Origin of the sequence: Pseudomonas syringae, assembly GCF_002157375.1 — a bacterium.
Lineage (GTDB): Bacteria > Pseudomonadota > Gammaproteobacteria > Pseudomonadales > Pseudomonadaceae > Aquipseudomonas > Aquipseudomonas syringae_T.
In genome coordinates this window covers 345,697-403,367 of record NZ_MTSA01000004.1, presented here as the reverse complement: position 1 = coordinate 403,367, position 57,671 = coordinate 345,697, and the positions used below count along the sequence as shown (strand labels likewise).

The window sequence follows — 57,671 nt, the reverse complement described above, 5'->3', positions numbered from 1 at the left end:
AGGTACTTGGGCAATGGTCCGGGTTGCGTAACGCCAGGCTGACCTGATCCAGGCGCACCTGATTGGTGGCTGCGCCGAACACCACCGGGTGGTCGCTCAGGCTGGCGTACCGGGCGGCGTACTCCGGTGCATCGAATTCGATTTCAACCCGCTGCGCGCGCAGTTCGGTACCGGCCAGTGACGAGAGCTGGGCGATCCAGCCGCCCAGGATGGAATCCACCACGAACCGGTTGTAGGCGTTGTAGGGGCTGATCGAATAAAAACGCATCCAGGCGCCGTCGGCGTCTTCATGAAAGCTCGACTGACCGCGATAGTTGGAGCCGTACAACGGCTCGAAGCGGGTCAGGGTGCGGGCCGCTTCTCGCACCGTCGGGGCCTGCGCGGCGGTGACTCCCGCCAGACCTGCCTGAGCAAAACGACTGAGTTGCCCCATGCGCAGTCCCAAGTCGGGCTGGCCGGTCAACTGGATGGCGGCGTGGCCAAGGCGCATGTAGCGTGGAATCGACAGACGCGCACCGACCTGGCTCAGGCGCGCGGTATCAAGGCCATATTGCTCCAGCAGCGGCGCGGGGTCGTTGTCGAAGCTGTGGACCGCATCCGTGAGGCTCTGGATAAAGCCCACTGACAGGTCGCCGAGGCGCAGGGTCAATGTCGACATCGTCAAAGCCAGAGGTTGATCAGGCGGGCCCCACTCGCGCTGTGTTCAGGCTGGGGTTCGGCGATGGCCTGGCCGTCATGGCTGGCGAAGCTCTGCCCGGCAATGCCCTGATTCCAGAACTGTCCGCGCATGAATACGCTGACCCCGGCCTTTGCAGTGCTTTGCGGAGGACGGCCGGTCAGTGTCAGGCGATGCCACGCTTCGCCTTCGCTCGGGTGGTCGGTGGACATTTCGATGCCCGAATGCTCGGGTTTGCGCCACGGTTCCGACCACTTGTTCTTGCCGATTACAAAGGCCGGCACCGCAATCAACTCGGCGCCGCTCCGGTTGAGGCGGGCGTAATTGTCCGGATACCAACTGTCACTGCCGATCAGCACGGCCAGACGCCCGGCGGGCGTATCGATGACATTCAACGGCGCGTCACCCGCCGGGCGTACATAACGCTTCTGATGACGGTCCGGGTACAACTGACGCTGTGGCTGCCCGAGTGGCTGGCCATCCCTGCCGAAGGTCAGGCTGCTGTTGTACAGGGCGCCGTGGCCGATCTTCAGTTGACCGCCTTCGACACGCGGTTCCGGCAACACGATCGAGCCTGCCACCAGTGTCACGCCGAACTCTCTGGCCAGGCCGCCGAACAGCGCCTGATAGTCGCGAGCCATGTCGTTGGCCTTGGTGCGCAGGTGCGCGTCATCCAGACGGTTTCTGCCTTCGGCACCGAGCATGGCCGTGATGAATTGCAGCGGATTGCTCCAGGCCAGCCATTCCATGGCGTCGTCCACCGTGGCGGCTTGATAGAGCTGGTCCTTCTCGCCGCTGGCGAACAGCCAAGTGCCGATATGTTCCGGCAGCACCACCACCGTTCGGGCGTTGATCAGGCCTAGATCATGAGCCTGCTGCAGGTAGGCCGCGAGCTTGCGATGCAGTCGGTCGCTGTTCTGATAATCGGTAGGAAACAGCTCCGGTTCGATGCCCAGAAGGTTTCCGCGCTCGCCGGGTTCGCCTTCATTGACCGCCAGTCGAATGCGCAGGTCGGACAGGTAATGACCGGCCGGGCGCTGCTCGGTCCAGATCAGGTAGCTGACAAGGCTGGCTGCGCTCAGCAGGATCAGACAGATGGCGAAAAATTTGCGCATAAATAGGCTGTATGGCTGCCATCGGGAAATTGTCGACTAGGGTAGGACGCCGCCGGGCGCTTGCCAAGTGCTGCTGCGCGTTTGGATCAATAACTTGTCACTTTCGGTCATTGAGTGCTGCCGGGTGGCTGTTTACTGTGGCCCCATGAACCAGAGAACCCGCAGAGGTTCTTGTTTTCCCGTGATTGATTCGATGGAGCTTCGCCATGACTGCTGCTCACTACCCGCACCTGCTGGCCCCGCTGGACCTGGGCTTCACGACGTTGCGCAACCGCACCCTGATGGGCTCGATGCACACCGGTCTGGAAGAGCGGCCGGGCGGCTTCGAGCGCATGGCGGCGTATTTTGCCGAGCGGGCACGTGGTGGGGTCGGCCTGATGGTCACGGGCGGGATCGCGCCAAACGAAGAGGGCGGGGTCTACGAGGGAGCGGCCAAACTCACCAACGCCGAAGAGGCAGAACGGCATCGCATGGTCACCCGGGCCGTCCACGAGGCAGGTGGCATGATCTGCCTGCAGATTCTGCATGCCGGTCGCTATGCCTACAGCCGCAATCAGGTCGCACCGAGTGCCATTCAGGCACCGATCAACCCGTTCACACCCCGGGAGCTGGACGAAGAGGGCATTGAAAAGCAGATCAGCGATTTCGTGAACTGTTCGACCCTGGCCCGCAGTGCCGGGTACGACGGTGTCGAAATCATGGGTTCCGAAGGCTATTTCATCAACCAGTTCCTCGCCGCCCACACCAACCATCGAACTGACCGCTGGGGCGGCTGTTACGAGAACCGCATGCGTCTGGCGGTCGAGATCGTGACGCGGGTGCGCGAGGCGGTCGGTGCGGACTTCATCATCATCTTCCGCCTGTCGATGCTCGACCTGGTCGAGGGCGGCAGCACCTGGGAAGAAATCGTCCAGTTGGCCAAAGCAATCGAGCAGGCCGGTGCAACGCTGATCAACACCGGGATTGGCTGGCACGAGGCACGTATTCCGACCATCGCCACCAAGGTGCCGCGTGCGGCATTCAGCAAAGTCACCGCCAAACTGCGGGGTTCGGTGAGCATCCCGCTGATTACCACCAACCGGATCAACACGCCGGAGGTCGCCGAGCGCATTCTCAGCGAAGGTGACGCCGATATGGTGTCGATGGCCCGGCCGTTTCTGGCCGACCCCGAGTTCGTCAATAAAGCAGCTGCGGGCCACGCAGAATTGATCAACACCTGCATCGGTTGTAATCAGGCCTGTCTGGACCACACGTTCGGCGGCAAGCTGACCAGCTGTCTGGTCAACCCGCGGGCCTGCCACGAGACCGAACTCAACTACCTGCCCACCCGGCATGTCAGAAAAATCGCCGTGGTGGGTGCCGGTCCTGCAGGTCTGGCAGCTGCGACGGTGGCCGCCCGGCGTGGGCATGAGGTGACGCTGTTCGATTCGGCCAGCGAAATCGGTGGCCAGTTCAACATCGCCAAGCGCGTGCCGGGGAAGGAGGAGTTTGCCGAAACCCTGCGCTACTTCCGCAACACCCTTCAGGAAACCGGCGTCCACCTGCGCCTTGGCACCCGTGTGAAGGCTGATGACTTGCTGGGCGCAGGTTTTGATGAAGTGATTCTGGCCACCGGCATCGCGCCGCGCACCCCGGCCATTCCCGGCATCGAAAACCCGAAGGTGCTGAGCTACCTCGATGTGATTCTGCAACGCAAACCGGTGGGCCGCAGTGTGGCCGTGATCGGTGCGGGCGGTATCGGTTTCGATGTGTCGGAATTTCTCGTGCATCAAGGCGTGGCGACCAGCCTGGACCGCGACGCGTTCTGGAAAGAGTGGGGCATCGACACGACGTTGCAGGCGCGCGGCGGTGTTGCCGGGATCAAGCCTGATGTTCAGGCACCGGCGCGTCAGGTGTTTTTGTTGCAGCGCAAGCGTTCGAAAGTGGGCGACGGCCTGGGCAAGACCACCGGCTGGATTCACCGCACCGGGCTGAAGAACAAACAGGTGCAGATGCTCAACGGCGTCGAGTACCTGAAAATCGATGATGCCGGGCTGCACATTCGTATCGGCGAAGAGGGCGAAGAAAAACTGTTGCCGGTGGACAACATCGTTATCTGCGCGGGGCAGGACCCGTTGCGCGAGCTGCATGACGATCTGGTGGCTGGCGGGCAGAGCGTGCATTTGATCGGCGGCGCGGATGTGGCCGCCGAACTGGACGCCAAGCGCGCTATCGATCAGGGATCACGGCTGGCGGCTGCGCTCTGATTCAGCGTGTCTGTAGACTACGGCCCCATGATGCTCGACGCCCTCGGCTGGCAACCTGCTGCGCCCCTTGAACCCCTGAACCTGCCCTGGCTGAAAGACGCCGGGGTCGAGGTTGCGATCCTGCGTCTGGACCGCATTGACCCGCTGATCAGCGGTAACAAGTGGTTCAAACTCAGTGAGCACCTGGCTCGAGCCGTCGCGTGCGGGGCAGAAGGTCTGATCAGCCTGGGGGGCGCGCACTCCAATCACCTCCACGCACTGGCGGCAGCAGGCAAGCGTTTCGGCTTCCCGACCGTTGGCCTGTTGCGGGGGCATGCTCAACAGACGCCGACAGTGCTAGATCTGCAAGCTTTCGGTATGCAGCTGCACTGGCTGGGTTACGCCGGTTATCGACAACGGCATGCTGCGGATTTCTGGTCATCGTGGCAGGCGCAGTATCCCGGGTTTTATCCGATTGCCGAAGGCGGTGGTGGCCTTGACGGCGCGTCGGGCTGCCGTCGTTTGCGGGCAATGGTCATTGACCAGCTCGCGCGTCTTGGTTGGGACGACTACCACGGCTGGTGGATCGCAGCCGGGACTGGCACGACCGTGGCCGGTCTGCTGCTGGCCGAGGCAGGTGCTCATCCGGTGTATGGCGCGATGGCAGTGCCCAGCGATCATGGCGTGGAGCAGAACATCGTTGCGGTATTGAACGAGGCCGCAGCATTGTCGGCGATCCCCCTTTCGCACATACCGCCTGACTGTGTGCTGCTGGAGGCCAGCCGCGGCGGTTTCGCCAGAACCGACGCCGCGTTGCTCGACTTCATCGCCAGCAGCGAAGCCCAGAGCGGCGTGCTTCTTGAACCGCTGTATACCGGCAAAGCGTTGCTGACGCTGCATGATGAAGTGCGCACCGGGCGATTCGAACCCGGTACCCGTCTGGTCTTCGTTCACACCGGTGGCCTGCAAGGGCGTCGGGCGATGGGACTGTAGGCCTTGTGGCAGAGCCCTTGGCATGAATTCTGCGGAGATCGACGGTGACAGGTCGGCCCTGACTACGTGGATGACACTTCTGGAGTGAGGCGTGCGGGGCGCGGTCTCGATAATCGATCCATTCCAGATCAAGACGCCGAGGTCAGCATGACAACTACCGCCGCAGAGCACGTCGATTCTGCCACGTTGAAAAAAGTCATCGTTGCCGCGGCCATCGGCAATTTCGTTGAGTGGTTCGATTTTGCTGTCTATGGCTTTCTGGCAACCACCATCGCCCTCCAATTCTTCCCCAGCGGAGACAGCAGCGCCGCGTTGCTGAAAACCTTCGCCGTGTTTGCCGTCGCCTTCGCGTTTCGGCCTTTGGGCGGCATTTTCTTCGGCATGCTGGGGGACCGGATAGGGCGCAAGAAGACCCTCGCCATGACCATTCTGTTGATGGCCGGCGCGACAACACTGATCGGCCTGCTGCCGACGTATGCGGCGATAGGCGTGATGGCACCGGTTCTGCTGACCCTCATTCGCTGTGCGCAGGGTTTTTCTGCCGGTGGCGAATATGCCGGTGCCTGCGCCTACCTCATGGAGCATGCGCCGCGTAACCGGCGCGCCTGGTATGGCAGCTTTGTCCCGGTCTCGACGTTTTCTGCCTTTGCAGCTGCCGCCGTCGTGGCGTATGCACTGGAGTCTTCATTGTCGGCCGAGGCAATGGGCAGTTGGGGGTGGCGCCTGCCGTTTCTGATCGCCGCGCCGCTAGGGCTGGTCGGTCTGTACCTGCGCTGGAAGCTCGATGAAACCCCTGCGTTTCAGGCGGTGACCCAAGAGCATGCCGTGGCGCATTCGCCGCTCAAGGAAACCTTGCGGCACCATGCCGCAGCCATGGGCTGTCTAGGGGCATTCGTGTCGCTGACGGCGCTGTCGTTCTACATGTTCACTACGTACTTCGCGACGTATCTGCAAGTGGCCGGCGGTCTGAGCAGGGCGACGGCGCTGCTGGTATCGCTGATCGCGCTGGCATTTGCTGCCGCGCTGTGTCCGCTGGCCGGGGCGTATTCGGATCGGGTAGGGCGTCGCGTCACAATGGCAACCGCTTGCATTCTGTTGATGCTGGTGGTGTTTCCGTCCTTCCTGATGGCCAGTTCCGGCTCGTTTATCGCCTCGATCATCGGCGTCATGCTGCTCGCCGTCGGTGCCGTTCTGTGTGGGGTAGTGACGGCCGCCCTGCTGTCGGAAACCTTCCCGACCCGCACCCGCTATACCGCCTCGGCGATCACCTACAACATGGCCTACACCCTGTTCGGCGGCACTGCGCCACTGATGGCGACCTGGCTGATCAGCCTTACCGGCAGCAACCTTTCACCGGCGTTCTACCTGATAGCTGTGGCCGCGCTGGCAATGGCAGGCGGTCTGGCCTTGCCGGAGACGTCGAAGATTTCGTTGCATGACGTACCTGTGGCGGGCAAACGTTCAGCAGCAGGTTCATTGGCGTGAGGGGCGTCAGTCATGAAAGCGCTTCTCGATCCGTCAGCAAAAACGCAACAAAAAATGGCACAGTCGCCCTGAAAAATGGCACATTGGCGCGCCCGGGTACGCGTGACACATTTTGTAATCATCCGTCCGGGGAGACCTGAAGACTTTTTTACGGATGAATCTCATGGCGACCAGTGCTCAGCCGGCGACGGCGACGGCCCCGACCACCCCTCAATCCAGTCCGCTGGTGATGCGCATTATCGGCGCTGTTGCATTGGCGCACCTGATCAACGACCTGATCCAGGCCATCCTTCCGTCGATCTACCCGATGCTCAAGGAAAGTTATGACCTGAGCTTTACCCAGATCGGCCTGATTACCCTGACGTTTCAGATCACGGCATCGCTGTTGCAGCCCTGGGTCGGTTACTACACCGACCGCCATCCCAACCCGCTGGTATTGCCTGTCGGCTCCATCTGCACCCTGATCGGCATTGTCATGATGTCGATGGTCGGCAGTTTTCCATTGATTCTGCTGGCGGCTGCGTTGATCGGCATTGGCTCTTCGACTTTTCACCCGGAAGCCTCGCGTATTGCCCGGCTTGCCTCCGGCGGGCGCTTTGGCCTTGCACAATCGACCTTTCAGGTGGGGGGCAACACCGGCACCGCGTTCGGCCCGTTGCTGGCGGCGGCGATCATTATCCCGTTCGGGCAGGGCAACGTGGCCTGGATCGGGCTGTTTGCGCTGTTCTCACTTGGCTTGCTGTACGCAATCAGCCGCTGGTATCGAGCGCACCTCAACCTGTTCAAGCTCAAGGCCGGTCAGACAGCCACCCACGGCCTGTCGAAAAACCGCGTGATTGCCTCGCTGGCGGTGCTGGCGTTTCTGGTGTTCTCCAAGTTTTTCTACATGACCAGCCTGACCAGCTACTTCACGTTCTACCTGATCGAGAAGTTCGACCTGTCAGTCGCCAGTTCCCAGCTGCACTTGTTCCTGTTTCTGGGCGCTGTGGCGGCTGGAACCTTCTTCGGTGGCCCGATCGGCGACCGTATCGGGCGCAAGGCGGTCATCTGGTTTTCGATTCTTGGCGCTGCGCCATTCACCCTGGCGCTGCCTTACGCAGACCTGTTCTGGACCAGTGTGCTCAGCGTGATCATCGGTTTCGTGCTGGCTTCGGCGTTCTCCGCCATCGTGGTTTACGCCCAGGAACTGGTGCCCGGCAATGTCGGCATGATCGCCGGGATCTTCTTCGGCCTGATGTTCGGCTTCGGCGGCATCGGCGCGGCCTTGCTCGGCTACCTGGCTGACAGTCAGGGCATTCTGTTCGTCTACACCCTGTGTTCTTACCTGCCGCTGCTCGGCATCCTCGCCATTCTTCTGCCCCGGACCCGATAATGCTGATCGCAACGCTGATCTTTCTGTTCACCATCACACTGGTTATCTGGCAGCCCAAAGGGCTTGGTGTCGGTTGGAGTGCGGTGCTGGGGGCCGTGCTGGCGTTGTTGACCGGTGTGGTGCAGGTCAGCGATATCGCCGTGGTGTGGGGCATCATCTGGAATGCCACGGCAACGTTCATTTCGCTGATCATCATCACGCTGCTGCTGGATGAGGCTGGCTTCTTCGCCTGGGCTGCGCTGCATGTGGCGCGCTGGGGCAAAGGCAACGGGCGCCGCCTGTTCGCGTTGTTTGTGCTCTTCGGCGCGTTGGTGTCGGCGTTGTTTGCCAATGATGGCGCTGTGCTGATCCTCACGCCTATCGTCATTGCCATGATGCTGGCGCTGCGCTTCTCGGCGGCGTCGACCCTGGCCTTCGTGATGGCGGCCGGCTTCATCGCTGACACGGCGAGTTTGCCGCTGGTGGTGTCGAACCTGGTCAACATTGTGTCGGCTGACTATTTCAAGATCGGCTTCAATCGGTATGCGGCCGTGATGGTGCCGGTCAACCTGGCCAGCGTTGCCGCCACGCTGGCCGTGCTGATGTGGTATTTCCGCCGCGATATTCCCGCCGAATTCGAGCCAGAACACCTCGACAAGCCCGAGACGGTCATTCATGACCGGGCCACGTTCCTGGCCGGCTGGGCCGTGCTGGTGATTTTGCTGGTGGGCTGCTTTGCCCTTGAACCACTGGGCATTCCGATCAGCGCGATTTCGTCGGTGTGCGCTCTGTTGTTGCTGGCCATCGCCGCAAAGGGCCACACCATCAAGACGCGCAAGGTGATGAAAGAAGCGCCGTGGCACATCGTGGTGTTTTCGCTGGGCATGTACCTGGTGGTCTATGGCCTGCGCAATGCCGGGCTGACCGGTTATCTGGCTCAATTGCTGGACTGGTTCGCAGGCTACGGTATCTGGGGCGCGGCGATGGGCACCGGGGTGATGACGGCTTTCCTGTCTTCGATCATGAACAACATGCCAACGGTACTGATCGGGCTGCTGTCCATTGACGCGAGCCACGCCAGCGGTGCCATCCAGGAAGCGATGATCTACGCCAACGTCATCGGCAGCGACCTGGGGCCGAAGATCACGCCGATCGGCAGCCTGGCAACGCTGCTCTGGCTGCACGTGCTGGAGCGCAAGGGGATTACCATCAGTTGGGGTTACTACTTCAAGGTCGGCATTGTGCTGACCGTGCCCGTGCTGCTGATCACGCTGGCGGCGCTGGCACTGCGATTGAGTTGAGTGCATGACTGGTGTCGGCCAGGTTGGGCCACATGTCTGACACCAGAAACAGTCGCTCGGCTTCCTGCCAGTGGCCCTCGCTATCCTGATTCAGGCGGACCAGCAATTGCGCCGGCGCCATCGGGTCGAGCTCGGCCAGCCAGTCCTCAAGTTGTCGATCCGTCCAGGCGTCGGCGTATAACGCGGGCGCCAGCCAGGCATGGCGGGGCAGTGGTTGCCAGCGTCCCGGCTGGCTTTGCGCCAGAAACGCTCGCCAGTCACGCTGATGCAGCCAGAGCCCCCTGAGGTGCTGCGGGTGAACACCTGCTGGGGATTCACATGATCCAGGCCACGGGTACAGCAGATAACCGCCCAGCCACAACTCGGCATTGAATGCCTCGACACCCAGCGCCGCCAGCGTCGCGCGACTCTCGGGGCGTGCGGACATGGGCAACTGGTGCTGGCTCAGGTGCGCCAGCTTTCGACTCAGTCGGTCATGACAGCCGGGCCCTTTCCAGTGTTCCGGGTGGCTGCCGTCTCCGTCCTGTGGCCCCAAGTAAAGCTTGATTGCCAGCTCGACGTGATGCACACCTTCGTGATCACGCAACAACATGTCCAGTTCGCCCAGTGTCTGGCTGCCAAGCCGGATCGGCAAATTGGCGGCAATGATCTCTACCCCCGGTGCGTGCTGCACTGCAAATTGCCAGAGCCGTTCGTAATAACGCCCTAGCCGTCGTGTGGTCGCCTGCGCCAGCCAGTTCTCCAGCGGGCTGCTGTCTCGATCAAGCTGCCAGAGAAAGTCCGCCAGGTGCTGCGGAGACGCTACCCAGTCACTGCCGGTCAGGGGGTGGCGTTGCGGCCACGGCGCCTGATCGAGCATCGGCGGTGCCAGAATCACCCAGGCAAGATCGCGGACTTCGGCGTGTCGCAGCTGGCGGGGGAGATCGATGAGGCTGGGGAATAGGGTCATGTGCCGAGGATAGCGTGAGTCGATGTCGGCAGACAGCCTGTTTCAGCAAACGTGATGAAAGGCGGCGTGTGCGCCGACCTGTGAAGTGTGCCGGTACGCTGTTCGACTCGTCATTGTTCATCAGGGCCGTGTGCCGGTTGAACAATGTCTGATATAAGCGATGTCCGCAGGTTGTCATACAGGTCCCGTATTTTTCCTGCTTGAAATACCCAACGTGTGTGTAAATCATGTTTAATTATCCGGACGTGTCTCACGCGTGATCGGGTTTGATAAATAGTCATGTTCGAACAGTCGACGGTGTGAGTGTATTTATAAACGGTTGTGGCATGGCGAGATGTCGCTCGGGAAACAGGATGCCTGGAGTTGTCCATGAATGGTGAAATGCAGACACGGATAAAACATCTGCTCTCACCCGCCATTGCGCTGGTGCAATGTATTGCGATTGTCTGTTGGCTGGCTGTTTTGATCGTCACGCCGAATGTGCAGTGCGGCCTTCACGAAATCGCATTGACCATGGGGTTGGCGCTGACCTGCTGGTGGCAGTATCGCGCCGAGCACTTCAGCGTCTGGCGCGCTGTGGGCATGGCTTCCGTGATCATTGTGGCGCTGAGTTTTTCGCGGGCAAGCCAGTTGAACAGCGAACTGGGTGTCAATTGGGCATTGCCGATCGCGATCATGATTATTCTCTGTTCGACGTTGTTGGTGGTGTATACCCGGGATTATCTGTTTGTGTCAGTGTTGGCCTGGATCATTATGTCGCCCGCACAGGGTATCGACACGGACAGTGCAGCGTATGTGTTCATGATGCTGTTCTTTGTTTCGTCGATTGCGCTGGGTGTTGTACTGAATCACGCCTACACCCGAACATTGCGCACGGTACTGTCACTTGAAAGCCAGTTTCGCGAGCTGTCGCTGACTGACGACCTGACGCATATATTGAATCGTCGTGCCTTGATGCTTGCACTGGATACGCACGTGGCGAATAACAGGGGCGGTTACTTTCTGATGCTGGACATCGATAACTTCAAACATATCAATGACCGGTTCGGGCACGATGCCGGTGACGATGTGCTGCGTCTTATGGCGTCCTGCCTGCAACAGACGGAGGGCAGTCTCGCTTTCGGTCGTATGGGGGGCGAAGAGTTCGGCGTGATCCTGCCGGCCTCCAGTGAGCAGGCGGCGAGTGATTACGTGTTGCGGCTGCTCGACACCATCAGAACCTCGCCAGCCGTCGGCACACTGACGTGCAGTGCAGGTCTGGCGGACATCAATGCGCACTCAAGCAGTTCGCAGGTGCTCAAAACGGCCGACATCAACCTGTATCAGGCCAAGCGGGACGGCAAAGACCGAGCGTTCTGGAACGGCGCGCCGATTGCCGGGGTGTCCGCGCAAGGTTCGGCCCGTGACGATGAAGAGTCCCGGACATTGATGTCATAGCTTCGTCCGAGCGGCCATCACACCATGGCCTTGCGCGTGAAGCGCAGGCATTGCCAGGCACTGCAATGTTGCGTGCTGATCATCCTTTCAACACACGGTTTGCCGCTGCCGGGCCGTTTCGCCCATAATCGCGTTCTTTAAGTCGTATCGAACTCGCAGCAGGAGCCTCATGGAGCAATTTCGCAATATCGGCATCATTGGTCGCCTGGGCAGTGTTCAGGTGCTCGATACCGTTCGCCGACTCAAGAGATTCCTGCTGGATCGGCATCTGCACGTCATTCTTGAAGAGACGATTGCCGAAGTCCTGCCCGGCCACGGCCTGCAGACCTCGTCGCGCAAGATGCTCGGCGAAGTGTGCGACATGGTCATCGTGGTCGGTGGCGACGGCAGCCTGCTGGGCGCGGCGCGTGCGCTGGCCCGGCATAATGTGCCGGTGCTGGGCATCAACCGTGGCAGCCTGGGCTTTCTGACCGACATTCGTCCCGACGAGCTGGAGGTCAAATGCGCCGAAGTGCTCGACGGGCATTACCTGGTCGAAAACCGCTTCCTGCTGCAGGCCGAAGTGCGCCGTCACGGCGAGGCCATCGGCCAGGGCGATGCGCTCAATGACGTTGTGCTGCACCCCGGCAAGTCCACGCGCATGATCGAGTTCGAGATCTATATCGACGGCCAGTTCGTGTGCAGCCAGAAGGCCGACGGCCTGATCGTTGCCACACCGACCGGCTCGACGGCCTACGCGCTGTCGGCAGGCGGGCCGATCATGCACCCCAAACTCGACGCCATCGTCATCGTGCCGATGTACCCGCACACGCTGTCCGGTCGGCCCATCGTGGTCGACGGCAACAGCGAGTTGAAAATCGTGGTGTCCAAGGACATGACCATTTACCCGCAGGTCTCCTGTGACGGTCAGAATCACTTCACGTGCGCGCCGGGCGACACCATCACGGTCAGCAAGAAACCGCAGAAGCTGCGCCTGATTCATCCGCTGGACCACAACTATTATGAAGTCTGCCGCACCAAGCTCGGCTGGGGCAGCAGGCTCGGCGGTGGGGGCGATTAATGCTTGATCCGGCGCGTGGCTACGATCTGATCGGTGATGTACACGGCTGTGCCCATACCCTTGAGCACTTGCTGGAGCTTCTCGGTTACCGTCTGCAGGCTGGCGTGTGGCGCCACCCTGAACGCGTCGTCATTTTCCTCGGCGACATCATCGACCGCGGGCCGCGAATTCGCGAGTCGTTGCACATCGTGCGCGATATGGTTCAGGCAGGGCAGGCTCATTGCATCATGGGCAACCATGAATTCAACGCGCTGGGCTGGGTGACACCGGCCCTGCCTGAAAGTGGCCATCAGTTCGTGCGTGAACACACCACGCGTCACGCCCGGCTGATCGGTGAAACACTGGCGCAGTTCGACGCTTACCCCGATGAGTGGAGCGAGTTCGTCAACTGGTTCTACGAGCTGCCGCTGTACATCGATGCCGGACGCTTCCGGGTGGTGCATGCCTGCTGGGATGCGACCCTGATCGACCCGTTGCGTGGCCTGTATGGCAACGGCTGCATTGACAGGGCGTTCGTTCAGGCCTCGGCAGTGCCCGGCAGTTTCGCCAGCAATGTCTTCAACCGCCTGCTGCGTGGCACTGACATGCGTCTGCCTCACGGCCTTACCCTGACCGGCGGCGACGGGCTGACCCGCGAGTTTTTCAGGACCAAGTTCTGGGAAGATGACCCGCAGACTTACGGTGACGTGGTCTTCCAGCCTGACGCGCTGCCTGAAGGCGTGGCCAAGACGCCATTGTCCACGTCCGAAAAGAATGCATTGCTGCGCTACGGCATCAATGAGCCGCTGCTGTTCGTCGGTCATTACTGGCGCAGTGGTCTGCCTGCACCGATCCGGCCGAATCTGGCCTGTCTGGATTACAGCGCCGTGCTCTACGGCAAACTGGTTGCCTACCGGCTTGATCAGGAAACACAGGTCGACCCGGACAAATTCGTCTGGGTCGACGTTCAGCGTCCCGAGGTTTCACCATGAGTCCCGTTGCTGTTCTGCGCTTGCCGTTGACGACCGATTTGAGCGGTTTTGTTCGTTTGTTGCAGCGTTTGCAGATCCCTCACCGGGTCAGCGAAGAAGTCGGCGAGCAGGTGCTTTGGGTGCCTGATGCCGAGCGGCTGGCCGATGACGTGCGTGAGTTGTATGCGCGCTTCCCGGACGGTGACGAGAACGTCCAGCGGGTCGATACCAGTCAGGCGCCCAAGTACAAACAACCGGGCCTGATCGAGCAACTGCGCAGCAGCCCTGTGACAGCGCTGGTGCTGCTGGCCACTTTGCTGGTGGCCGGCCTGACGCTGCTGGGCGACAACCTGGAAGCCATTCGCTGGCTGACCTTTCAGGACTTCCGGATCAATGGCGAATACGCGACCTTTTTGCCGTTGTCTGAAAGTCTTGCGTCCGGGCAGTGGTGGCGCATCGTTTCGCCGATGTTGATCCACTTCGGCATCCTGCACCTGGCCATGAACGGCATGTGGTTCTGGGAGCTGGGCCGACGTATCGAAATTCGCCAGGGCAGCCTGTCTTTGTTGCTGCTCACACTGTTGTTTTCGGCGGTTTCGAATTACGTGCAATACCTGTTCAGCGGCCCGAGCCTGTTCGGCGGATTGTCCGGTGTGCTGTACGGGTTACTGGGCCATTGCTGGATCTTTCAACTGCTGGCGCCCAACCCGGTCTACCGCCTGCCGCGCGGTGTATTGATCATGATGCTGATCTGGCTGGCGTTGTGCCTGTCCGGTCTGGTGAGCATGCTCGGCTTCGGCGAGATCGCCAACGGTGCTCATGTCGGCGGGTTGATCATCGGTTGTATTACCGGCTTTTTCGGCGGTGCGATTGCTCGCCGCAAAGCCTAGGCTCAGTGCGTAAAGTGGCTGAGCACGCCGACTTTTCGTACAGAGCCTGGAATTACTGGCCTACTTTCTGGAGTGCCCCATGTCGTCTTTTATAGAAATGATCGAAAACATCACCCCGGATATCTACGAGAGCCTGAAACTGGCCGTGGAAATCGGCAAATGGTCCGACGGTCGCAAGTTGACCCAGGAACAGCGTGAACTGTCCTTGCAGGCGCTGATCGCCTGGGAAGCGCAGCACCTGCCTGAAGATCAGCGCACCGGCTACATGGGGCCGCAGGAATGCGCCTCCAAATCGGCGCCGGTGCCCAATATCCTGTTCAAATCGGATGCTATTCATTGATCGAAATTGGTCGCGGAGCCGTCAACAAAATGTCGGCGCGTCAGGATGACTCGCCTTTCGTGCAATACGCCTTTCGCCTGGGCGACACTGAAATTGCGGTCAACCCGCTGATCGGCAAGACCGTGCGACTCGAGTTTCTCGGGGCGATCCACTGCAGTCATTGCGGGCGCAAGACCAAGTCCAGCTACAGCCAGGGCTATTGCTATCCGTGCATGCTCAAGCTTGCACAGTGCGATCTGTGCATCATGAGCCCGGAACGATGCCATCACGATCAGGGCACCTGCCGTGACCCGTCGTGGGGTGAGCAGTTCTGCATGACGGATCACATTGTCTACCTGGCCAACTCGTCAGGCGTGAAGGTCGGTATCACCCGTGCCACTCAACTGCCGACCCGCTGGCTGGATCAGGGTGCCAGTCAGGCGCTGCCGATCATTCGCGTGGCGACCCGTCAGCAATCGGGCTTTGTCGAAGACCTGCTGCGCAGCCAGGTGGCTGACCGCACCAACTGGCGTGCCTTGCTTAAAGGTGACGCCCAGCCCGTCGACCTCAAGGCCATTCGCCAGGAGCTGTTCGACAACTGCGGCGCAGGGCTGTCGGGATTGCAAGAACGATTTGGTCTGCAAGCCATCCAATTGCTACATGATGCCGAGCCTGTGGAGTTTCGTTACCCGGTCGAGGCCTACCCGACCAAGGTTGTCAGCTTCAACCTGGACAAGAACCCGATTGCCGAAGGCACGCTGCTGGGGATCAAGGGCCAATACCTGATTTTCGACACGGGCGTGATCAATATTCGCAAGTACACGGCCTATCAACTGGCCGTGCATCAGTAGAAGGATTCCAGCATGCGCACCGAACAACCGAAAATGATTTACCTGAAGGACTACCAGGCTCCCGAGTACCTCATCGACGAGACGAACCTGACCTTCGAACTGTTCGACGACCATTCTCTGGTTCATGCGCAACTGGTCATGCGCCGCAACCCTGAGCGAGGTGCAGGTCTGCCGCCGCTGGTGCTGGACGGTCAGCATCTGGAGCTGGTGTCGGTGAAGCTGAGCGACATCGAACTGAGCGCTGCGGATTACCAGCTGACCGACGATCACCTGACCCTGCACCCACAGGCCGCCACCTTCACGGTCGACAGTACCGTGCGCATCCATCCGGAAACCAACACCGCGCTGGAAGGCCTGTACAAATCCAGCGGCATGTTCTGCACCCAATGCGAGGCCGAGGGCTTTCGCAAGATCACGTATTACCTCGACCGCCCCGACGTGATGAGCACGTTCACCACCACATTGAGTGCCGACAAGCAGAGCTTTCCGATCCTGTTGTCCAACGGCAACCCGATCGCCAGCGGCGAAGAAGAGGGCGGACGGCACTGGGCGACCTGGGAAGACCCGTTCATGAAACCGGCCTACCTGTTTGCGCTGGTGGCAGGTGATCTGTGGTGCATCGAAGACACCTTCACCACCATGAGCGATCGGGAAGTGACCCTGCGCATCTACGTCGAGCCGGAAAACGTCGACAAGTGTCAGCACGCCATGACCAGCCTGAAGAAATCGATGCGCTGGGACGAAGAAACCTACGGGCGTGAATACGACCTGGACATCTTCATGATCGTGGCGGTCAACGACTTCAACATGGGCGCGATGGAGAACAAGGGCCTCAATATCTTCAACTCCAGCGCCGTGCTGGCTCGTGCCGAAACGGCGACTGATGCCGCGCACCAGCGTGTCGAAGCGATTGTTGCCCACGAATACTTCCACAACTGGTCAGGTAACCGCGTGACCTGCCGCGACTGGTTCCAGTTGTCGCTCAAGGAAGGCTTCACGGTGTACCGCGACGCCGGTTTTTCCGCCGACATGAACTCCGCCACGGTCAAGCGCATTCAGGATGTCGCCTACCTGCGCACTCATCAGTTTGCCGAAGATGCAGGCCCGATGGCTCACGCGGTACGCCCTGACAGCTTTATCGAAATCTCCAATTTCTACACCCTGACCGTGTATGAAAAGGGCGCTGAAGTGGTCGGTATGCTCCACACGTTGCTGGGTGCCCAAGGCTTTCGCAAGGGCAGCGACTTGTATTTTGATCGCCATGACGGCCATGCGGCGACCTGCGACGATTTCATCAAGGCGATGGAAGACGCCAACGGTGTTGACCTGACCCAGTTCAAACGCTGGTACAGCCAGGCAGGCACGCCGCGTCTTGCCGTCAGTGAGTCGTATGACGCCGCTGCAAAAACCTACAGCCTGACCTTCCGCCAGAGCTGCCCGACCACACCGGGCCAGCCGGGCGATCAGAAACAGCCGTTCGTGATTCCGGTCGAGCTGGGCCTGCTGGACAGCCAGGGCAAAGAGATTGCCCTGCGCCTGTCGAACGAAAGCGCCGCTACCGGCAGCACGCGGGTGCTTTCGGTCACTGAAGCCGAACAGACGTTTACGTTCGTCGATGCGGCTGAACAGCCGTTGCCTTCGCTGCTGCGCGGTTTCTCTGCGCCGGTCAAGCTGAGCTTCCCGTACGATCGCGACCAATTGATGTTCCTGATGCAGCACGACAGCGATGGCTTCAATCGCTGGGACGCGGGCCAGCAACTGTCGGTTCAGGTGTTGCAGGAACTGATCGAGCAGCATCAGCAAGGCCAGGCACTGGTCATGGATCAGCGTCTGATTACCGCGCTGGGCACTGTGCTGGCAGACGAGCAACTGGATCAGGCGATGGTGGCGGAAATGCTGTCGCTGCCTGGCGAGGCGTATCTGGCCGAGATCAGCGACGTGGCAGATGTCGACGCCATTCACGCCGCTCGGGAGTTTGCCCGCAAACAATTGGCCGACGGCCTGTTTGACGGCCTGTGGGCTCGTTACTCGGCTAACCGTGAGCTGTCCAGAGCCACGCCCTATGTTGCCGAGTCCACGCACTTCGCCCGCCGTGCGCTGCAGAACATCGCCCTGTCGTACCTGATGTTCAGCGGCAAACCGGACGTGCTGGCGGCGACCATCGACCAGTTCGACACCAGCGACAACATGACCGAGCGGCTGACCGCGCTGGCCGTGCTGGTCAACTCGCCGTTCACCGAAGAGCGCAACAAAGCGCTCGCGGTGTTTGCCGAGAACTTCAAGAGCAACGCGCTGGTCATGGATCAGTGGTTCAGCGTTCAGGCGGCCAGCACCCAGCCGGGCGGGCTGCAACGCGTGCAGGAACTGATGAAACACCCCGCCTTCAGCATCAGGAACCCGAACAAGGTCCGTGCCTTGATCGGCGCTTTTGCCGGGCAGAACCTGATCAACTTCCATGCAGCGGACGGCTCCGGCTACCGTTTCCTGGCGGACCTGGTCATCGAGCTGAACGCCCTGAACCCGCAGATCGCCTCCCGCCAGCTGGCGCCACTGACCCGCTGGCGCAAATACGACAGCGCCCGTCAGGCGCTGATGAAGGCGGAACTGGAGCGCATTCTCGCCTCTGGCAAGCTGTCGGCGGATGTGTATGAAGTGGTGAGCAAAAGCCTGGCTGTATGAGGGGCGATGCTGTGCTAAGTGCGTAAATGACACGCTCAGGAAAGGCGCTATCTGCTGACGCAGGTAGCGCCTTTTTTGTGCGTTTTGCCCCGATTTATTCGCTGCTTGATGATTCGTCTTCGTGGACAAGTCCACTCCTACAAAGGCACAGGAGCACAGGAGCACAGGAGCACAGGAGCACAGGAACACAGGAACACAGGAACTCAGAGGCACGGCGGGCATGCTGTAGGAGCGGACTTGTCCGCGAAGAGGTCAGTCTTGTCGACATCTGAGTCTTGTGCCAACGCACTGGCACGAAAGCCAATGACTCAGCTCTTACAAAAAAATCTCACATGTGATGCATATCTATCTTCAAAAACATCTGCTACGTTGCTCACCTGATCCACGGTCAGTAACAAGGGGGAAGCGCCAATGCCTCGTAAAACCCAGGGCGACACCCCGGCGGCCCCGGCCAAGGTTTCCAAGAGCTCCACCGATTACATGCGTGAAATGCGCCTGCGACTCAAGGATGCGGGGCTGGTCAAGCGAGAGTTCTGGATCCGGCCCGAGAATGTCGATGCCCTGCGTGGCATCGAAAAAGCATTAAGACAGCCCTTTCTGGGCGAGAGGATCAAATTGGAGGATTTCATGAGCGAGAACACCTACTGGACCGTTAGCTCACTGCATAAGGCTCTTTCCGAACTGGACCTGGTCAGTCATGGGCAGGTCGAAATGAGCGTTATTGAAGGCAATGCGGCGGGCATCAAGCTGATCATGGCCGATTACGGCGACCTGCCCATCTACATCGCGGTAGAAGGCGAGCAGATTCTCGCCGACACGGTCTTGATTGAAGTGAACAAGGTCAAGAACGTCCAGGCTTTCAACGACGTGGTGCTGCGCAGCCGCGACCTGTTTCCACTGTCGTCGATCGGCATTGAAAAGCTGGGTGGCGATAAGGAAGTCTACTGCCTGTTCGGCGCCTTGAGCGCCGCCTCGTCGCTTACGGTTATCGTGCAGGAAATTCTCACCCTCGCGGACAATGTGCTCCGTGCGGCCGACGCTTTTGAAGACCATTTCATCTACGGAACAGCGCTGTCAGGCGGAGAATATTCATGACGACAAGTATCTGGAAAAAACTGGTCACCGCTGTTCGTGGTGGTGCTTCTGAAGTGGGCGAGTCGATTGCCGATGCCAACGCCATCCGCATTCTGGATCAGGAAATCCGTGACGCCGACAACGCGCTGGTCAAGGCCCGCGACGGGCTGATCACCATCAAGGCCAAGCACAAGCTCTCGGCGCAGCGTCTTGAAGAACACGCCACCAGCATTGCCAACTGGGAAGGCCGCGCCATGCAGGCGCTGAACAAAGGCGAAGAGGCGCTGGCCGTCGAATGCGCCAACAAGATCGCCGAGATCGAAGCCCTGCGTGACCAGGAGCAGGAACTGGCCGATCAGTTCAGCAAGCAGGTCAGCCTGCTGCAGGACCAGGTGATCAAGGCCGAGTCGCGGATCAAGAGCCTCAAGCAGCAGGTCGAGATGGCCAAGGCCCGCGAAACGGTGCAGCGTGCCCGGGTTGCCACGGCCACTGCAACCGGTGGCGCCAGCGGTGCCGTGGAAACCGCAGTCGGTTCACTGGCGCGCCTCAAGCAGCGCCAGGACGAACAGGATGCCAAGCTGGAAGCCGCTGAAGAGCTGGCCAGCCAGTCCAGCGGCAGCGATCTTGAGCGTCGTCTGCAGGATGCCGGAATCGGGGCCAAAAGTGGCGGCGCGGACGATGTGCTGGCGCGTTTGAAAGCCAGAAACCAGACGCCTGCCCAGTAAGCCCGGCGAGGGCGGGCGATGGCGTTTTCAACGCGACTCAAGGTCATCCTCGCCTTGTCGGCGCTGCTGATTGTGGTGCAGGCAATCAACTCGATCACCGGCAATGGTCTGGTTCATTTCGGTATCATTCCGCGCAGCCTGACCGGGTTGCGCGGCATTGTTTTTGCGCCCTTTCTGCACGGTTCGATTCAGCACTTGCTCAGCAACCTGTTGCCGTTCATTGTGCTGAGCTGGCTGGTGGCGACTGAGGGTGTCAGGCGTTACGCGTGGGTCGCCGGACTGATTTGCCTGCTGGGCGGGCTGCTGGTCTGGAGTTTCGGTCGCAGCAATATTCATGTGGGCGCCAGCGGTCTGATTTTCGGTCTGTGGGCTTATCTGCTGGCGCGGGCGTGGTATCAGCGCAGCATGGCCAGCGTGGTGTTGGCGCTGATTGCGCTGGCCGGCTACAGCGGGCTGGTTTTTGGTTTCGTGCCCGCCGCCGGTGTATCGTTTGAATCACACATTGCCGGGGCGTTTGCCGGTATTTGCGTGGCGTGGCTGATGCACTCCAGAGGTTTGCCGGCGCAGCGGTGAGGCCGTTCCGAAGACAGTCTTTTCTATATCAGGGTAACGAGATTTCAATGCCATCCGGTCGACGTCAAGGACATGCACTATGAGTTGGTTCAAACGAGCCATGGGGCTGGAAGCGCCCAAGGCATCAGGCCGTGAAGATGGGCCTTCGGCCAGTGCGGTCAACCCGCTGGGGCTGGCATCCGGACGAATGCTGTGCCTGGACAGCTCATTGAAGCTGCTGCTCGATGGGCATTCAGAGGTGGTGGTTCCGGGCGATGAAAAAGTCTGGGCCGTGGGGCGTATCGACCTCGGCCAGTCGATGGCTCTCCATCGTTTCTACCTCGATAACGAGGATTACTTTCTGCAAGTGGTCAGCAACGGCCCCAATCCTGAAGACATTCAGGACATCATCCTGTTCGGCTATTACAGTGCCGAGCCGATCACCAGCAAGGATGAGCTGCTGCGCCTGACCGGTCCTGCCTCAAAGATCGGCCTGCCGACCTACGAGCACGAGGGTGAAGTGTTCGAGCGGCAATGGGGCACATCGCCCGGCCAGACCGAGCTGACCCCGCTGGATGAAGACATCGTCAGCCCTGACGCTGCCTATCGCGTCAAACACCTGAGCATGCTGTACGCCCGCGACACGGGTCTGATCAATCGCCGAGAGTTTCTGCTGTTTTCCGTAGAGGAAGACGAAGAGGGCAGCATCACGCTCACGACAGCGGTTGGCATCACGCTGCAATCCACTGATATCAACGTTCTTTGACAAGGAAATCCCCATGATCGACGCGCTGCGTATGTCGCTCAATGCCACCGCCGTGTTCGGCTTCGTGATGTACATTCTGGTGGCGGCCATTCTGTTCGCCCTGTTCCAGTTCATCTACAGCAGGATCACACCGCACAAGGAATTCGCGCTGATCCGTGAGAACAACAGCGCCGCCGCACTGGCATTGGGTGGCTCACTGATCGGCTTCGCGTTGCCGGCCAGTAACATCATCACCTACAGCATCAGCATTCTGGACGTGGTCGTCTGGGTGGTCATCGCGGCAGTGGTGCAGCTGCTCGCGTTCGGCGTCACCAGCCTGGTGCTCAAAGGCCTGTCGGCCCGCATCGCCAAAGGCGAGACGGCTGCTGCCATCTACTCTGCCAGCGTCGCGATCAGCGTCGGTCTTCTCAACGCCGCCTGCATGACCCCATCGGTCTGACGGCAGCCTTGAACAAGGAGACTCACGATGAGACGTAGTTCAGTCAAACTGGTGCTCGCCAGCACGCTGCCTCTGGCCCTCGCCGGGTGCGGCCCTTCTGAAAACAAGCAGAATTTCGAAGCCAAGGCCAATTTCAAGTCGGTGCAGGAATGCGTCGAGGCCAAGGTGCCGGTGGACGTGTGTTCGGATGCCTACATGCAGGCGCTGTCCGATCACCGCCGCATTGCACCGACCTACGATGACAAGGCGTCCTGTGACGCTGACTTCGTGCCGGACTACTGCCAGGCCACGTCTGACGGCAAGTACATGCCAAAGCTGGGCGGTTTCGAACTGGGTTTCTCCGGGCAGGTGCCCAAAGAGGCGCTGGACCGGGCCAATCAGGAAGTTTCTCAGTCCGCTCCCGCGGGCATGAGTGGTACCACCGGGCTGATGGCCGGCTTGCTGATCGGTAACCTGCTCAGCAACGGCTTCGGTGGCGGCAGCCGTTATTACTCGCAGCCCATCTATCAGACGCGTGATGATCGGGGCGGTTATTACAGCTCTTCGCTGCCCAGCCAGATCGACCGTGGCAAGACGTTCGGTCGTTCGACCCAGGCGCAATCGAGCCCGGACCGCAGCTATGGCAGAAGCACGTTAGGCCGTAATCTGGGCAGTTCGGGTTCCGGTTCGTCATCGGTGTCATCGACCATCTCGCGCGGAGGCTTCGGCAGTCAGGCTGCGGCACGCAGCGGCTGGGGCGGCAAGAGCAGCGGCGGCAGCAGTTTCGGAGGCTGACGGAGCGATCCATGAAGAAGATCAGCATCGAGGAGCGCCCGGACTGGCGCACGACGGCGGAGCGTGAAGGGTTTGATTTTCATACCATCGACGGCGAACGTTACTGGGACGAACGCGGGTATTACCTGTTCACCGAACAGCAGGTGACCCGTGACCTGGAAGAGCCCACCCAGCACCTCCATCAGATGTGCATGGATGCGGTCGCGCGGGTGGTGGACAGTGAAGAGCTGTTGCATCAACTGGCAATTCCGGAAGCGTTCTTCGATGTGATCCAGACCTCGTGGAAGCAGGGGCATCCGCATTTGTATGCGCGCTTCGACTTTGCCTACGACGGCACCGGGCCGGCAAAGATGTACGAGATCAACGCCGATACACCGACCAGCCTCATGGAGGCTGGAGCCTTTCAGTTGCTCTGGCTGGAAGAGCAAATGGCGCGCGGGGTTCTGCCCGCGCACGCGACCCAGTTCAATTCGATTGCCGAAGACCTGGTTCGCGCATTTGCCGAGTTTCCGGGGCAGAGTCCGTTCTACTTTTCCTCGATGTCCGGTTCCGTCGAGGACCGCGGCACCACCGATTTCCTGCGGCGCATGGCGGCGCACGTCGGCATTGATGCCAGGCATATCGACATCGAAGACATCGGTCTCGATGCCGAAGGGCGTTTTGTCGATCTGCAAGGGCGCTGGATCGAACGGCTGTTCAAGCTGCATGCCTGGGAGCACATCTTTCACGAGGCATTCGGCAAGCAGGTGCCGGCCAGTGGCACTCAGTTCGTCGAGCCTGCGTGGAAGGCGATTCTGAGCAATAAAGGTATATTGCCGTTGTTGTGGCAGTTCAATGAAGGGCATCCGAACCTGCTGCCCTCACGCATTGATCAGGACACAACACAACCCGTGCCCAAGGGCTGGGTGCGCAAACCGTACTTTTCCCGCGAAGGCGCCAACATCGAGATGCGCACGCCTGGCGATCAGGTCATTGCGGTCGATGGCCCGTACACCGATGCGCCTTACATTCTCCAGGCTTACTCGCCGCTGCCGAAATTCGGCGACAGCTATACGCTGATCGGTTCATGGGTGATCGGAGATCTGGCGTCAGGCATCGGGATTCGTGAAGACGACAGCCTGATCACCAAGGACACCAGCCGTTTTCTGCCTCACGCGGTCATTGACTGATCTTTTATGCGTTCACTCCAAGTGTTACTTGCGCGAGTCAGTAACACTTCATTGTTACGGTCCGTTTGAATACGGTGCCTAAGCCCCCTTGTATTAATAATCGACGTTCCGTTGACGTCGGACAATCAAACAGTCTTTTATTCAACGTTCAGGTCGTTAACCAGAGAACGTTCAATAAATGAGTTGAACTGTACTTGATAAGTCTACTGATCTGTTTGCCCTCTGTGCATTGGCACTCGTGTTGCATTGTGATGGCCCGTTCCGCCTGCTCGCCAGCCCGCTGAAAGCTTCTTTTAGTGCGCGCGATTGTCGTTGTATGGGCGATTTTTCAGTCGGTCAAACATCAGGCTGCCGGTTATAAAACGGCGGATGTCGGGCCATCAATCATGCCTTCGCTATTGCATTAAAAGTGTTCATACGGAAACCGTACAGAGGCAATGTCCAGGCATTGTTCCTGCCGGTCAAACAAGGAGAGCCACGATGCTCGTTAAACAATGGGCATGGCTCGCGCTGACGCCGGCATTGCTGTTTATGATCAACACCGGCGTCGCCAACGAAGGCGCTTCGCTGGGGAGTGGCCTGACGCCCCTCGGGGGCGAGATGGCGGGTAACGCCGCCGGAACCATCCCGGCCTGGAGCGGCGGGATCGTTCGGCCACCGCCCGATTATCAAGGGGCCGGCACGCGGCATATCGACCCCTATGCCAGCGACAAGCCCCTGTTCACCATCACCCACGCGAATCTGAGCCACTACCGCGCACGTCTGACGCCAGGGCAGGTGGCGATGTTCGAGACCTATCCCGACAGTTACCAGATGCCGATCTACGCCACCCGGCGTTCCGGCTCGGCACCCCAATGGGTCTATGACAACGCTCGGCGTAACGTGAAAAAAGCCCGGTTGATTGCCGGCGGCAATGGCTTTGCCGATGCATATGGTGCCATTCCGTTCCCCATTCCGGAAAAGGGCATTCAGGCGGTGTGGAACCACATTGCCCGGTATCGCGGCCATTATGTCGTACGCCATGCTTCTGAAGTCGCCGTCCAGCGCGACGGCAGTTTCAAACCGGTCACCTCGCGCCAGGAAGTCCTGTTTCGCTTCTATGACCCCCACGGAAACTTCGCCACGCTGGACAATGTGTTGTTCTATTACCTGTCGTTTACCCGGTGCCCGACACGGATGACTGACTCTGCCGTGCTGGTTCACGAAACGCTTGATCAGGTTCAGGAGCCGCGTCAGGCCTGGGCCTACAATGCAGGGCAACGCAGAGTGCGACGGGCGCCGAGTCTGGCGTACGACATGCCGATTCCAACCTCGGAGGGGCTGCGTACGGCGGACGACACCGATATGTTCAACGGTTCACCGGACCGTTACGACTGGGAACTGCTGGGCAAGCGCGAAATTTACATTCCTTACAACAATTACCGGATTTCCAGCCCCGACATTTCCTATCGGCAATTGCTGCAGGTCGGGCATCTGAACCCGGTCTACACACGCCATGAACTGCATCGGGTCTGGGTGGTGGAGGGCAAGCTCAAACCCTCGGCACGGCATGTTTACTCACGGCGCACGCTGTACCTGGACGAGGACAGTTGGCAGGCTGCAATCGTCGATCAGTATGACGGTCGCGGACAGCTATGGCGGGTCTCTATGGCCTACTTGAAAAACTACTACGAACTGCCGACCACCTGGTCTGCGCTGGATGTTTTTCATGACCTGCAGGCTCGGCGTTATCACGTTCAGAACCTGGACAATCAAGAGCCTGGCACCCGCGATTTTTCGCAGCCCGTGCCCGCTGCAAGCGCGTTCAAACCCGCCGCATTGCGCCGCAGAGGTATCCGCTAGACGGGCCTGTGTTGCATCGTCCCGTAAGCCGTCCCGATCAGCCTCCGTGATGGTTCATCAATCACACCCTGTGCGCTTAACAAAAGATAACGACATGTCGGTTGTCAGGCATTTACAAAGCTGTCTAGGATGGCCGAGCCTGCACCCCGGCATGGCCTGACGGCTTTGGGCGTGTGGTTCGCGCGGGCGGGTCGATACCCTCCGGTGGTCATCTGATAATAAGAAAAGGGGAGAAGTCCATGCGTGAGCCTTTCCATCGGCGCACACGGTTGTACGCGGGCCTGTCCCTGGCGATTTTTGCGTCATGCACGTTTGCCTCGGCCGAGTCCGGTTCTGCGCCTGTTGCGGCAGGCACCGGAGACACCGCCGTGTACGCCATCGAATCGGCGAAAGCCTCACGTGCCTTGTTGCTGGACATCGCCCATGCCGGTGCGCGGCTGGTGGTGGTGGGGGATCATGGGCATATCTTGTACTCCGACGATCAGGGCAAGACCTGGAACCAGGCCAGAGTGCCGACCCGGCAGTTATTGACGGCGGTATTTTTTGTGGATGAACAGCACGGTTGGGCTGTGGGCCATGACGCGCAGGTACTGGCCAGTAACGATGGCGGCAAGAGCTGGAGCAAACAGTTCGAGGACTTGAAGCGCGAGGCGCCGCTGCTGGATGTCTGGTTCAAGGACCTCGACCACGGCTTTGCCGTGGGTGCTTATGGCGCCTTGCTGAGCACCGACGATGGCGGCCAGCATTGGCAGGACGTCAGTGACCGGCTGGATAACGAAGATCAATACCACCTGAACAGCATCGCCCAGGTGAAAGGTGCGGGCCTGTTTATCGTCGGCGAAGCGGGCAGCATGTTTCGCTCGAGTGACGAAGGGCAGACCTGGGAAAAACTCGAAGGCCCTTATCAAGGCTCATTGTTTGGCGTGACCGGTACGGCGCAGCCCTCGACATTGCTGGCTTATGGTCTGCGCGGCAATCTGTTTCGCTCGACCGACTTCGGTGACAGCTGGCAGCCCGTCAAACTTGAAGGCGCGCGAGGGCCGGTCGAATTCGGTCTGGCCAGCGCCACGTTGCTGACGGATGGTTCGCTGGTGCTGGTCGGCAACGGTGGCAGCGTCATGCGCAGCCATGACGATGGTGAAACATTCGAGGTCTTCAATCGTCCCGACCGTATTTCGCTGGCGGGTGTCACCGCCAATCTTCAAGGCAATCTGATTCTGGTCGGGCAGGGCGGCGTTCGCGTGGCCTCGCCGACAGGCGCCGAGACGACCCAACAATAAGACCTTCCAGGGCGGGGATATTCAGGCATGAGCAACCTTCAACACCCAGCAAACTCAGATGACAAGGCCACTTTCCTCGAACGCCTGATTTTCAATCATCGCCCCACGGTGATCTTTCTTTGCCTGCTGACCAGTGTCTTTCTGTTCTGGCAGGCCTTGCAGGTTCGGCCCTCCACCAGTTTCGAGAAGATGATCCCGCTGTCGCATCCGTTCATTCAGAACATGATGAAGCACCGCAACGATCTGGGAAATCTGGGCAACACCGTGCGCATTTCCGTCGAAGCGGTGGACGGTGACATCTTCTCCAAAGCGTACATGGAGACCTTGCGCCAGATCAGTGACGAAGTGTTTTACATCCCCGGTGTGGACCGCTCCGGGCTTAAATCGCTGTGGAGCCCCAGCGTACGCTGGACCGAAGTGACCGAAGAGGGGTTCGCCGGGGGCGAAGTCATTCCGCAGAGTTACGACGGTTCAGACGCGAGTCTGGATCAGCTGCGCAACAATGTGCTCAAGTCCGGTCAGGTCGGGCGGTTGGTCGCCAACGATTTCAGGTCAAGCATCATTGACGTGCCGCTGCAGGAGTCTTACCCGGACCCGGCCGATCAGGGCACGTTACTGGCGCTGGACTATCAGCAGTTCTCGCATCAGCTTGAAGAAAAAATCCGCGACAAATACCAGGCGCAGAACCCGGACATCAAGATTCACATCGTCGGTTTCGCCAAGAAAGTCGGCGACCTGATCGATGGCCTGTTCATGGTGGTGATGTTCTTCGGCATCGCCTTTCTGATCACGCTGGTGCTGCTGATCTGGTTCACACGGTGCATTCGCAGCACCGTCGCGGTCCTGAGTACCACATTGATTGCCGTGATCTGGCAACTGGGGTTGATGCACGTGGTGGGTTTCGGGATCGATCCTTACTCGATGCTGGTGCCGTTTCTGATTTTCGCCATCGGCATTTCCCACGGGGTGCAGAAGATCAACGGCATCGCCCTGCAATCCAGCGAAGCCGAAAACGCCCTGACTGCGGCGCGCCGTACGTTTCGCCAGCTGTTTCTGCCGGGCATGATCGCCATTCTGGCTGACGCGGTGGGGTTCATCACCTTGCTGATTATCGACATCGGCGTGATCCGCGAACTGGCCATCGGCGCGTCTATCGGTGTGGCGGTGATCGTGTTCACCAACCTGATTTTGTTGCCCGTGGCGATTTCCTACGTGGGCATCAGCAAACGGGCGGTCAGCCGCAGCAAGCAGGATGCGGTCTCCGAGCATCCTTTCTGGCGATTGCTGTCGAATTTTGCCAGCGCCAAGGTCGCACCGGTCTCGATTGTGCTGGCTTTGCTGGCCTTCGGTGGCGGGCTTTGGTACAGCCAGAACCTGAAGATCGGCGACCTCGATCAAGGCGCGCCGGAACTGCGCCCCGACTCGCGCTACAACAAGGACAACGCGTTCATCATCAATCATTATTCGACCAGTTCCGACGTGCTGGTGGTGATGGTCAAGACACCGCCCGAGGGCTGCTCGGCGTATTCGACCCTGTCGGCGATCAACGAACTGGCCTGGAAGATGGAAAACACCCAGGGTGTGCAGTCGGCCATTTCGCTGGTGACTGTTTCCAGGCAGGTCATCAAGGGCATGAACGAGGGCAACCTGAAATGGGAGAGCCTGTCGCGCAACAAAGACGTATTGAACAACTCCATCGCCCGCGCGGATGGCCTGTACAACAATGATTGCTCACTGGCCCCGCTGCTGGTTTTCCTCAACGACCACAAGGCCGAAACCCTCGACCGCGCCGTACACGCCGTGCAGGACTTCGCCAAAGAAAACGACAGACCGGACATGCAGTTCCTGCTGGCCGCCGGCAACGCCGGGATCGAGGCCGCGACCAACGAGGTGATCAGACAGTCCGAGCTGGTGATTCTGGTGCTGGTCTACATTTGCGTGGCCGCCATGTGCATGATCACCTTCCGTTCCTGGGCGGCCACCCTGTGCATCGTTTTGCCATTGGTGCTGACGTCGGTACTGGGTAACGCACTGATGGCTTTCATGGGCATCGGCGTCAAAGTCGCAACCCTGCCGGTGGTGGCGTTGGGGGTGGGGATCGGTGTCGATTACGGCATTTACATCTACAGCCGTCTTGAAAGCTTCCTGCGCGCCGGGTTGCCGTTGCAAGAGGCCTACTATGAAACCCTGAAATCCACCGGCAAGGCGGTGCTGTTCACCGGCCTGTGCCTGGCCATCGGCGTGTGTACCTGGATCTTCTCGGCAATCAAGTTCCAGGCCGACATGGGCCTGATGCTGACCTTCATGCTGCTGTGGAACATGTTCGGCGCACTGTGGCTATTGCCAGCGCTGGCGCGGTTCCTGATCAAACCGGAGAAGATGGCGGGGAAGGTGGGTAACTCGCTGTTTTCGCATTGAGCCTGTGGCGGCCTGTAACGCTGCGTCCTTTTGAGGCGCAGCGTGTCGAGAAATGCGTTTCACATATCTTGTGAGAGGGACGATTTGGACGAGTCGCCATACCTGGTTAGCAAACATTGAACAGACAGGCTCAAGACGTCATCGATTCAATTGAACCGATCAACCTCCACCCAGCACCACGCTCAGCGCATTGCGCGCGTCATCCAGCTGCACCAGTGAGGCATGGCGTGCGCCGAGGGCGTCGCGGTTCTGGATGGCGGTGAGGATGGCTTTATGGCGTGGCATGGCCAGTTCGTGCAGGTTGGGGCGTTTGTTGGAGTATTTGAGCGCTTCGCGCAAAGCCAGTGACAGCATGTTGCACAAGTGCGCCAGCAGGTCGTTGTGCGTGGCGTCGGCGATGCGGCTGTGGAAGTCGAGGTCCGGTTGCAGCAGGTCTTCCGGCGTCGGCGCCGCTTCCATGCGCAGGTACGCTTCGTGGATCGACTCTATTTCTGCGTCCGTGGCATGTTGCGCGGCCAGGGCAGCCACCGCCGGTTCGATCACCGCGCGCACGCTGGTCAGCAGGTTGAAGAATTCATTTTGCGGCGAACTTTGCATCACCCAATGCAGCACATCCGGGTCCAGCAAATGCCATTCGCGACGGGCCTTCACCACCGTGCCCACGCGTGGCCGCGAGTAGACCAGTCCCTTGGCCACCAGCACTCGCGTGGCCTCACGCAGCACCGGACGGCTGACGGCGTATTCTTCACAGAGCAGCGCTTCGGCAGGGAGCTTTTCGTCAGGCTTGAAACGGCCGGATACGATCTGCATGCCCAGCTCCTGGACGATGCGGGCGTGCATGCTTTTTCGGTCGGAAGGCTTTCGATAATCCATGGGAACGCGAGTCGGTCCTGGCGGTGATTGCTGGGCATCATACCATCGCACAATGACTACGGCGGTCACCAGAACAGGGGACCGCCGCTTCTTTTACTAGTGCGAGTGACGAGGCACTTCGGAACCCCGGCAACCGACCAGGAAGTCGAAGTCGCAGCCTTGATCGGCCTGCATCACTTTGTCGACGTACAACTGACGGTAGCCACCCAGCAGCAATTGTGGCGGCGCTTGCCAGTCGGCCAGGCGTGCGGCCAGTTCAGCTTCCGGGATGTCCAGATGCAAGCGCCCGCTGGCGCAGTCGAGCTCGATCCAGTCGCCTTCCTTGACCACGGCCAGCGGTCCACCGGCTGCGGCTTCCGGTGCGACGTGCAACACCACCGTGCCGTACGCCGTGCCGCTCATGCGTGCGTCGGATATGCGCACCATGTCAGTGACACCCTGAGCAAGCAGTTTGGCCGGCAGGCCCATGTTGCCGACTTCGGCCATGCCTGGGTAACCCTTGGGGCCGCAGTTCTTGAGGACCATCACCGAGCTGGCGTCGATGTCCAGATCCGGATCGTTGATGCGTGACTTGTACATCTCGAAGTTTTCGAATACCACTGCCCGGCCACGATGCTGCATCAATGCCGGTGTGGCAGCGGATGGCTTGAGCACTGCGCCGAGCGGAGCGAGGTTGCCGCGCAGCACGCAGATACCGCCGTCGGCACGGATCGGGTTGTCCAGGGCACGAATGACCTGATCTTCACCGTAGATCGGTGAATTGCAGGTGTTCTCGCCGATGCTTTTGCCATTGACGGTCAGCGCATCCGGGTTGGGCAGCAACTTGGCCTCGTTCATGCGTCGCAGCACGGCAGGCAGGCCACCGGCGTAGTAAAACTCCTCCATCAGGAAGCGCCCGGAAGGTTGCAGGTCGACGATGGTCGGCATGCCACGGCCCATGCGGGTCCAGTCGTCCAGGTCCAGATCGACGCCGATGCGTCCGGCAATGGCTTTCAGGTGGATAACCGCGTTGGTCGAACCGCCGATGGCTGCATTGACCCGGATAGCGTTTTCAAACGCCGCTTTGGTGAGAATCTTCGACAGGCGCAGGTCTTCGCGGACCATGTCGACGGCGCGCATGCCGGACATGTGTGCCAGCACATACCGTCGCGAATCCACCGCAGGAATGGCGGCGTTGTGCGGTAACGAGGTGCCGAGGGCTTCGGCCATACAGGCCATGGTCGATGCGGTGCCCATCGTGTTGCAGGTGCCTGCCGAGCGCGACATGCCGGCTTCGGCGGAAAGAAATTCGTCCAGGCTGATGGTCCCGGCTTTGTAGGATTCATGCATCTGCCAGACGATGGTGCCAGCGCCGATGTCCTTGCCTTCATGCTTGCCGTTGAGCATCGGCCCGCCGGTCACGACGATGGCGGGGATGTCGCAGCTGGCAGCGCCCATCAACAGCGCAGGGGTGGTCTTGTCACAACCGGTCAGCAACACCACGCCATCAATCGGGTTGCCGCGAATCGCTTCTTCAACATCCATGCTGGCCAGGTTGCGGGTGAACATCGCAGTGGGGCGCAGGTTGGATTCACCATTGGAAAACACCGGAAACTCTACCGGCCAGCCACCGGCTTCGATTACGCCACGTTTGACGTGTTCGGCGATCTGCCGGAAGTGTGCGTTGCAGGGGGTCAGCTCCGACCAGGTATTGCAGATGCCGATGATCGGCTTGCCTTGAAACTGATGGTCGGCAATGCCCTGATTCTTCATCCAGCTGCGGTACATGAAGCCATTCTTGTCGGCAGTGCCAAACCACTGGGCAGAACGGAGGGTCGGTTTTTTATCGGAGTCAGACATGATCGGCTCTCTTATTGTAAGACTTAATGGCGATACTGCTGGCTAAGGTAAGCCTAAAAAACGCTCATTGGAAGAGTTGTCAGTTTAAATAGTATTACTATATAGTCGTTTGTAGACGAGGGATCATCCTGGCGCCTGTGCGGTGTCATTCCGCACCCAGGCACAGAGGTCATCCCCGCAGGTTCCATAACAAAAACAATGGGAGACCGCCTACATGAGCCAGGAACTGCGGCTTATACGCCGCATGACGTTCAAACTGATTCCGTTCCTTATCCTGCTGTACCTGATCGCTTATGTAGACCGCTCCGCCGTGGGCTTTGCCAAGCTGCACATGGGCGCAGACATCGGCATTGGCGATGCGGCCTACGGGTTGGGCGCCGGGCTGTTCTTCATCGGTTATTTTCTGCTGGAGATCCCTAGCAACCTGATGCTCGAGCGCTTTGGTGCGCGTCGCTGGTTCGCGCGCATCATGATCACCTGGGGCGCGATCACCATCGGCATGGCCTTCGTGCAGGGGCCACACAGCTTCTATGTGATGCGTTTCCTGCTGGGCGCTGCCGAGGCTGGCTTCTTCCCGGGCGTGCTGTACTACATCACTCAATGGTTTCCGGTGCGTCACCGCGGCAAGATCCTCGGCCTGTTCATTCTCTCGCAACCGATTGCCATGATGATCACCGGGCCTGTCTCCGGCGGCTTGCTGGGCATGGACGGCGTTCTGGGCCTGCATGGCTGGCAGTGGCTGTTCATCGTCATTGGCACGCCAGCGATTCTGCTCACCTGGCCGGTGCTTCGCTGGTTGCCGGACGGTCCGCAGCAGGTCACGTGGATGGACCAGGCCGAGAAAGACTGGCTGACCGGGGAACTGAAAAAGGATCTGGAAGCATACGGCCAGACCCGTCACGGCAATCCGTTGCATGCGCTGAAAGATAAGCGCGTGTTGCTTCTGGCGCTGTTCTACCTGCCCGTTACCTTGAGCATCTACGGTCTGGGCCTGTGGCTGCCGACGCTGATCAAGCAGTTCGGCGGCAGTGACCTGACCACGGGCTTCGTGTCGTCGGTGCCCTACGTTTTCGGCATCATCGGCCTGCTGATCGTGCCGCGCAGCTCTGACCGGCTCAATGATCGTTACGGACACCTCGCGGTGCTTTATGTGCTGGGCGCAATCGGTCTGTTCTGCAGTGCCTGGCTGACCCTGCCGGTGGCGCAACTGGCGGCGCTGTGCGTCGTGGCCTTTGCGTTGTTTTCCTGCACGGCCGTGTTCTGGACGTTACCGGGGCGGTTTTTCGCCGGTGCCAGTGCGGCAGCCGGGATTGCGCTGATCAATTCGGTCGGCAATCTGGGCGGTTATATCGGGCCTTTCGTGATCGGTGCCTTGAAGGAAATGACCGGCAGCCTGGCGTCGGGCCTGTATTTCCTGTCGGGCGTGATGGTGTTCGGGCTGGTGTTGACCGGCATCGTCTACCACGTTCTGGAACGCAAACATGTGCTGCCGGCCGCCGATTTCGCGGCGAGTGCCAAAGCGCAATAGGTTTTCAGCTTCCCGCTCTGCTGGAAGTCATTACTCTGGAAGGAGCATTTCATGCGTTTAGTGCAGTTTGAATTGAGCAACGGTCAGCGCCGTGTCGGGCGGGTTGAGGGCGAACAGGTGCGTGAAGTCGTTGGCGCCGAAAGCGTTCGCGAACTGGCGTTGGCAGCTATCGAGGCGGGGTCTGATCTGGCTCGGCAGGTCGAGCAGCATGGGCTTGGCGACACTCATGACTACCAGCAACTGCTCAAGGACCTGCGGGTTCTGCCACCGCTCGACCATCCCGATCCGGCGCACCTGCTGGTCAGCGGCACCGGGCTGACACATCTGGGCAGCGCGTCGGCACGCGACAAGATGCACCAGCAGTCCGGCGACGAAGCGTCGATGACCGACACCATGCGCATCTTCAAATGGGGCGTCGAAGGCGGCAAGCCGGCGGCGGGGCAGGCGGGCGTTCAGCCGGAATGGTTCTATAAAGGTGACGGCAGCATTGTCGTGCGCCCGGGGCATTCGTTTTCATTGCCGCCCTTTGCCGAAGACGGTGGGGAAGAGCCGGAGCTGAGCGGCCTCTATGTGATCGGCCATGATCGCAAGCCGTATCGCCTGGGATTTGCCATTGGGAACGAGTATTCCGACCATGTCATGGAGCGTCGCAATTATCTGTACCTGGCGCACTCGAAACTTCGCGCCTGCTCGTTCGGACCGGAACTGCGCGTCGGCGAGCTGCCGCAAAGCCTGACCGGCACCAGCCGGATCTGGCGTGATGGCGAAATACTCTGGGAAAAGGAATTCCTCAGCGGCGAGGCGAACATGTGCCACAGCCTGGAAAACCTTGAGTACCATCACTTCAAATACGCCCAGTTCCTCCGGCCGGGCGATGTGCATGTGCATTTCTTCGGCACCGCGACCCTGTCGTTCGCCGATGGCGTACGCACGCAGCCGGGGGATCGTTTCGAAGTCAGCCAGGCCGAGTTCGGCCAGCCGCTGATCAACGGCCTGGCCCCGAGCGAACCGGTGTTTCAGCCGGGCGGAATTGGAAAACTCTAAAGAGCCGCGCGCAGTGATCATGCCTCTCTGCGTTTGCATGGAATTCTGGACGGTCTGCGTCTGCTTTTAAGCATGCAACACGGTTTAGATTTGTGACGCGGAGCGTCACGCAAGGCATTCCCACGCTGGAGCGTGAGGAGCGATAGGCGGCCGGAAGAACGCTTATCGTACCCGCGCTCCAGCGTGGGCATGCAGTTCTGGACGCTCTGCGTCCGCTCTTGACGATGTGATGCGCAGATCATCGGTGTATCTCCTCCTGCTTTTTGCCCTATCATTCGTGCTTTTGCAGGCCGGATAACACTCATGACCACCACGCCCACCACACTGCTTGCCGCCCTCGAAGCCACCACCATGCTGGAAATCGACGGTCTGCACGCCTGGGATTTTTCTCTGGGCGACGAACTGAACGTCGAATGCATGGACGGCCGCGAGCGCAAGGTATGGCGCTTCACCAAGGCGCAAGTCGACGCCGCGACCTTCGATCAATCCCTGCAAAGCTGGGTGATCAATGACGGCAACGCCGATCACCGGATCATCTGCCTGGATGCGTTTACCCCGTCAGATGAAGATGATTCCGCGCAGGATTGAGTAAATGCGGGCTGGCGCTGTCATAGACCCCGACAGTGCCGTAACAGGCATCAATAACTTCGACAAAAAGGGATGCCCCCATGCCCCATAAATTTCTGCCGTGGCTGGCAATTGCCAGTGCCATGAGCGCATTTACCCTGCAGGCCCAAGCCATGCCCGATACTGAATTGCTGGTGGGTTCCTACACGCAAGGAAAGAGTGAAGGGATCTACCGCTTCGGCTTCAACAGCGAAACCGGGATGATCGACGCCAAGCCACTGCAAGTGGTCAAAGCCGATAACCCGTCCTGGTTGACGTTGTCCCCGGACCAGCGTTATCTGTTCGCGGTCAATGAAAACGGCCCCGGACAAAAAGATGTGGTCGGTAAGGTCAGCAGCTTTGCCATCGACCCGAAGACCCGTCAGATCACCCCGATCAATCAGGTTCAAAGCCGCGGTGAAGAACCGACACACTCCAGCCTGAGCCACGACGGTCGCTACCTGTTCGTTGCCAACTACGCCGTAAACCCTGACCCGGGCGGCGCGCTGACCGTGGTGCCTGTGGGCAAGGACGGCACGTTGAGCGAAGCCGTTCAGGTGCTGCCGCTGGGGCCTGGAAGCAAGGTCAACAGTGAGCGGCAGATGTCGTCGCATGTGCATCTGGCCGTGCCGACCCCGGATGACAAGTACGTCGTGACTGCCGATCTGGGCGCTGACAAGCTGTTTGTCTATCGCTATGACGCGAACCAGTCCAAGCCACTGCAGCCTGCCAAAGTGCCTTTCGTCCAGTTGCCAGGCGGCTCCGGACCACGTCATACGCTGTTCAGTAGTGATGGCAAGCATGCCTGGCTGGTGCTGGAAATGACGGCTCAGGTTGCCGTGTTCGACTACCATGACGGCGGCTTCAAGCAGACCCAACTGGTCGATATGAAGAACAAAGGCGCGGAGCAGAAAAACGGTGGTGGTGCCTTGCACACTTCACCGGACGGCAAGTTTTTGTACGTGACCAATCGTGGTGACGCGAATCAGGTCGTGGTGTTCCGGATCGATCAGGCCAGCGGCAAGCTTGAAGAAATTCAGCGTCGTTCCCTGGAAGGCAAGGAGCCTCGCGAGTTCGCCTTTGATCCGACCGGCACGTTCATGCTGTTTGCCAATCAGAAGAGCAATCAGATCGTGACCGTGCGCCGGGATCCGCAGAGCGGAAAGATCGGTGAAACGGTGCAGAAATTCGATGCGGATTCACCGTCGTACCTGCGTTTTCTGACTGATAAATAAGCCATCCCGGCTCCAGCCCACAGGATTCAAGGGCTGGAGCCGTTATCATTCTTGATGATATGGGTTAGTGCTACAAAACATTTCTGCTGAACCTCCCTCGGGCGTAAGTTTGAGTCACGGCCAAGACGGCCAGAACGTCAAGCCACTGCACAGACCGCTAAAGAGGGGTGACCGATATGAATTTCAATCTTTTCTCCACCATCGCAGCATCGGCTATTTCAGCAAGCGTCGCGCTTCCAGCCAGCGCCAGTGTTGAAGTCACTGATAAAAAAGCCCACACCACCCAGGCTTACACTCAGACCTACACCCCTAAATACCTGCAACAGAGCGCCAATTTTTACGCCGCGCTGGATCACAAAACCGCCCAGTAAATCGCTCGCCGTCATGCTTTCGCGAGCATGTTCGCCAACACAGGTCCTGCGACCCACTGCCCATTGCGCGGCAGGCCATGCAGAGACTGTCAGGCGAGCCTGTTCGCGAAAGCGCTGACGGCGGTGACGCATTTCAAGAGCGGACGCGGAGCGTCGGCACGATAGTCACAGTGTTTCTCTCAGACGCCGCCCCTTCCTCACGCTCCTGCTCCAACGCGTGAAGGCTGCTCCTGACGCTCTGCGTCACGGGGCTCTCAGTTGCCCACCTCGATCGTACTCAACCCGTTGCCCTGACGGCGCACCTTGATCTGCACCGGAATTCGCTCGTGCATTTCCTGTACATGGGAGATCACGCCGACTTTACGGCCCTGTGCCTGCAAACCGTCCAGCGCGTCCATCGCCAGTTGCAATGACTCCGGGTCCAGGCTGCCGAAGCCTTCGTCGATGAACAGCGATTCGATGCGCAGGGTGCTGGAGGCCATTGACGCCAGGCCCAGTGCCAGCGCCAGCGACACCAGAAAGGTTTCCCCGCCCGACAGCGAATGCACCGAGCGCAGCTCATCGCCCATTTCGGTGTCCATGACCAACAGGCCAAGCATGCTGCCGCCGCGTTTCAGGCGGTAGCGGCGCACCAGTTGCTTGAGTTGCGCATTGGCGTGATGGACCAGCAGGTCAAGGTTGTAGGCCTGGGCGATCTTGCGAAACTTGTCGCCTTCGGCCGAGCCGATCAGTGCTGCGAGCCTGGCCCAGCGCAGGTATTCATCGTTGGCTGCAGTGATGCGCGCTTGAAGCTCGCTGTTGGCGTTTTGGCGACGCTGATCCTCGCTGAGTTCGGCGCGCAGGTCCGCGCAGTGTTGTTCACTCTGCGCTGATTGTTCCTGAGCCGCGTTCAACGCGGCCGTCAATTGCTCGTCATTGTTCAGGTCGCTGTGCTGCGCCTGATGCTGCTGAAGGCGCTGATCACGTTCCTGCAGCAGCACTTTGGCCTGTTCCAGGATTTTTTCCGCAGCCTGCAGCCGTTGGCGCAAGTCTTCGACGTGTGCGTCATCGTAGGTCAGAAGGGTATCGAGTGCCGTGTCGTCCAGTTCAGGGTGTTGACCTCGCCACTCGCTGATCTGCACATCAAGCGCGGCCAGTTCCTCTCGCAAGGACTGCTGCTGTTGCTGACCTGACTTGAGTTCGGCCGTCAGTTGAATCAACTGGCTGTGCAGGTCCTGCAGTGCCTGAGCCGCCGAAGTTTCGGCGTGCCTGGCCTGCTCGATAGCGTTCTCCAGCGCCTGTTGCCATTGTTCGGCAGACGCATGCTCGCCCAGCAGGTCGGCCAGTGTGTGCTGACGGGCTTGCTGCTGTTCGCCGAGCCGCGTGACGTCCTGCGCGAGTTCGGTCTGACGTTGCAAACGGGCTTGCTGCTCGATCTGTTCCTTCTCGATTTTCTGCTGACGCTCCTGCTGTTCCTGTTGTTCTTCGCGCTGCTGTTCCAGCTGATCCAGGCGTTGGGTCACTTGCTGTTCCAGTTGCATCACCGTGGCCGATGCATCGCTGCGCAGCCCTTCAAGCACCTGTGGCGACACCAGCGGCGTGAACGCGGTCAGTTCCTCTTCCAGTCGCTGTTGGTCGGCGTCCAGTTGCTTGAGCTGTTCGGCGACGTGATGCGCAGCGGTCTGGCTGGCTTCCACCGAAATCTGGACTTGCTGCTGCAGGCGACCTGCGTCTTTCTGCAGGGTCAGCAAAGCCGTCTGGCGTTGCTCGTCGCGGGTGATGACTTCGTTCAGCTGGCTCAGTTGCTGGCTCAGCCAGCCATCGCGCTTGTCCGGATCGCGGTCCAGCAGTTGGGCGGCGAGGGGATGAGCGTCGAGGTCCGGCGCCAGGGCCTGATGACGCAGCGTGAGTTGTTCGTGCTGGCGCAACAGTTCTTTCTGCCGGGCGATCACGCCTCCGACCTGTTCGCGCAGATGATTGCGCTGCTCGGTCAGCAGGTCCACGGCCTTCTGCGCGCTGGCCTGCTCGTTGTCGTCATGCCGGGTGAGGCTTTCGAGCAGCGCTTCAGGTTGATGCCACGGGTGTTCCAGGCTGCCACACACCGGGCAAGGCTGGTCATCCTGCAACTGCACGCGCAGTTCCTCGACGCTGGCGCTGCGGGCCAGACGCTGACGTTCCAGCAATTGCCGGGTGACGGTCAGGGTCTGCTCGGCCACCGCCAGCTCGTCACGCACCCGAATGCCCTCGCTGTTGAGCTGTTCGCGTTGCTGCTGGGCACTTTGCTGTTGCTGAGCCAGCTCGGCGAGCTGACGGTCCACGTCCTGCTGGCTGGCCCACAGACGAGTCAGCTCTTCAAACGCGCGTTGCTGCTTGCGATTGTCCTGCAACAAACTGCCGAGAATCTGCACCTGCTCGGTGACCGCTTCGACCTCACAGTCCGCCTCGCGGTACAGCACCTCCAGCGCGGTGCGCTGTTCGGTCAGCTCATGGTCGGCGACGCTGGCGCGTTGTTGAAGGGCAGGCAGCTCGGCCCGTCCGTGTTTGAGGCGATTGGCAATCAGGGTCAGGGATTTCAGACGGTCGCGCCACGCGCTCCATGCCTGAGCCAGAGGCGCCAGCTCGATGCTGTGCTGCAATTGTTCGGCAATACGTTCAAGGCGCTGTGCCACCTGTTGCTGCTGGTCAAGCAAGGTTTGCAGGCTGGCTTGACCCTGAGCGCACAGTTGCCCGGTCTGCTGATGCAGATCGGTGACCTTGGTCAGTTCCTGGGCCAGGTGGTGCAGCGTGTTTTGCGCCTCAAAAGCCTGCTGCAACAGGGGCTTTGCGTTGCCGTGGGTTTGCTGGGCTGCCAGCAGGCCGGCTTGCGCTTCTGCGCGACGGGTTTCCAGCTGCTGCTGTTGGCCCTGTAGCGAAACCTGCTGTTCCTGAAACTGACGAATCTGTTCGGCCAACGGGGTGAGCTGGGCGTTCAGGGTCAATCGTCGGGCAAAGCGATGGCGCTGTGGACCTAGACGTTCCAGCTGGCCGAGGGTCTGGCGCTCTGTGCCTTGGTTGTCCCAGTCCTGCTGCGCGCTATTTAGCGCTTCCTGAGCCGCGAGTTGCTCGTCACGCAGGCGATGCAACTCGATCAGCCACTGCTGTTTGAGTTCAAGCTGCCGCTGTTGCGTTTGATGGGTTTTGAGTTGCTGCTGTGCGTCGCTGAAACGCTGTTCGAGTTCGACCCGTTGCTCAGGGGCCAGCGGGATAATGTTGCTGGCCTGAGCGGTCAGGGTTTTCAGCGCTTCCTCGGCCTCCTTGCTCTTGCTGTAGGCACGCCGACCGAGCTGGCTGTAAATCGCGGTGTTGGTCAGCTTCTCCAGCAGTTCGCTGCGTTCCTTGTCATCCGCCTTCAAAAAGGCGCTGAACTCGCTCTGGGCAAGCATCACGGCACGGGTGAACTGTTCGAAGTTCAGGCCCAGGCGGTGTTCGATGAGGTGTTCGAACTCACGTTTGCTCTGGTTGCTGAGGATCTGCTCGCTGTCCAGATCGGTCAGGGTCTGGCGGCTGGCCTGAAGCTTTTTAGTGGCATTGTCCCGCGCGCGGTTGGTTTCCCAGCGTGCGCGGTAACGACGTTGATCGATGCCGATGAAATCCACTTCGGCATAACCGCTGCCGGTGCCACGCCGCAGCAAGGTGCGCGGGTCGCTGGTGGTGATGTCGCCGTCGATGTCCGGCACTTTCGACTGGCCGATATTGCTCAGCCGCGGAATTGCCCCGAACAGCGCCAGACACAAGGCATCGAGCAAGGTGCTTTTACCCGCGCCGGTAGGCCCGGTGATGGCAAACAAACCGGCACTGGCCAGCGGTTCGGCAGTGAAGTCGATTTCAAATGGGCCGGCCAGCGAGGCCAGGTTTTTCAGGCGAATGGCAAGGATTTTCATGACTGCTCGCTCTCCTGCTGGACTTCACGCAGCAGCGTGGCGAAATCGGTAAGCGTCTGCTCGTCCACCTCACTGCCGTAGTTGTCCTGCCAGGCGCGGCTGAACAATTCCTGAGGGGTGAGCTGGTCCAGCTCGATCAATGCTGCATCGCCGTCGCCGCCATCCGCGCTGCCTTTACCGGCGTATTCGGCACCGATGCGCACCAGACGCACGGCCTTGCCTTGCAATGCGTTTTCGATCTGGTTGCGCAGGTCCGGTTGCGGTTCATCCAGGCGCACGCGCACTTCCAGCCACGGCTGGCGGTCCGGGTCGGCCAGCAGATCGATATCCGGCAGCGCCTTGAGCTGCACCAGCAGTTCGGCCAGCGGCGCAGGTCCGAGGCGTTGCAGGTTGACGGCCCGGGGGATCAGAAAAGGCTCGACGCTCGCCAGGGTTTCACCGTCGCAGTTGATTTCCAGAATCTGGTGCTGATAACCGATTTCCGAAAATGACAGCGGGATCGGCGAGCCGCTGTAGCGGATACGTTCTTCGCCATTGACCCGTTGCGGCTTGTGCAAATGGCCCAGCGCGACGTAGGTGATGCCGGCTCCGAACAGGCTGGCGGGCAGGGCTTCGGCGTTGCCGATGATCAGGCTGCGTTCGGAGTCTTCCGAGACCGAACCGCCTGCCATGTGCGCGTGGCTGATGGCGATCAGTGCCTGGCCCGGCTGGCGCTTGAGATTGGCCGCATCGATCAGCAGCTCATGCACCCGGCCGATGCCGCGCAGGTAATCATCGCCCAGGGTCGGGCCGGTGACTTCGGCAGGGCGCAGGAAGGGCAGCGCCAGGCACCAGGCCTTGATGTCGCCATTGGCGTCGGGCAACGGCAGCAACAGGCGCTCGGCATCCAGCACGCCATCGTTCAGCCACATCACTCTGCCCAGCGCGTGAGTGCGCAGACTGCGCATCAGCGGTGCGGGCAGTTCGATGCGCGAGCCGGAGTCATGATTGCCCGCGATCATCACGATGGTCAGCAGCGGTTGCTGCTCGTGGGCGTTGACGATGAAGTCGTAGAGGCGTTCCTGAGCTTTGACCGGCGGGTTGACGGTGTCGAAGATATCGCCTGCGATCAGCAGCACATCGGGCTGTCGTTCGGCCAGGCGGGCCAGCAGCCAGGTCAGAAAGCAGGCGTGTTCGAAATCCCGCTCCTGACCGTGCAGGTTCTGACCCAGATGCCAGTCGGAGGTGTGAAACAGACGCATTGGTTTACCTTGTCATGTAGAGGTATTGCCTGCGCTGCATCCTCACTTGGGATACAGCGGTGGCAACCCGGCATCGCTTGCCGGGTCCTGAATAGGGTCGGCGGCGGGCAGTTTGCGCACGGCACGCCAGAGGTCTTCGCCCAGCCACAGTTTGCCGGTCTCGCTGTACAGCGCGCCGTTCAGACCGTCGAGTGCATCGGACAGCGGCACGAAGCGGGCGGCCATTTCGGCCAGGGTTTCCGGCTGCTGGCGTGCCCAGGCGTCGAGTGCCTGACGGGTGCCTTGAGGGTCGTTTGCCATGCAGGCGCGCTTGAGGTCGTCCAGCACGGTACGCGGGCTTGGCCCGGTCTGCACGGCCTTGGCGATTGCCGGTTGGCCGCGTGCCCGCCACCAGAGGGTGAAACCCAGCAGGGTGGTGCAGGCAAACAATAGCGTACTCAATTGCCAAGGCCACACGGGCGGCCCCATCACGGTGACGCCGCCCATGTCGTTGCTCACGGGCGTGTCCACCGCCAGACCGGGGTTGGCGCTGATCTGCAGCGTGCGTGCAGGCAGGCTGGTGTGTTCCAGATAGTCTTCGCGGGTGTTCCACCAGGTCACTTCGACAGCGGGCAAGTCAATGGCCCCGGCGCGACCGGGCACCAGCGCTTCGCGTTCTTCACGGGTACCGATCAGGCCACGCTCGCTGGGCAGGTTGCGCAGTTGGGGCTGGTCTGGATAACGTCGCAGGCCAGGCACTTCAGTGGGGGGCAACGGTGGCAGTTGCGCGCCAGCCAGTCCTTCGGCCTTGAGTGTCAGGGTCCGGGTCAGCGAATCGCCCACCTGGGACGTGCCCGGCTCCGGGCTCCAGTTTTCTTCGAGGCTGACACTGCGCGCCGGCAGCCAGGGCACATCGGCGGGGTAGGTGGCAGGCTTCGGTTTGACAGTCAGCGGCACCTCGGCGGATTTGACCCGCATCAGCTTGCCGGGTTGCGGGCCGAACGGGTTGGCCTCCTGACCCTGAGAACCCTCGGCGGGCGCCTGCACCAGCGTGGCACTGAACACTTGCGCCGGAATATTCAGCACGCCGCTTTGCTGTGGGTAGATCGCGTAACGGCTTTCGATCACCCCGTGGCGCACGCCATTGATCAGTTTTTCGTAGGTGCGTGAATCGCCCAGCTTCTCGACTCGCGCGTCCGGTATTTGCAGCGGGCTCAGGCTGCTGTCGTCGAACAGCGACACCGAGTGATAGACCCGCACGGTCAGAACGGCCTGGGCCTGAACATAGACACTGTCCTGGTCCAGGCTGGCTTCGATGAAGATGGAAGCCAGTTTATTGCTCGATTCCTTGGGCTCGCCTTGCATGACTTGCAACGTCAGAGGCTGGCTTTTCAATTCACCGAGTTGCAGTGAAGGGATGACCACGCTGCCGGTTTGGCGAGGCAGCAGGGTGACCAGCCAGCGCGTCGTGGCCTGACTGCTGCCGTCCAGGGTTCTCAGGCTGTTGAGCTGACGGGTGTCACGCACTTCGAAGCTGCCATTGAGCGGGCTCATGTCGGGTTTGCCGAACTGCGTGACGTCGTCGGTTTCCAGGGTCAGCTCGACGGTCTCGCCGGCGTTCAGGCGCGCGCGATCAACGCTGGCGGTCAGTTGCGCAGCCTGCAGTGACAGGGCGACCAGGCTCAACAACAGGCCGGTCAATAAGGTGTACACGCGGCTCATCGGGTCTTTTCCTGATGTTGCTGTTCGTAGCGAAATTTGCGTCTCAACAGCTCGCCCGGATCATCCGGAATCTGTCTCAGCCACTGCTCCAGTTCCTGACGCCGCTCACCGGTGATGGGGCTGTCGGCGGTTTGCAGAGGCGGACGGGCGGTGGGGGCATCGTCCATTGCGTCGCCCGAGGTTGCCTGACCGCTGGAGTCCGGCGGCAGGCTTTCGCTGGTGCCCGGCTGGTCCGAACGGGACGGGTTCTGATCAGCGGGTGCGGTGCTGCTGTTCGGATCTTGCGACGCTTGCTGGCCTTCTTCTCCCTGATCGGCCTTGTTCTGCTCATCCTGAGCAGGCTTCTGCACATTGGCCTCATCCAGCAGGCTTTGCACCAGCGTTCGGTTACTCAGGGCTGCCGGGAAATCCGGCTGGCGGTCCAGTGCCTGTTCGTAGGCATCCAGTGCCGCCGCCAGCTCGCCACTGCGGGCCAGGGCGTTGCCACGATTGTAGTGGTCTTCGGCACGGGTGCCCTGGGCAAATTGCTGGGCAGCGCTGGCGTAGTCCTGCGCTTCGTAGAGCGCCACGCCTTTCCAGCGCGGGTCTTCGAAGTGCTGAGCAGCCTCGGCCGCTCGATGCTGTTCCAGCAATCGTTGGCCTTGTTGATCGGGGCGCAGCCACAGGTCCTGAAATTCGAACGCCTGGCTGTTCTGCGGAAACATGAACAGCAGCGGCAGGCAGAACAGCCAGCCGCGCCGACCGGCCAGTGCTGCGATCAGCAACAGCGGCAACAGCAACCAGTGGCCCTGATCGGCCCAGGTATCAAGCTGCACGACCTGCCCGTCGCTGCGCACGTGCTGAGGGCTGGTCAGCAGCCCGAGGCTGCGCAAGTCTTCCTCATCGTTGCGTGCCTGATGATAGACGCCGTCTACCTGATCGGCGAATTCGCTCAGGCTGTTGCTGTCCAGACGGGGCACCAGAATTGCGCCCTGATCGTCCTTGAGCAAGCTGCCGTTTTCCTGGGTCACCGGCGCGCCGTCAGCGGTGCCGACACCGAGAATCAGCAACGGCGGCGATTGCCCGCGCAGCGCTTCACGAATGCCCTGACGTTCCGTTTCGCTCAACGACGAGGTGATCAACAGAATCCGGCCCTGGCCCAGCGCGCCCTGTTTGAGCAAGTGCAGCGCCTTGTGGACCGCCAGATCGGCACGCTGCCCGGTAATGGGCATGATCGAAGGCCTGATGGCGTCCAGCAGGTTATGGCTGGTGACCAGATCATCGGACAACGGCACCAGGGTGTGCGCGCTGCCCGCATAGACGACGATCGCGGTCTGCGCATCGCTGCGCTTTTGCAGTAAGTCCAGCAGTTTGCGTCGCGCCTGCTCCAGCCGCGTCGGTGGGGTGTCGGTGGCGAGCATCTGCGGCGTCAGCTCCAGTATCACCACCAGTGGATCCACCGGTTTCTGACTGATCTGTTCGACGCGCTGCCAGCTCGGGCCGAGCAGCGCAAACAAGGCCAGCAGCCACGCCAGCCCCAGCGCCACCCAAGGCAGCTTGCTGTTGCTGCCGCGTCCGCCATTGAGCAGCACGGCGTGAAACTGCGTCGGCAGCAGCATCTGCCAGCGTCCGGCACGCTTCTGCCGATGCCAGAGCCGCCAGATCAGCAGCGCCAGCAACGGCATGATCATCAGCCATTCGGGGCGGAACCAGTGCGGCCAGAGAGAGGCGATCATGGCGATCTCCACAGGCGCTTGAAGCGCTCGCGCCAGTCAATGGCGCGGGCCAGTGTCAACAGGCGTTGCAGTGCATTGTTCGGCCACAGTTCCCGCAGCACCAGCAGCACGCTCAACAGCAAGGCTGTGGCCAGCGGCCATTGATAAAGCGCCAGTGCAGGCCGCGCCTGGGTCGGCTGTTGAGCGACAGGCTCCAGCGAATCGAGGGTGGTGCGGATCTTTTCCAACTGGTCGCCGTCGCGAGCACGGAAATACTGGCCGCCACTGATGCGGGCGATGTCCTTGAGGGTCGGCTCATCCAGATCAAGGCTCGGGCTCAGGCCAAGCGCGCTCTGCAACGCATTCTTTTCCGGGTCCGAACCGATGCCGATGGGGTAGATTTTCACGCCTTCGTCAGCAGCCAGTCGCGCGGCAGTGATCGGGTCGATCTGCCCTGCGTTGTTGGCGCCATCGGTGACCAGCACCAGTACGCGGCTGTTGGCCGGTCGCATGCGCAGGCGTTTCAGGGCCAGGCCTATGGCGTCGCCAATGGCGGTATTCTTGCCGGCGATGCCTATTCTGGCCTCGTCGAGCCAGACCCGCACGGTCTGCCGGTCATAGGTCAGCGGTGCCTGAAGAAACGCCTGAGTGCCGAACAGAATCAGCCCGACCCGGTCACCCTTGCGGTTCTCCAGAAAGTCACCGAGCAGTTGCTGAACCAGCACCAGTCGGCTGACTTCGTCGTTTTTCCATTGCATGTCCGGGTAGTCCATCGAACCCGACACGTCGACTGCCACCAGCAGGTCGCGCCCGCTGGCCGCCACGGGCAACGGTTCGCCCAGCCACTGTGGCCGTGCTGCCGCGATCAGCAACAACAGCCAGATCAGCAGGAACGGCGCACGCTGGCGCCAGACGGGCAGATTGGCCTTGGCGCGACGCCCGCTGAGCCCTTCGAGTTCGTTTAAAAAGCTGACATTGAGCGCGGGCTCGCCGCTGTCCGCGACCGGCAGCAGGGCACGCATCAGCCACGGCAGCGGCAGCAGAACGAAAACCCAGGGCCAGGCGAACTCAAACATGTTTGCGAATCCAGGTATCGACCGCTTGGGTCAGCCCGGTAATGGCCTTGTCATCCAGCTTGCATTCGGGTTTGTAAGCGCCTTCGACCAGAATCATCCAGCGTGTCAGCCCGGCCGCTGGGCAACGATTATCGAGGAACGCCAGCCACTTTCGACCATTGAGGGTGTGGCTCTGGCTGTGCGGGTAGTGGTTGCGGCACAGGCGTTTGAGCAGGCCGTTGATCTGTTGCAGCCAGGCGCCTGCCGGCGCGCCGTCATAGGGTTTGGGCAGGCTGGCCAGTTCTGCCAGGGCTGCGACGCGAACCGGGTCCAGCGGTTGCTCGCTGCGAACGTTGCCAGCCTTGATCGGCAGCAGCCTGCGCAAACGCCACAGCCCCCAGCCCAGGGCGGGAATCAGCAGCAACAGCAGCCACCAGCCCGGGGCGGGCGGCCAGAAGCCGACGGCCTCGGGAGCAATCAACGGCTGTAGCTGATCCAGCGGGTTCATTTACGCTTCACCGGACGCTGGGCGTTGAGGTATTCGCGCAGTTGCTCAACGAGTTCGGCCTGGGTGCTCAGCGGCATGAGCAAGACCCGCAGTTTTTGCGCGAGCAGTTCCCAGCGGGCGGAGCGGTCTTCGCCCTGTTGCCGGTAGGCACGGCGCAGTTCAGGGTTGAGGGTGTCGAGTTCCAGTTGTGCGCCGCGCTCGGCAAACCGCAACAGGCCTGCGGCGGGCAGGGCGCGATCCAGCGGGTCGGAGAGTGGCAGCAACAGCAGGTCGCTGTGGCGTGACAGCAAGCTCAATTGTTGCTCGGCTGCCTCGGACAAGGCGCGTTCGTCGCACAGCACGATCACCAGGCTGCCGGGGCGCAGCACTTCTCTGGCCCGACGCAGCGCAGTGCCGAAAGCATCGCGGTTCGGTGGGATTTCTGTGTGCAGTGACTGATTGACCCGCACCAGCCGGTTGAGCAATTGCAACAGGCTCTGTTTGCTGCGCCGTGGCTTGATTTCGTAGTGTTCGTCGTCGCCGAATACCAGCCCGCCGACCCGGTCATTGTGTTCGAGTGCCGCCCAGCCGATCAGCGCCGCAGCCTGGGCGGCAAGCACCGACTTGAACATCAGGCCGGAGCCGAAAAACAGCCGACGGCTTTGCTCCACCAGAATGAAGATCGGCCGTTCACGCTCTTCGTGAAACAGCTTGGTGTGCGGTTCCTGAGTCCGGGCGGTCACGCGCCAGTCGATGCTGCGCACGTCGTCGCCAGCCTGATAGACCCGCACCTGGTCGAAATCCACCCCTCGACCGCGCAGTTTGGAATGGTGCAGGCCGATCAACGGGCTGCGGCGGCTCGGGGTTGAAAACAGTTGCACTTCCCGCACCCGATGACGCATCTCGATCAGCTCGCTGAGGCTGACACGGATGCCCGGCTGGGGGATCAGGAAGGGTTGCATGGGGTCAGGCGACGGCCACGACGTCAAGGATGCGCTGAATCACGCGATCCTGATCGATACCGGCGGCTTCGGCCTCGAACGAGAGGATGATCCGGTGGCGCAACACGTCGAACAACACCGCTTGGATGTCCTCGGGGCTGACGAAATCGCGCCCGGCCAGCCAGGCGTGGGCGCGGGCGCAGCGATCAAGCGAAATGGAGCCGCGCGGGCTGGCCCCGTAGGCAATCCACTCTGCCAGTTCAGGGTCGAATTTGGCCGGCGTCCGGGTGGCCATGACCAGTTGCACCAGGTATTCCTCGACCGCATCGGCCATGTACAGGCCAAGGATTTCCTTGCGCGCGGCAAAGATCGCCTGCTGGCTGACGCGGCGTTCAGGCTTGGTCTCGCCGTTGAGGGCTTCGCCACGCGCCTGCTGGAGGATCTTGCGCTCCACTGCAGCGTCCGGAAAACCAATTTTGACGTGCATCAGGAAACGGTCGAGCTGCGCTTCGGGCAGCGGGTAGGTGCCTTCCTGCTCGATAGGGTTCTGGGTCGCCATGACCAGAAACAGCGGCGACAGGTCATAGGTGCTGCGGCCAACGCTCACCTGGCGCTCGGCCATGGCTTCGAGCAGCGCCGACTGGACCTTGGCCGGGGCGCGGTTGATTTCGTCCGCCAGCACCAGGTTGTGGAAGATCGGCCCTTGCTGGAACACGAAGCTGCCGGTTTCCGGACGATAGATTTCCGTGCCGGTGATGTCGGCAGGCAGCAGGTCGGGGGTGAACTGAATACGGTGGAACTGCGCTTCGATGCCTTCTGCCAGTTCCTTGATGGCCTTGGTCTTGGCCAGGCCGGGAGCGCCCTCGACCAGCATGTGGCCGTCGGCGAGCAGGGCGATGAGCAGGCGTTCGATCAGCTTTTCCTGGCCCAGGATCTGCGTTGAAAGAAATGTTCGCAGCGCAATCAGCGCTTCACGATGTTCCATCGGTGACGGTTCCTGGCAGGGTGATCAGCTGTGTCGGGTGACCGCTGAGCTGGGGGCGATACTTTAATCCATCCAGGCGGTTATCGACTAACGGCTCCAGCGTTTTTTATCGCATTTAGAGACGGGTACGTCATTTATTTAGGAATTGCCCTACGTGTTTTGTCGGCAACGCGTAGGACTGACAGCGTTTTCACGTCAGGCGATAGAAGTTGGCTGCGTTGTCCCACAGGGCCTGGCGAGCGCCTTCTTCGCCCAATGCGTCTGTCAGCAACACGATGTCGTCGGCCTGAAAAGGACGCGGTGCCCGGGTCGATGGCAGGTCGGTGCCAAACATCAGGGCGTGGGGGTTGGCGGCGTGAATGTCTCTGAGCGCTTCTCGAACCGGAAAGTCCACACGGCCGAAACCGCAGGCTTTAACCCGCACGCCGCGTTCGGCCAGGCGCAGCACAACGGGAAGACCTTCCCCACTCAATCCCAGATGATCAATGCTGATTGCCGGCAGCTTCAGCAGGCGAACTTCGATTTCAGCCAGCTCGCGGGAATCGATGTACAGCTCCGAATGCCAGCCCACGCGCTCATGGACGCGCAGGGCCAAGGCTTCAAGCTGGTCGAGCTGCTCCGAGCCGCCGCGCTTGAGGTTGAAACGCAGGGCGCGCACACCTGCCGCATCGAGGGTGTCCAGTTCGGCGTCGGTGACGCTGGCAGGCAGTTGAGTCACCCCGACGAAACCGGGGCCGAGGCTGCGCAATGCCGCCAGCAGATAGCCCTGATCGAAGCCTTGAAAGGAGCCGGACACCACCGCCCCGCCCTGAACGCCCAGCGGCTGGACGCTCGCCAGATAGTCACTGACCCCGAACGGCTCCGGCAGGAAGCCATTATTGGCAATCAGGGGAAAGTGCGGGTCGATGATATGGCAGTGGGCGTCGAAGAGGATGGTCATGACGGACTCCTGAGTGTCGAGGCCGTCACTCTACCTGCTTTTGCCCGTCAGCCGACTTCGCTGACGTATTCACCCACGTTGTTCATGATGATGTGTAACGTTCTGTGAACCTCTGCCAGCTCGTCCGCGTCCGTGCCGTGGATGATTTCGAATTGCTCATGGCCCTTTAGCTGTCTGGCATCTTCAGGAGAGATTTCCACCCGCAAACGCTGGGTGCTGAAGGTGACCTTCAGGCTGGAAACGGTGTGCGAGGTGTCATCGCCGACCGTGATTTCCACTTCGTTCTCATCCGGGAAACGGGTCAGGGAAAACAGATCGCCGCCTTCTCCGTGGCAGCACAGCAATGCCATGTTGTCGTATTCGTCGTCGCAGGCGTTGGCGATGAGGGTGGCCGTCTTGATTTGCATGTGATTTCCAGTGCTGTTGGGGGCGCGTGAGGTGGATTTTGCCAGCAACGAGCCTGAATTGTCGGCCAGTGTTGGCACTGTCGTGCAGATTTTAGCGTGGGTCGATGACCGAATATGTCGCAGCCTCGTAAGCAGGCTCCGGTCAGCTCTCGTTAAGCTGCATGGCAGACGGGTGGTGTACGGTGTCATCCACGCGTACAGTTTTTTTTATCCGGTATTCAAATGTGACTACTCTGACACAGCGGGCGTTAGTACTTTAGCTTTACACTCGATCAGGCGGTATCCGCACAATTGAACGTGAGGGCACCCCGGTCGCAACACCTTCTTCAAGCCTCCCCAATAAAAGCCAAAGCGGAGTACCACAGATGGCGTTCTTCACCGCAGCCAGCAAGGCCGACTTCCAGCATCAACTGCAAGCGGCACTGGCTCAGCACATCAGCGAACAGGCACTGCCACAAGTGGCGCTGTTTGCCGAGCAATTCTTCGGCATCATTTCCCTCGACGAACTCACCCAGCGGCGTTTATCCGACCTGGCAGGCTGCACCTTGTCTGCGTGGCGCCTGCTGGAGCGTTTCGAACACGCTCACCCGCAGGTGCGCGTCTACAACCCTGATTACGAGCGCCACGGCTGGCAATCGACTCACACCGCCGTTGAAGTGCTGCATCATGACCTGCCGTTTCTGGTCGACTCCGTCCGCACCGAACTGAACCGTCGCGGTTACAGCATTCATACCTTGCAAACCACCGTGCTCAGCGTGCGCCGTGGCGCCACCGGTGAGCTGCTGGAGCTGCTGCCCAAGGGCACCACCGGCGACGACGTGTTGCAGGAATCGCTGATGTACCTGGAGATCGACCGCTGCGCAAGCGCCAGCGAGTTGAATGTACTGGCTCGCGAGCTGGAGCAGGTACTCGGCGAGGTGCGGGTCGCAGTCGAAGATTTTGCGCCGATGAAAGCGCGTCTGCATGATTTGCTGGCGAGCATCGATGCCAACGAATCCAATACCGATGCCGAAGAAAAGGCCGAGATCAAGGTCTTCCTGCAATGGCTGGTGGACAACCACTTTACCTTTCTGGGCTACGAAGAGTTCGAAGTGCGCACTGACGCCAATGGCGGTCAGCTGGTGTACGACGAATCCTCATTCCTGGGCCTGACCCGACTGCTGCGCCCGGGGCTGAGCCACGAAGACCTGCACATCGAAGACTATGCAGTGAAATACCTGCAGGAGCCGGTGCTGCTGTCGTTCGCCAAGGCTGCGCATCCGAGCCGTGTGCATCGTCCGGCGTACCCGGATTACGTGTCGATCCGCCAGATCGACGCCTCCGGCAAGGTCGTCAAGGAATGTCGCTTCATGGGCCTGTACACCTCGTCGGTGTATGGCGAGAGCGTGCGGCAGATCCCGTACATCCGTCGCAAGGTGGCGGAAGTCGAGCGTCGTTCCGGCTTCGATGCCAAGGCGCACCTGGGCAAGGAACTGGCGCAGGTGGTCGAAGTGTTGCCACGCGACGACCTGTTCCAGACGCCGGTGGACGAGCTGTTCACCACCGTCATGTCCATCGTGCAGATTCAGGAGCGCAACAAGATTCGCGTGTTCCTGCGCAAGGACCCGTACGGCCGTTTCTGCTACTGCCTGGCTTACGTGCCGCGTGACGTGTACTCCACCGAAGTGCGACAGAAGATCCAGCAGGTCCTGATGGACCGTCTGAAGGCCAGCGACTGTGAGTTCTGGACGTTCTTCTCCGAATCGGTGCTGGCGCGGGTGCAGTTGATTCTGCGGGTCGACCCGAAGGTCAATCTGGATATCGACGTTGCCCAGCTGGAAAACGAAGTCATTCAGGCCTGCCGTTCATGGAAGGACGATTACGCCAGTCTGGTCGTAGAAAGCTTCGGCGAGGCGCAAGGCACCAACGTGCTGGCCGACTTCCCGAAAGGCTTCCCGGCCGGCTATCGCGAGCGCTTTGCGGCGCATTCGGCGGTGGTCGACATGCAGCACGTGCTGAGCCTGAGCGAAACCAACCCACTGGTCATGAGCTTCTATCAGCCTCTGGCCGGTGGCCGTCAGCAATTGCATTGCAAGCTGTATCACGCCGACACGCCGCTGGCGCTGTCCGACGTGCTGCCGATTCTTGAAAACCTCGGCCTGCGTGTGTTGGGCGAGTTCCCGTACCGCCTGCACCACGCCAACGGTCGTGAGTTCTGGATTCATGATTTCGCGTTTACCTACGGCGAAGGTCTGAACCTCGACATCCAGCAGCTCAATGACACCCTGCAGGACGCGTTCGTCCACATCGTGCGCGGCGATGCCGAAAACGATGCGTTCAACCGTCTGGTGCTGACTGCCGGCTTGCCGTGGCGCGATGTGGCGCTGCTGCGTGCGTATGCGCGCTACCTGAAGCAGATTCGTCTGGGCTTCGATCTGGGCTACATCGCTACGACCCTGAACAACCACACCGACATCGCTCGCGAGCTGACGCGGCTGTTCAAGACCCGTTTCTATCTGGCACGCAAGCTGGGTTCCGACGACCTGGACGACAAGCAACTGCGCCTGGAACAGGCCATTCTGACTGCTCTGGACGATGTTCAGGTGCTCAACGAAGACCGCATCCTGCGTCGTTACCTGGACCTGATCAAGGCCACGTTGCGGACCAACTTCTACCAGTCGGATGCCAACGGTCAGAGCAAGAGCTACTTCAGCTTCAAGTTCAATCCGCGCCTGATTCCCGAGCTGCCAAAACCCGTACCCAAGTTCGAGATTTTTGTCTACTCGCCGCGTGTTGAAGGCGTGCATCTGCGCTTCGGCAATGTGGCCCGTGGCGGCCTGCGCTGGTCGGACCGTGAAGAAGATTTCCGCACCGAAGTGCTGGGGCTGGTAAAAGCCCAGCAAGTGAAGAACTCGGTCATCGTGCCGGTGGGCGCCAAGGGCGGCTTCGTGCCGCGTCGTTTGCCGACCACCGGCAACCGCGACGAGGTGCAGGCAGAAGCAATCGCCTGCTACCGCATCTTTATTTCCGGGCTGCTGGACATCACCGACAACCTCAAGGAAGGCGTGCTGGTGCCGCCGGTCAATGTGGTTCGCCACGATGACGATGACCCGTACCTGGTGGTGGCTGCCGACAAGGGCACCGCGACGTTCTCCGACATCGCCAACGGCATTGCCATCGACTACGGCTTCTGGCTGGGTGACGCGTTCGCGTCCGGTGGTTCGGCCGGTTACGATCACAAGAAGATGGGCATCACCGCGAAAGGCGCGTGGGTCGGCGTGCAGCGCCACTTCCGCGAGCGCGACATCAATGTCCAGCAGGACAGCGTCAGTGTGATCGGCATCGGCGACATGGCCGGTGACGTATTCGGCAATGGCCTGCTGATGTCTGACAAGCTGCAACTGGTGGCGGCGTTCAACCACCTGCATATCTTCATCGACCCGAACCCGGACCCGGCCACCAGCTTCGCCGAGCGCGAGCGCCTGTTCAATCTGCCGCGTTCGTCCTGGACCGATTACGACACCAGCATCATGTCTGCCGGCGGCGGTATCTTCCCCCGCAGCCTCAAGAGCATCGCCATCACCGAACAGATGAAGGCGCGCTTCGACATCAAGGCCGACAAGCTGACCCCGACCGAACTGCTGAACGCGCTGCTCAAGGCGCCCGTCGATCTGTTGTGGAACGGCGGCATCGGTACGTACGTGAAGTCCAGCGAAGAGTCGCATGCCGATGTAGGCGACAAGGCCAACGACGCGTTGCGCGTCGACGGTAACGAGCTGCGTTGCAAGGTGGTGGGCGAGGGTGGCAACCTGGGCATGACCCAACTGGGCCGTGTCGAGTTTGGCCTGAACGGCGGCGCGACCAACACTGACTTCATCGACAACGCCGGTGGCGTGGATTGCTCCGACCACGAAGTGAACATCAAGATCCTGCTCAACGAAGTGGTTCAGGCCGGTGACATGACCGAAAAGCAGCGTAACCAGCTGCTCGAAAGCATGACCGACGAAGTGGGCCATCTGGTACTGGGCAACAACTACAAGCAGACTCAGGCGCTGTCGCTGGCTGCACGCCGGGCATACGACCGGATTGCCGAATACAAGCGCCTGATGAACGACCTCGAGGCGCGTGGCAAGCTCGACCGCGCTATCGAGTTCCTGCCTGCCGAAGATCAGATTGCCGAACGCGTGGCGGCCAGCCAGGGCCTGACACGTGCCGAGCTGTCGGTGTTGATCTCCTACAGCAAGATCGACCTCAAGGAAGCGCTGCTGGAATCCCGTGTGCCGGATGACGACTACCTGGCGCGTGACATGGAAACCGCGTTCCCGCCTTCGCTGGGCGCCCGGTTTTCCACCGCCATGCGTGGGCATCGTCTGAAGCGCGAGATCGTCAGCACCCAGATCGCCAACGATCTGGTGAACCACATGGGCATCACCTTTGTGCAGCGGCTCAAGGAGTCCACCGGCATGAGCGCTGCGGCGGTGGCAGGTGCTTACGTGATCGTGCGTGACATCTTCCACTTGCCGCACTGGTTCCGTCAGATCGAGGCGCTGGACTACAAGGTGCCGGCTGAAATTCAGCTGGCGTTGATGGACGAGCTGATGCGTCTGGGGCGTCGTGCCACTCGCTGGTTCCTGCGCAGCCGTCGCAACGAGCTGGATGCCGGTCGTGACGTGGCGCACTTCGGTCCGCACCTCGCCGCACTGGGCCTCAAGCTGGACGAACTGCTGGAAGGTCCGACCCGTGAAGTCTGGCAGACGCGTTATCAGGCTTACGTCGAAGCCGGTGTGCCGGAATTGCTGGCGCGCATGGTTGCCGGTACGACTCACCTGTACACGCTGCTGCCGATCATCGAAGCTTCCGACGTCACCGGGCAGAATGCTGCCGACGTGGCCAAGGCCTACTTCGCCGTAGGCAGCGCGCTGGACATCACCTGGTACTTGCAGCAGATCAGCAGCCTGCCGGTGGAAAACAACTGGCAGGCATTGGCGCGCGAAGCGTTCCGTGACGATGTCGACTGGCAGCAACGGGCGATCACCGTTTCGGTCCTGCAAATGGCCGACGGCCCATCGGAAATCGACGCGCGTCTGGCCCTGTGGCTTGAGCAGCACTCGCTGATGGTCGAGCGCTGGCGTGCCATGCTGGTCGAGTTGCGTGCTGCCAGCGGCACGGACTACGCCATGTATGCCGTTGCCAACCGTGAGCTGCTGGACCTGGCCATGAGCGGGCAAGCCCTCACGGTGTGATGGATTGACCGGTCTGTAACAGGCTGTACTCATGAAAAACCCGCATCGAAAGATGCGGGTTTTTTATGCGCCGTCGGGCATCAGGCTGCCGACAGGTGTTCATAGAGGATGGTTGCACCGACGATGATCAGCACGATGCCGCCAATGATCTCGGCACGTTTGCCAACCATCGTCCCGAGCACGCGGCCCAGCATCACGCCGAGGGTGACCATGACGGTAGTCGCCAGGCCGATCGCCAGGGCCGCCACCATGATGTTGACGTCGACAAACGCCAGGCCTACGCCGACCGCCAGGGCATCGATACTGGTGGCGAACGCGGTGACGGCGAGGATCCAGAAGGAGTGCGAGCCAGGTTTTTCCTGCCCGTCGTCCTCGTCCTGCTTGAGGCCGTTGTAGATCATGTGCAGGCCGAGCACCAGCAGCAGTGTGAACGCGATCCAGTGGTCCCAGCTTTCTGCAAAACGAGCCGCTACCTGACCGATGCCCCAGCCGATGACCGGGGTAATGGTCTCGATAGCACCGAAAATCAGGCCTGTACGCAGCGCTTCGATAAAGCGCGGTTTATGCAGGCTTGCTCCTTTACCAAGGGCCGCAGCAAAGGCGTCCGTGGACATGGCAAGCGCGAGAAAGAGGAGGGAAATCGGGTTCACGGTTATATCCAGTCGGGCTATGAGTCAACGACGCAACCACACGCCCGACTTTAGGCATGGATGCATCGTTGGTCTCGCCAACCAGAAGGTGTCCGCACCACGGCATGCAGCCGAGAATGTTGATGCGAACGCTCAGTGACCGGAGTCAAGAGCAGGCTACTCCCCAACAAGGGCTGCCACTATAGCCATGCGAATGTGAAAAATACAGGTACGGGTTACTTGAGCGCAAAAAAAACCCCATCACGAAGATGGGGTTCCTTTGACGCGTCGCGCTGTGATTACACTTGCAGCGCCGGGATGTTGGCGTTTGCAGCGGCTTCACGGAACTCGGCGATCTGATCGAAGCTCAGGTAGCGGTACACGTCCGCTGCCATCGTGTCGATCTGGTTGGCGTAGCCCATGTACTCTTCGACGGTCGGCAGGCGACCCAGAATCGAAGCGACGGACGCCAGCTCGGCCGAGGCCAGGTAGACGTTCGCGCCGTCACCCAGACGGTTCGGGAAGTTACGGGTCGACGTCGACACCACGGTGGCGTTCGGTTCGACGCGTGCCTGGTTACCCATGCACAGCGAGCAGCCCGGCATTTCCATGCGTGCGCCAGCCTTGCCGTAGATGCCGTAGTAGCCTTCTTCAGTCAGCTGATGAGCATCCATCTTGGTCGGCGGCGACAGCCACAGACGCGTTGGCAACTGACCCTTGACCTTGTCCAGCAACTTGCCCGCAGCGCGGAAGTGGCCGATGTTGGTCATGCAGGAACCGATGAACACTTCGTCGATCTTCTCGCCTTGTACCGAAGACAGCAGGCGGGCATCGTCCGGGTCGTTCGGCGCGCAGAGCACAGGCTCTTTGACGTCGGCCAGATCGATTTCGATGATTTCGGCGTATTCGGCGTCCTTGTCGGCTTCCAGCAGTTCCGGATTGGCGACCCAGGCTTCCATCGCCTGAGCACGACGTTCCAGCGTGCGCGGATCACCGTAGCCCTGTTCGATCATCCAGCGCAGCAGGGTGATGTTCGAGTTCAGGTATTCGATGATCGGCTCTTTGGCCAGCTTGATGGTGCAGCCGGCAGCCGAACGCTCGGCCGACGCATCGGACAGCTCGAAAGCCTGTTCGATGCTCAGGTTGTCGAGGCCTTCGATTTCCAGAATGCGACCGGAGAATGCGTTTTTCTTGCCTTTCTTTTCTACGGTCAGCAGGCCAGCCTGAATCGCGTAGTAAGGAATGGCGTGAACCAGGTCGCGCAGGGTGATGCCAGGCTGCATCTTGCCTTTGAAGCGAACCAGGATCGATTCGGGCATGTCCAGCGGCATGACGCCGGTGGCTGCAGCAAACGCTACCAGGCCGGAACCGGCCGGGAAGGAGATGCCGATCGGGAAGCGGGTGTGCGAATCGCCACCGGTGCCGACCGTGTCTGGCAGCAGCATGCGGTTCAGCCAGCTGTGGATGATGCCGTCGCCCGGACGCAGCGATACGCCGCCACGGGTCATGATGAAGTCAGGCAGCGTGTGGTGCGTCTTGACGTCGATCGGCTTCGGGTAGGCTGCGGTGTGGCAGAACGACTGCATGACCAGATCGGTCGAGAAACCCAGGCATGCCAGGTCTTTCAGTTCGTCGCGAGTCATCGGGCCAGTGG

Annotated in this window: 45 protein-coding genes (2 of these 45 only partly in view); 28 read left to right on the top strand and 17 right to left on the bottom strand. The window is 60.6% G+C overall.

Going from position 1 to position 57,671, the window contains the following annotated elements:
* Both BW686_RS07115 and BW686_RS07110 read right to left on the bottom strand, forming a co-directional pair.
* Nucleotides 1-658, bottom strand: the 5' portion of a protein-coding gene (locus tag BW686_RS07115; protein WP_084915632.1) for an AraC family transcriptional regulator. 383 nt of this gene lie to the left of the window's left edge; only the first 658 of its 1,041 coding nucleotides appear in the window; it begins with the start codon at nt 656-658; the stop codon falls past the left edge of the window.
* Between the two features lie 2 nt (nt 659-660).
* Complete coding sequence (locus BW686_RS07110; protein WP_084915631.1) at nt 661-1,791, bottom strand: carbon-nitrogen hydrolase family protein; 1,131 nt, start codon at nt 1,789-1,791, stop codon at nt 661-663.
* Nucleotides 1,792-1,997: 206 nt separating this feature from the next.
* On the opposite strand from BW686_RS07110, the gene BW686_RS07105 reads away from it, so the two are divergent.
* From BW686_RS07105 to BW686_RS07085, 5 genes are all read left to right on the top strand, one after another.
* Entirely contained in the window at nt 1,998-4,037 is a 2,040-nt protein-coding gene (locus tag BW686_RS07105; RefSeq protein WP_084915630.1) for an NADPH-dependent 2,4-dienoyl-CoA reductase, read from the top strand.
* A 27-nt stretch (nt 4,038-4,064) separates the two neighbouring features.
* Nucleotides 4,065-5,009: a 1-aminocyclopropane-1-carboxylate deaminase/D-cysteine desulfhydrase gene (locus tag BW686_RS07100; RefSeq protein ID WP_084915629.1), complete on the top strand. Its 945-nt coding sequence runs from the start codon at nt 4,065-4,067 to the stop codon at nt 5,007-5,009.
* A 147-nt stretch (nt 5,010-5,156) separates the two neighbouring features.
* Nucleotides 5,157-6,494 (top strand): MFS transporter, encoded by a 1,338-nt coding sequence (locus BW686_RS07095; RefSeq protein ID WP_084915628.1) that lies wholly within the window; start codon nt 5,157-5,159, stop codon nt 6,492-6,494.
* A 163-nt stretch (nt 6,495-6,657) separates the two neighbouring features.
* Complete coding sequence (locus BW686_RS07090) at nt 6,658-7,866, top strand: MFS transporter (RefSeq protein WP_084915627.1); 1,209 nt, start codon at nt 6,658-6,660, stop codon at nt 7,864-7,866.
* The gene (locus BW686_RS07085; protein ID WP_084915626.1) at nt 7,866-9,146 is read left to right on the top strand and encodes an arsenic transporter; all 1,281 of its coding nucleotides are present in this window, start codon (nt 7,866-7,868) and stop codon (nt 9,144-9,146) included. Before BW686_RS07090 ends, BW686_RS07085 begins: the two co-directional genes overlap by 1 nt.
* On the opposite strand, the gene BW686_RS07080 is transcribed toward BW686_RS07085, so the two are convergent.
* Complete coding sequence (locus tag BW686_RS07080; protein ID WP_084915625.1) at nt 9,112-10,095, bottom strand: DUF1853 family protein; 984 nt, start codon at nt 10,093-10,095, stop codon at nt 9,112-9,114. The two genes, BW686_RS07085 and BW686_RS07080, sit on opposite strands and share 35 nt — an antisense overlap.
* A gap of 369 nt (nt 10,096-10,464) precedes the next feature.
* Between BW686_RS07080 and BW686_RS07075 the strand changes: the two genes are divergently transcribed.
* From BW686_RS07075 to BW686_RS06995, 17 genes are all read left to right on the top strand, one after another.
* Nucleotides 10,465-11,532 carry a GGDEF domain-containing protein gene (locus BW686_RS07075; RefSeq protein ID WP_084915624.1) on the top strand — a complete coding sequence of 356 codons (1,068 nt, stop codon included), beginning with the start codon at nt 10,465-10,467 and terminating at the stop codon, nt 11,530-11,532.
* A 169-nt stretch (nt 11,533-11,701) separates the two neighbouring features.
* Nucleotides 11,702-12,592 (top strand): NAD(+) kinase, encoded by an 891-nt coding sequence (locus BW686_RS07070; RefSeq protein WP_003382947.1) that lies wholly within the window; start codon nt 11,702-11,704, stop codon nt 12,590-12,592.
* On the top strand, nt 12,592-13,563 hold the full coding sequence (locus BW686_RS07065; protein ID WP_084915623.1) for a metallophosphoesterase: 972 nt from the start codon (nt 12,592-12,594) through the stop codon (nt 13,561-13,563). The genes BW686_RS07070 and BW686_RS07065 overlap by 1 nt, the downstream gene beginning before the upstream one ends.
* Nucleotides 13,560-14,432, top strand: coding sequence for a rhomboid family intramembrane serine protease (locus tag BW686_RS07060; RefSeq protein WP_084915622.1), 873 nt, complete (start codon nt 13,560-13,562; stop codon nt 14,430-14,432). Before BW686_RS07065 ends, BW686_RS07060 begins: the two co-directional genes overlap by 4 nt.
* Nucleotides 14,433-14,511: 79 nt before the next feature.
* The gene (locus BW686_RS07055) at nt 14,512-14,772 is read left to right on the top strand and encodes a YeaC family protein (protein ID WP_005892310.1); all 261 of its coding nucleotides are present in this window, start codon (nt 14,512-14,514) and stop codon (nt 14,770-14,772) included.
* On the top strand, nt 14,769-15,602 hold the full coding sequence (locus tag BW686_RS07050) for a DUF2797 domain-containing protein (RefSeq protein WP_179149191.1): 834 nt from the start codon (nt 14,769-14,771) through the stop codon (nt 15,600-15,602). Before BW686_RS07055 ends, BW686_RS07050 begins: the two co-directional genes overlap by 4 nt.
* 12 nt (nt 15,603-15,614) lie before the next feature.
* Nucleotides 15,615-18,281: an aminopeptidase N gene (gene pepN / locus BW686_RS07045; RefSeq protein ID WP_084915621.1), complete on the top strand. Its 2,667-nt coding sequence runs from the start codon at nt 15,615-15,617 to the stop codon at nt 18,279-18,281.
* Nucleotides 18,282-18,692: 411 nt separating this feature from the next.
* The gene (locus tag BW686_RS07040) at nt 18,693-19,376 is read left to right on the top strand and encodes a YjfI family protein (RefSeq protein WP_084915620.1); all 684 of its coding nucleotides are present in this window, start codon (nt 18,693-18,695) and stop codon (nt 19,374-19,376) included.
* A complete protein-coding gene (locus BW686_RS07035; protein ID WP_084915619.1) occupies nt 19,373-20,080 on the top strand; it encodes a PspA/IM30 family protein in 708 nt (235 codons plus the stop codon). Before BW686_RS07040 ends, BW686_RS07035 begins: the two co-directional genes overlap by 4 nt.
* 18 nt (nt 20,081-20,098) lie before the next feature.
* Nucleotides 20,099-20,653 carry a rhomboid family intramembrane serine protease gene (locus BW686_RS07030; RefSeq protein ID WP_084915618.1) on the top strand — a complete coding sequence of 185 codons (555 nt, stop codon included), beginning with the start codon at nt 20,099-20,101 and terminating at the stop codon, nt 20,651-20,653.
* A 79-nt stretch (nt 20,654-20,732) separates the two neighbouring features.
* A complete protein-coding gene (locus BW686_RS07025) occupies nt 20,733-21,398 on the top strand; it encodes a DUF2491 family protein (protein ID WP_084915617.1) in 666 nt (221 codons plus the stop codon).
* Nucleotides 21,399-21,411: 13 nt separating this feature from the next.
* The gene (locus BW686_RS07020) at nt 21,412-21,837 is read left to right on the top strand and encodes a DUF350 domain-containing protein (protein ID WP_084915616.1); all 426 of its coding nucleotides are present in this window, start codon (nt 21,412-21,414) and stop codon (nt 21,835-21,837) included.
* Nucleotides 21,838-21,864: 27 nt separating this feature from the next.
* Nucleotides 21,865-22,611 carry a DUF1190 domain-containing protein gene (locus BW686_RS07015; protein WP_084915615.1) on the top strand — a complete coding sequence of 249 codons (747 nt, stop codon included), beginning with the start codon at nt 21,865-21,867 and terminating at the stop codon, nt 22,609-22,611.
* 11 nt (nt 22,612-22,622) lie between these two features.
* Nucleotides 22,623-23,780: a glutathionylspermidine synthase family protein gene (locus BW686_RS07010; protein ID WP_084915614.1), complete on the top strand. Its 1,158-nt coding sequence runs from the start codon at nt 22,623-22,625 to the stop codon at nt 23,778-23,780.
* Between the two features lie 480 nt (nt 23,781-24,260).
* Complete coding sequence (locus tag BW686_RS07005; RefSeq protein ID WP_084915613.1) at nt 24,261-25,622, top strand: DUF1329 domain-containing protein; 1,362 nt, start codon at nt 24,261-24,263, stop codon at nt 25,620-25,622.
* 239 nt (nt 25,623-25,861) lie between these two features.
* Entirely contained in the window at nt 25,862-26,902 is a 1,041-nt protein-coding gene (locus tag BW686_RS07000; protein ID WP_084915612.1) for a WD40/YVTN/BNR-like repeat-containing protein, read from the top strand.
* 27 nt (nt 26,903-26,929) lie between these two features.
* Nucleotides 26,930-29,320, top strand: a complete 2,391-nt coding sequence (locus tag BW686_RS06995; RefSeq protein ID WP_084915611.1) for an efflux RND transporter permease subunit — start codon at nt 26,930-26,932, stop codon at nt 29,318-29,320.
* Nucleotides 29,321-29,479: 159 nt separating this feature from the next.
* On the opposite strand, the gene BW686_RS06990 is transcribed toward BW686_RS06995, so the two are convergent.
* Entirely contained in the window at nt 29,480-30,193 is a 714-nt protein-coding gene (locus tag BW686_RS06990; protein WP_002554489.1) for a FadR/GntR family transcriptional regulator, read from the bottom strand.
* Between the two features lie 96 nt (nt 30,194-30,289).
* A complete protein-coding gene (locus BW686_RS06985; protein ID WP_084915610.1) occupies nt 30,290-32,032 on the bottom strand; it encodes an IlvD/Edd family dehydratase in 1,743 nt (580 codons plus the stop codon).
* Between the two features lie 214 nt (nt 32,033-32,246).
* Here BW686_RS06985 and BW686_RS06980 point away from each other — a divergent pair, with 214 nt between their 5' ends.
* The 5 genes from BW686_RS06980 to BW686_RS06955 all read left to right on the top strand — a co-directional run bounded on the left by BW686_RS06980 (nt 32,247) and on the right by BW686_RS06955 (nt 36,816).
* Nucleotides 32,247-33,560, top strand: a complete 1,314-nt coding sequence (locus BW686_RS06980) for an MFS transporter (protein ID WP_084915609.1) — start codon at nt 32,247-32,249, stop codon at nt 33,558-33,560.
* A gap of 51 nt (nt 33,561-33,611) precedes the next feature.
* The gene (gene araD1 / locus BW686_RS06975; protein ID WP_084915608.1) at nt 33,612-34,604 is read left to right on the top strand and encodes an AraD1 family protein; all 993 of its coding nucleotides are present in this window, start codon (nt 33,612-33,614) and stop codon (nt 34,602-34,604) included.
* Nucleotides 34,605-34,907: 303 nt separating this feature from the next.
* A complete protein-coding gene (locus BW686_RS06965; RefSeq protein WP_084915607.1) occupies nt 34,908-35,192 on the top strand; it encodes a DUF5629 family protein in 285 nt (94 codons plus the stop codon).
* Nucleotides 35,193-35,272: 80 nt separating this feature from the next.
* Nucleotides 35,273-36,445, top strand: coding sequence for a lactonase family protein (locus tag BW686_RS06960; RefSeq protein ID WP_084915606.1), 1,173 nt, complete (start codon nt 35,273-35,275; stop codon nt 36,443-36,445).
* A 176-nt stretch (nt 36,446-36,621) separates the two neighbouring features.
* The gene (locus BW686_RS06955; protein WP_084915605.1) at nt 36,622-36,816 is read left to right on the top strand and encodes a hypothetical protein; all 195 of its coding nucleotides are present in this window, start codon (nt 36,622-36,624) and stop codon (nt 36,814-36,816) included.
* Nucleotides 36,817-37,070: 254 nt separating this feature from the next.
* Here the strand turns inward: BW686_RS06955 and BW686_RS06950 are convergent, their stop codons facing one another.
* The 10 genes from BW686_RS06950 to BW686_RS06905 form a co-directional block, all read right to left on the bottom strand.
* Nucleotides 37,071-40,715 carry an AAA family ATPase gene (locus BW686_RS06950; protein ID WP_084915604.1) on the bottom strand — a complete coding sequence of 1,215 codons (3,645 nt, stop codon included), beginning with the start codon at nt 40,713-40,715 and terminating at the stop codon, nt 37,071-37,073.
* On the bottom strand, nt 40,712-41,956 hold the full coding sequence (locus tag BW686_RS06945; RefSeq protein ID WP_084915603.1) for an exonuclease SbcCD subunit D C-terminal domain-containing protein: 1,245 nt from the start codon (nt 41,954-41,956) through the stop codon (nt 40,712-40,714). Before BW686_RS06945 ends, BW686_RS06950 begins: the two co-directional genes overlap by 4 nt.
* A gap of 42 nt (nt 41,957-41,998) precedes the next feature.
* Nucleotides 41,999-43,657 (bottom strand): BatD family protein, encoded by a 1,659-nt coding sequence (locus BW686_RS06940; RefSeq protein WP_084915602.1) that lies wholly within the window; start codon nt 43,655-43,657, stop codon nt 41,999-42,001.
* Complete coding sequence (locus BW686_RS06935) at nt 43,654-45,372, bottom strand: VWA domain-containing protein (RefSeq protein WP_084915601.1); 1,719 nt, start codon at nt 45,370-45,372, stop codon at nt 43,654-43,656. Before BW686_RS06935 ends, BW686_RS06940 begins: the two co-directional genes overlap by 4 nt.
* Nucleotides 45,369-46,427 (bottom strand): vWA domain-containing protein, encoded by a 1,059-nt coding sequence (locus BW686_RS06930; RefSeq protein ID WP_084915600.1) that lies wholly within the window; start codon nt 46,425-46,427, stop codon nt 45,369-45,371. The genes BW686_RS06935 and BW686_RS06930 overlap by 4 nt, the downstream gene beginning before the upstream one ends.
* Complete coding sequence (locus BW686_RS06925) at nt 46,420-46,914, bottom strand: DUF4381 domain-containing protein (protein ID WP_084915599.1); 495 nt, start codon at nt 46,912-46,914, stop codon at nt 46,420-46,422. Before BW686_RS06925 ends, BW686_RS06930 begins: the two co-directional genes overlap by 8 nt.
* Nucleotides 46,911-47,855, bottom strand: coding sequence for a DUF58 domain-containing protein (locus tag BW686_RS06920; RefSeq protein ID WP_084915598.1), 945 nt, complete (start codon nt 47,853-47,855; stop codon nt 46,911-46,913). Before BW686_RS06920 ends, BW686_RS06925 begins: the two co-directional genes overlap by 4 nt.
* A gap of 4 nt (nt 47,856-47,859) precedes the next feature.
* Nucleotides 47,860-48,819 carry an AAA family ATPase gene (locus tag BW686_RS06915; RefSeq protein WP_002554476.1) on the bottom strand — a complete coding sequence of 320 codons (960 nt, stop codon included), beginning with the start codon at nt 48,817-48,819 and terminating at the stop codon, nt 47,860-47,862.
* A 190-nt stretch (nt 48,820-49,009) separates the two neighbouring features.
* Nucleotides 49,010-49,759, bottom strand: coding sequence for an amidohydrolase family protein (locus BW686_RS06910; protein ID WP_084915597.1), 750 nt, complete (start codon nt 49,757-49,759; stop codon nt 49,010-49,012).
* Between the two features lie 47 nt (nt 49,760-49,806).
* Nucleotides 49,807-50,166, bottom strand: coding sequence for a hypothetical protein (locus BW686_RS06905; protein WP_084915596.1), 360 nt, complete (start codon nt 50,164-50,166; stop codon nt 49,807-49,809).
* Between the two features lie 365 nt (nt 50,167-50,531).
* Between BW686_RS06905 and BW686_RS06900 the strand changes: the two genes are divergently transcribed.
* The gene (locus BW686_RS06900; RefSeq protein WP_084915595.1) at nt 50,532-55,388 is read left to right on the top strand and encodes an NAD-glutamate dehydrogenase; all 4,857 of its coding nucleotides are present in this window, start codon (nt 50,532-50,534) and stop codon (nt 55,386-55,388) included.
* Between the two features lie 80 nt (nt 55,389-55,468).
* On the opposite strand, the gene mntP is transcribed toward BW686_RS06900, so the two are convergent.
* A complete protein-coding gene (gene mntP / locus BW686_RS06895) occupies nt 55,469-56,038 on the bottom strand; it encodes a manganese efflux pump MntP (RefSeq protein ID WP_084915594.1) in 570 nt (189 codons plus the stop codon).
* 278 nt (nt 56,039-56,316) lie between these two features.
* Nucleotides 56,317-57,671: the 3' portion of a bifunctional aconitate hydratase 2/2-methylisocitrate dehydratase gene (acnB, locus tag BW686_RS06890; RefSeq protein WP_084915593.1), read on the bottom strand. 1,246 nt of this gene lie beyond the right edge of the window; the window shows 1,355 of its 2,601 coding nt (coding positions 1,247-2,601); the start codon falls outside the window, past its right edge; its stop codon occupies nt 56,317-56,319.

Bases quoted from the DNA above. Each gene is read 5' to 3' on its own strand.
- BW686_RS07030 (WP_084915618.1), top strand. From the start codon at position 20,099: ATGGCGTTTTCAACGCGACTCAAGGTCATCCTCGCCTTGTCGGCGCTG.
- BW686_RS07025 (WP_084915617.1), top strand. From the start codon at position 20,733: ATGAGTTGGTTCAAACGAGCCATGGGGCTGGAAGCGCCCAAGGCATCA.
- BW686_RS07110 (WP_084915631.1), bottom strand. From the start codon at position 1,791: ATGCGCAAATTTTTCGCCATCTGTCTGATCCTGCTGAGCGCAGCCAGC.
- BW686_RS06930 (WP_084915600.1), bottom strand. From the start codon at position 46,427: ATGTTTGAGTTCGCCTGGCCCTGGGTTTTCGTTCTGCTGCCGCTGCCG.
- BW686_RS07040 (WP_084915620.1), top strand. From the start codon at position 18,693: ATGCCTCGTAAAACCCAGGGCGACACCCCGGCGGCCCCGGCCAAGGTT.
- BW686_RS07095 (WP_084915628.1), top strand. From the start codon at position 5,157: ATGACAACTACCGCCGCAGAGCACGTCGATTCTGCCACGTTGAAAAAA.
- BW686_RS06950 (WP_084915604.1), bottom strand. From the start codon at position 40,715: ATGAAAATCCTTGCCATTCGCCTGAAAAACCTGGCCTCGCTGGCCGGC.
- pepN (WP_084915621.1), top strand. From the start codon at position 15,615: ATGCGCACCGAACAACCGAAAATGATTTACCTGAAGGACTACCAGGCT.
- BW686_RS06935 (WP_084915601.1), bottom strand. From the start codon at position 45,372: ATGATCGCCTCTCTCTGGCCGCACTGGTTCCGCCCCGAATGGCTGATG.
- BW686_RS06980 (WP_084915609.1), top strand. From the start codon at position 32,247: ATGAGCCAGGAACTGCGGCTTATACGCCGCATGACGTTCAAACTGATT.
- BW686_RS06925 (WP_084915599.1), bottom strand. From the start codon at position 46,914: ATGAACCCGCTGGATCAGCTACAGCCGTTGATTGCTCCCGAGGCCGTC.
- araD1 (WP_084915608.1), top strand. From the start codon at position 33,612: ATGCGTTTAGTGCAGTTTGAATTGAGCAACGGTCAGCGCCGTGTCGGG.
- BW686_RS07065 (WP_084915623.1), top strand. From the start codon at position 12,592: ATGCTTGATCCGGCGCGTGGCTACGATCTGATCGGTGATGTACACGGC.
- BW686_RS06990 (WP_002554489.1), bottom strand. From the start codon at position 30,193: ATGGATTATCGAAAGCCTTCCGACCGAAAAAGCATGCACGCCCGCATC.
- BW686_RS07080 (WP_084915625.1), bottom strand. From the start codon at position 10,095: ATGACCCTATTCCCCAGCCTCATCGATCTCCCCCGCCAGCTGCGACAC.
- BW686_RS06945 (WP_084915603.1), bottom strand. From the start codon at position 41,956: ATGCGTCTGTTTCACACCTCCGACTGGCATCTGGGTCAGAACCTGCAC.
- BW686_RS07105 (WP_084915630.1), top strand. From the start codon at position 1,998: ATGACTGCTGCTCACTACCCGCACCTGCTGGCCCCGCTGGACCTGGGC.
- BW686_RS07055 (WP_005892310.1), top strand. From the start codon at position 14,512: ATGTCGTCTTTTATAGAAATGATCGAAAACATCACCCCGGATATCTAC.
- BW686_RS06940 (WP_084915602.1), bottom strand. From the start codon at position 43,657: ATGAGCCGCGTGTACACCTTATTGACCGGCCTGTTGTTGAGCCTGGTC.
- BW686_RS06985 (WP_084915610.1), bottom strand. From the start codon at position 32,032: ATGTCTGACTCCGATAAAAAACCGACCCTCCGTTCTGCCCAGTGGTTT.
- BW686_RS07035 (WP_084915619.1), top strand. From the start codon at position 19,373: ATGACGACAAGTATCTGGAAAAAACTGGTCACCGCTGTTCGTGGTGGT.
- BW686_RS06905 (WP_084915596.1), bottom strand. From the start codon at position 50,166: ATGCAAATCAAGACGGCCACCCTCATCGCCAACGCCTGCGACGACGAA.
- BW686_RS06955 (WP_084915605.1), top strand. From the start codon at position 36,622: ATGAATTTCAATCTTTTCTCCACCATCGCAGCATCGGCTATTTCAGCA.
- BW686_RS06900 (WP_084915595.1), top strand. From the start codon at position 50,532: ATGGCGTTCTTCACCGCAGCCAGCAAGGCCGACTTCCAGCATCAACTG.
- BW686_RS07075 (WP_084915624.1), top strand. From the start codon at position 10,465: ATGAATGGTGAAATGCAGACACGGATAAAACATCTGCTCTCACCCGCC.
- BW686_RS06995 (WP_084915611.1), top strand. From the start codon at position 26,930: ATGAGCAACCTTCAACACCCAGCAAACTCAGATGACAAGGCCACTTTC.
- BW686_RS06960 (WP_084915606.1), top strand. From the start codon at position 35,273: ATGCCCCATAAATTTCTGCCGTGGCTGGCAATTGCCAGTGCCATGAGC.
- BW686_RS07005 (WP_084915613.1), top strand. From the start codon at position 24,261: ATGCTCGTTAAACAATGGGCATGGCTCGCGCTGACGCCGGCATTGCTG.
- BW686_RS07060 (WP_084915622.1), top strand. From the start codon at position 13,560: ATGAGTCCCGTTGCTGTTCTGCGCTTGCCGTTGACGACCGATTTGAGC.
- BW686_RS06965 (WP_084915607.1), top strand. From the start codon at position 34,908: ATGACCACCACGCCCACCACACTGCTTGCCGCCCTCGAAGCCACCACC.
- BW686_RS07100 (WP_084915629.1), top strand. From the start codon at position 4,065: ATGATGCTCGACGCCCTCGGCTGGCAACCTGCTGCGCCCCTTGAACCC.
- BW686_RS07020 (WP_084915616.1), top strand. From the start codon at position 21,412: ATGATCGACGCGCTGCGTATGTCGCTCAATGCCACCGCCGTGTTCGGC.
- BW686_RS06920 (WP_084915598.1), bottom strand. From the start codon at position 47,855: ATGCAACCCTTCCTGATCCCCCAGCCGGGCATCCGTGTCAGCCTCAGC.
- BW686_RS07015 (WP_084915615.1), top strand. From the start codon at position 21,865: ATGAGACGTAGTTCAGTCAAACTGGTGCTCGCCAGCACGCTGCCTCTG.
- BW686_RS07000 (WP_084915612.1), top strand. From the start codon at position 25,862: ATGCGTGAGCCTTTCCATCGGCGCACACGGTTGTACGCGGGCCTGTCC.
- BW686_RS07085 (WP_084915626.1), top strand. From the start codon at position 7,866: ATGCTGATCGCAACGCTGATCTTTCTGTTCACCATCACACTGGTTATC.
- BW686_RS06915 (WP_002554476.1), bottom strand. From the start codon at position 48,819: ATGGAACATCGTGAAGCGCTGATTGCGCTGCGAACATTTCTTTCAACG.
- BW686_RS07010 (WP_084915614.1), top strand. From the start codon at position 22,623: ATGAAGAAGATCAGCATCGAGGAGCGCCCGGACTGGCGCACGACGGCG.
- BW686_RS06910 (WP_084915597.1), bottom strand. From the start codon at position 49,759: ATGACCATCCTCTTCGACGCCCACTGCCATATCATCGACCCGCACTTT.
- BW686_RS07090 (WP_084915627.1), top strand. From the start codon at position 6,658: ATGGCGACCAGTGCTCAGCCGGCGACGGCGACGGCCCCGACCACCCCT.
- BW686_RS07070 (WP_003382947.1), top strand. From the start codon at position 11,702: ATGGAGCAATTTCGCAATATCGGCATCATTGGTCGCCTGGGCAGTGTT.